The organism is Acidobacterium sp. S8 (assembly GCF_009765985.1).
Lineage (GTDB): Bacteria > Acidobacteriota > Terriglobia > Terriglobales > Acidobacteriaceae > Alloacidobacterium.
In genome coordinates this window covers 1-57,671 of record NZ_LMUM01000028.1, presented here as the reverse complement: position 1 = coordinate 57,671, position 57,671 = coordinate 1, and the positions used below count along the sequence as shown (strand labels likewise).

General features: G+C 56.7%; 52 protein-coding genes and 1 tRNA gene (1 of these 53 running past the window's edge). 34 read left to right on the top strand and 19 right to left on the bottom strand.

Features of this window, described 5'->3' with window-relative positions:
- Together GSQ86_RS12015 and GSQ86_RS12010 are read left to right on the top strand one after the other, a co-directional pair.
- A protein-coding gene (locus GSQ86_RS12015; protein WP_158750191.1) for a bifunctional (p)ppGpp synthetase/guanosine-3',5'-bis(diphosphate) 3'-pyrophosphohydrolase crosses the window boundary here: on the top strand, positions 1 to 1,513 show its 3' portion. Its footprint begins 737 nt before the window's first position; 1,513 of the gene's 2,250 nt are visible here — the last part of the coding sequence; its start codon lies off the left edge, out of view; the stop codon is at positions 1,511 to 1,513.
- A 176-nt stretch (positions 1,514 to 1,689) separates the two neighbouring features.
- Positions 1,690 to 1,766, top strand: a tRNA-Pro gene (locus tag GSQ86_RS12010).
- Positions 1,767 to 1,810: 44 nt separating this feature from the next.
- Here GSQ86_RS12010 and GSQ86_RS12005 read toward each other — a convergent pair.
- Positions 1,811 to 2,299: an SgcJ/EcaC family oxidoreductase gene (locus GSQ86_RS12005; protein ID WP_158750190.1), complete on the bottom strand. Its 489-nt coding sequence runs from the start codon at positions 2,297 to 2,299 to the stop codon at positions 1,811 to 1,813.
- A 766-nt stretch (positions 2,300 to 3,065) separates the two neighbouring features.
- A complete protein-coding gene (locus tag GSQ86_RS12000; protein ID WP_158750189.1) occupies positions 3,066 to 6,809 on the bottom strand; it encodes an alpha-amylase family glycosyl hydrolase in 3,744 nt (1,247 codons plus the stop codon).
- A gap of 196 nt (positions 6,810 to 7,005) precedes the next feature.
- On the opposite strand from GSQ86_RS12000, the gene GSQ86_RS11995 reads away from it, so the two are divergent.
- The 4 genes from GSQ86_RS11995 (at position 7,006) to GSQ86_RS11980 (ending at position 12,086) form a co-directional block, all read left to right on the top strand.
- Positions 7,006 to 8,676: a hypothetical protein gene (locus GSQ86_RS11995; protein ID WP_158750188.1), complete on the top strand. Its 1,671-nt coding sequence runs from the start codon at positions 7,006 to 7,008 to the stop codon at positions 8,674 to 8,676.
- Positions 8,677 to 8,736: 60 nt separating this feature from the next.
- Entirely contained in the window at positions 8,737 to 10,647 is a 1,911-nt protein-coding gene (locus tag GSQ86_RS11990) for a hypothetical protein (protein WP_158750187.1), read from the top strand.
- Positions 10,648 to 10,722: 75 nt separating this feature from the next.
- Positions 10,723 to 11,421 carry a CADD family putative folate metabolism protein gene (locus GSQ86_RS11985; protein WP_158750186.1) on the top strand — a complete coding sequence of 233 codons (699 nt, stop codon included), beginning with the start codon at positions 10,723 to 10,725 and terminating at the stop codon, positions 11,419 to 11,421.
- A gap of 395 nt (positions 11,422 to 11,816) precedes the next feature.
- Positions 11,817 to 12,086, top strand: coding sequence for a hypothetical protein (locus GSQ86_RS11980; RefSeq protein ID WP_158750185.1), 270 nt, complete (start codon positions 11,817 to 11,819; stop codon positions 12,084 to 12,086).
- 14 nt (positions 12,087 to 12,100) lie between these two features.
- Here the strand turns inward: GSQ86_RS11980 and GSQ86_RS11975 are convergent, their stop codons facing one another.
- Together GSQ86_RS11975 and GSQ86_RS11970 are read right to left on the bottom strand one after the other, a co-directional pair.
- Entirely contained in the window at positions 12,101 to 12,649 is a 549-nt protein-coding gene (locus GSQ86_RS11975; RefSeq protein ID WP_254062333.1) for a MerR family transcriptional regulator, read from the bottom strand.
- A gap of 80 nt (positions 12,650 to 12,729) precedes the next feature.
- The gene (locus GSQ86_RS11970; RefSeq protein WP_158750183.1) at positions 12,730 to 13,398 is read right to left on the bottom strand and encodes an ankyrin repeat domain-containing protein; all 669 of its coding nucleotides are present in this window, start codon (positions 13,396 to 13,398) and stop codon (positions 12,730 to 12,732) included.
- 107 nt (positions 13,399 to 13,505) lie between these two features.
- On the opposite strand from GSQ86_RS11970, the gene GSQ86_RS11965 reads away from it, so the two are divergent.
- The 8 genes from GSQ86_RS11965 (at position 13,506) to tsf (ending at position 19,589) form a co-directional block, all read left to right on the top strand.
- Positions 13,506 to 14,522: an alcohol dehydrogenase catalytic domain-containing protein gene (locus tag GSQ86_RS11965; protein WP_158750182.1), complete on the top strand. Its 1,017-nt coding sequence runs from the start codon at positions 13,506 to 13,508 to the stop codon at positions 14,520 to 14,522.
- Positions 14,523 to 14,687: 165 nt separating this feature from the next.
- Entirely contained in the window at positions 14,688 to 14,945 is a 258-nt protein-coding gene (locus GSQ86_RS11960; protein ID WP_158750181.1) for a type II toxin-antitoxin system Phd/YefM family antitoxin, read from the top strand.
- A complete protein-coding gene (locus GSQ86_RS11955) occupies positions 14,945 to 15,364 on the top strand; it encodes a type II toxin-antitoxin system VapC family toxin (RefSeq protein ID WP_158750180.1) in 420 nt (139 codons plus the stop codon). Before GSQ86_RS11960 ends, GSQ86_RS11955 begins: the two co-directional genes overlap by 1 nt.
- Before the next feature lie 232 nt (positions 15,365 to 15,596).
- Entirely contained in the window at positions 15,597 to 16,421 is an 825-nt protein-coding gene (locus GSQ86_RS11950) for a hypothetical protein (protein ID WP_158750179.1), read from the top strand.
- Positions 16,422 to 16,758: 337 nt separating this feature from the next.
- On the top strand, positions 16,759 to 17,193 hold the full coding sequence (rplM, locus tag GSQ86_RS11945; protein ID WP_158750178.1) for a 50S ribosomal protein L13: 435 nt from the start codon (positions 16,759 to 16,761) through the stop codon (positions 17,191 to 17,193).
- A 39-nt stretch (positions 17,194 to 17,232) separates the two neighbouring features.
- Positions 17,233 to 17,628 (top strand): 30S ribosomal protein S9, encoded by a 396-nt coding sequence (rpsI, locus tag GSQ86_RS11940; protein WP_158750177.1) that lies wholly within the window; start codon positions 17,233 to 17,235, stop codon positions 17,626 to 17,628.
- Between the two features lie 165 nt (positions 17,629 to 17,793).
- On the top strand, positions 17,794 to 18,693 hold the full coding sequence (gene rpsB / locus GSQ86_RS11935; protein ID WP_158750176.1) for a 30S ribosomal protein S2: 900 nt from the start codon (positions 17,794 to 17,796) through the stop codon (positions 18,691 to 18,693).
- A gap of 236 nt (positions 18,694 to 18,929) precedes the next feature.
- Positions 18,930 to 19,589 carry a translation elongation factor Ts gene (gene tsf, locus GSQ86_RS11930; protein WP_158750175.1) on the top strand — a complete coding sequence of 220 codons (660 nt, stop codon included), beginning with the start codon at positions 18,930 to 18,932 and terminating at the stop codon, positions 19,587 to 19,589.
- A gap of 105 nt (positions 19,590 to 19,694) precedes the next feature.
- Here tsf and GSQ86_RS11925 read toward each other — a convergent pair whose 3' ends face one another.
- From GSQ86_RS11925 to GSQ86_RS23670, 3 genes are all read right to left on the bottom strand, one after another.
- The gene (locus tag GSQ86_RS11925; RefSeq protein WP_158750174.1) at positions 19,695 to 20,609 is read right to left on the bottom strand and encodes a toll/interleukin-1 receptor domain-containing protein; all 915 of its coding nucleotides are present in this window, start codon (positions 20,607 to 20,609) and stop codon (positions 19,695 to 19,697) included.
- A 184-nt stretch (positions 20,610 to 20,793) separates the two neighbouring features.
- Positions 20,794 to 23,175, bottom strand: a complete 2,382-nt coding sequence (locus tag GSQ86_RS11920; protein WP_158750173.1) for a TIM-barrel domain-containing protein — start codon at positions 23,173 to 23,175, stop codon at positions 20,794 to 20,796.
- 162 nt (positions 23,176 to 23,337) lie between these two features.
- The gene (locus GSQ86_RS23670) at positions 23,338 to 23,469 is read right to left on the bottom strand and encodes a hypothetical protein (protein WP_256366836.1); all 132 of its coding nucleotides are present in this window, start codon (positions 23,467 to 23,469) and stop codon (positions 23,338 to 23,340) included.
- 232 nt (positions 23,470 to 23,701) lie between these two features.
- Here GSQ86_RS23670 and pyrH point away from each other — a divergent pair, with 232 nt between their 5' ends.
- Positions 23,702 to 24,406 carry a UMP kinase gene (gene pyrH / locus GSQ86_RS11915; RefSeq protein ID WP_158750172.1) on the top strand — a complete coding sequence of 235 codons (705 nt, stop codon included), beginning with the start codon at positions 23,702 to 23,704 and terminating at the stop codon, positions 24,404 to 24,406.
- A gap of 8 nt (positions 24,407 to 24,414) precedes the next feature.
- Positions 24,415 to 25,584 (top strand): acyltransferase, encoded by a 1,170-nt coding sequence (locus GSQ86_RS11910; RefSeq protein ID WP_158750171.1) that lies wholly within the window; start codon positions 24,415 to 24,417, stop codon positions 25,582 to 25,584.
- 81 nt (positions 25,585 to 25,665) lie between these two features.
- On the opposite strand, the gene GSQ86_RS11905 is transcribed toward GSQ86_RS11910, so the two are convergent.
- Positions 25,666 to 27,333 carry a GGDEF domain-containing protein gene (locus GSQ86_RS11905; protein ID WP_158750170.1) on the bottom strand — a complete coding sequence of 556 codons (1,668 nt, stop codon included), beginning with the start codon at positions 27,331 to 27,333 and terminating at the stop codon, positions 25,666 to 25,668.
- 207 nt (positions 27,334 to 27,540) lie between these two features.
- Between GSQ86_RS11905 and cysK the strand changes: the two genes are divergently transcribed.
- The 3 genes from cysK (at position 27,541) to GSQ86_RS11890 (ending at position 30,470) form a co-directional block, all read left to right on the top strand.
- The gene (cysK, locus tag GSQ86_RS11900; RefSeq protein ID WP_254062332.1) at positions 27,541 to 28,497 is read left to right on the top strand and encodes a cysteine synthase A; all 957 of its coding nucleotides are present in this window, start codon (positions 27,541 to 27,543) and stop codon (positions 28,495 to 28,497) included.
- Between the two features lie 129 nt (positions 28,498 to 28,626).
- Positions 28,627 to 29,781: a PLP-dependent aspartate aminotransferase family protein gene (locus GSQ86_RS11895; RefSeq protein ID WP_158750169.1), complete on the top strand. Its 1,155-nt coding sequence runs from the start codon at positions 28,627 to 28,629 to the stop codon at positions 29,779 to 29,781.
- Positions 29,778 to 30,470, top strand: coding sequence for an ATP-binding protein (locus tag GSQ86_RS11890; RefSeq protein WP_158750168.1), 693 nt, complete (start codon positions 29,778 to 29,780; stop codon positions 30,468 to 30,470). The genes GSQ86_RS11895 and GSQ86_RS11890 overlap by 4 nt, the downstream gene beginning before the upstream one ends.
- A gap of 3 nt (positions 30,471 to 30,473) precedes the next feature.
- Here the strand turns inward: GSQ86_RS11890 and GSQ86_RS11885 are convergent, their stop codons facing one another.
- Positions 30,474 to 30,761: a hypothetical protein gene (locus tag GSQ86_RS11885; protein ID WP_158750167.1), complete on the bottom strand. Its 288-nt coding sequence runs from the start codon at positions 30,759 to 30,761 to the stop codon at positions 30,474 to 30,476.
- Positions 30,762 to 30,963: 202 nt separating this feature from the next.
- On the opposite strand from GSQ86_RS11885, the gene murC reads away from it, so the two are divergent.
- Together murC and hpnI are read left to right on the top strand one after the other, a co-directional pair.
- Complete coding sequence (murC, locus tag GSQ86_RS11880) at positions 30,964 to 32,340, top strand: UDP-N-acetylmuramate--L-alanine ligase (RefSeq protein ID WP_158750166.1); 1,377 nt, start codon at positions 30,964 to 30,966, stop codon at positions 32,338 to 32,340.
- 129 nt (positions 32,341 to 32,469) lie between these two features.
- Positions 32,470 to 33,690 (top strand): bacteriohopanetetrol glucosamine biosynthesis glycosyltransferase HpnI, encoded by a 1,221-nt coding sequence (hpnI, locus tag GSQ86_RS11875; RefSeq protein WP_254062331.1) that lies wholly within the window; start codon positions 32,470 to 32,472, stop codon positions 33,688 to 33,690.
- 146 nt (positions 33,691 to 33,836) lie between these two features.
- Here the strand turns inward: hpnI and GSQ86_RS11870 are convergent, their stop codons facing one another.
- A complete protein-coding gene (locus GSQ86_RS11870; RefSeq protein ID WP_158750165.1) occupies positions 33,837 to 35,840 on the bottom strand; it encodes a glycosyltransferase family 39 protein in 2,004 nt (667 codons plus the stop codon).
- Between the two features lie 31 nt (positions 35,841 to 35,871).
- On the opposite strand from GSQ86_RS11870, the gene GSQ86_RS11865 reads away from it, so the two are divergent.
- Positions 35,872 to 36,891 (top strand): CHAD domain-containing protein, encoded by a 1,020-nt coding sequence (locus tag GSQ86_RS11865; RefSeq protein ID WP_158750164.1) that lies wholly within the window; start codon positions 35,872 to 35,874, stop codon positions 36,889 to 36,891.
- Positions 36,892 to 36,972: 81 nt separating this feature from the next.
- Positions 36,973 to 38,502, top strand: coding sequence for an exopolyphosphatase (ppx, locus tag GSQ86_RS11860; RefSeq protein WP_158750163.1), 1,530 nt, complete (start codon positions 36,973 to 36,975; stop codon positions 38,500 to 38,502).
- Here the strand turns inward: ppx and sixA are convergent.
- From sixA to GSQ86_RS11840, 4 genes are all read right to left on the bottom strand, one after another.
- Positions 38,454 to 38,981, bottom strand: a complete 528-nt coding sequence (gene sixA / locus GSQ86_RS11855; protein WP_158750162.1) for a phosphohistidine phosphatase SixA — start codon at positions 38,979 to 38,981, stop codon at positions 38,454 to 38,456. The genes ppx and sixA overlap by 49 nt on opposite strands.
- A 103-nt stretch (positions 38,982 to 39,084) precedes the next feature.
- Positions 39,085 to 39,270, bottom strand: a complete 186-nt coding sequence (locus tag GSQ86_RS11850) for a hypothetical protein (protein WP_216841126.1) — start codon at positions 39,268 to 39,270, stop codon at positions 39,085 to 39,087.
- Positions 39,271 to 39,341: 71 nt separating this feature from the next.
- Positions 39,342 to 40,019 carry a trans-aconitate 2-methyltransferase gene (locus GSQ86_RS11845; RefSeq protein ID WP_158750160.1) on the bottom strand — a complete coding sequence of 226 codons (678 nt, stop codon included), beginning with the start codon at positions 40,017 to 40,019 and terminating at the stop codon, positions 39,342 to 39,344.
- Entirely contained in the window at positions 40,007 to 40,876 is an 870-nt protein-coding gene (locus GSQ86_RS11840) for a hypothetical protein (RefSeq protein ID WP_158750159.1), read from the bottom strand. The genes GSQ86_RS11845 and GSQ86_RS11840 overlap by 13 nt, the downstream gene beginning before the upstream one ends.
- A gap of 83 nt (positions 40,877 to 40,959) precedes the next feature.
- Here GSQ86_RS11840 and GSQ86_RS11835 point away from each other — a divergent pair, with 83 nt between their 5' ends.
- Together GSQ86_RS11835 and GSQ86_RS11830 are read left to right on the top strand one after the other, a co-directional pair.
- On the top strand, positions 40,960 to 41,214 hold the full coding sequence (locus GSQ86_RS11835; RefSeq protein ID WP_158750158.1) for a type II toxin-antitoxin system Phd/YefM family antitoxin: 255 nt from the start codon (positions 40,960 to 40,962) through the stop codon (positions 41,212 to 41,214).
- Positions 41,214 to 41,624 carry a type II toxin-antitoxin system VapC family toxin gene (locus GSQ86_RS11830; protein ID WP_158750157.1) on the top strand — a complete coding sequence of 137 codons (411 nt, stop codon included), beginning with the start codon at positions 41,214 to 41,216 and terminating at the stop codon, positions 41,622 to 41,624. Before GSQ86_RS11835 ends, GSQ86_RS11830 begins: the two co-directional genes overlap by 1 nt.
- On the opposite strand, the gene ppk1 is transcribed toward GSQ86_RS11830, so the two are convergent.
- Positions 41,621 to 43,813, bottom strand: a complete 2,193-nt coding sequence (gene ppk1 / locus GSQ86_RS11825; RefSeq protein WP_158750156.1) for a polyphosphate kinase 1 — start codon at positions 43,811 to 43,813, stop codon at positions 41,621 to 41,623. The two genes, GSQ86_RS11830 and ppk1, sit on opposite strands and share 4 nt — an antisense overlap.
- Positions 43,814 to 43,949: 136 nt before the next feature.
- Here ppk1 and GSQ86_RS11820 point away from each other — a divergent pair, with 136 nt between their 5' ends.
- From GSQ86_RS11820 to GSQ86_RS11800, 5 genes are all read left to right on the top strand, one after another.
- Positions 43,950 to 44,540, top strand: a complete 591-nt coding sequence (locus GSQ86_RS11820; RefSeq protein ID WP_158750155.1) for a hypothetical protein — start codon at positions 43,950 to 43,952, stop codon at positions 44,538 to 44,540.
- A 183-nt stretch (positions 44,541 to 44,723) separates the two neighbouring features.
- Positions 44,724 to 46,178, top strand: coding sequence for a TolC family protein (locus tag GSQ86_RS11815; RefSeq protein WP_254062330.1), 1,455 nt, complete (start codon positions 44,724 to 44,726; stop codon positions 46,176 to 46,178).
- Between the two features lies 1 nt (position 46,179).
- Complete coding sequence (locus tag GSQ86_RS11810) at positions 46,180 to 47,415, top strand: HlyD family secretion protein (protein ID WP_254062329.1); 1,236 nt, start codon at positions 46,180 to 46,182, stop codon at positions 47,413 to 47,415.
- Positions 47,416 to 47,658: 243 nt separating this feature from the next.
- Complete coding sequence (locus GSQ86_RS11805; protein WP_158750153.1) at positions 47,659 to 48,264, top strand: Dps family protein; 606 nt, start codon at positions 47,659 to 47,661, stop codon at positions 48,262 to 48,264.
- Positions 48,265 to 48,385: 121 nt separating this feature from the next.
- On the top strand, positions 48,386 to 49,003 hold the full coding sequence (locus GSQ86_RS11800; protein ID WP_158750152.1) for a hypothetical protein: 618 nt from the start codon (positions 48,386 to 48,388) through the stop codon (positions 49,001 to 49,003).
- Here GSQ86_RS11800 and GSQ86_RS11795 read toward each other — a convergent pair whose 3' ends face one another.
- Both GSQ86_RS11795 and GSQ86_RS11790 read right to left on the bottom strand, forming a co-directional pair.
- Positions 49,004 to 51,658 (bottom strand): ABC transporter permease, encoded by a 2,655-nt coding sequence (locus tag GSQ86_RS11795; protein WP_158750151.1) that lies wholly within the window; start codon positions 51,656 to 51,658, stop codon positions 49,004 to 49,006.
- A 1-nt stretch (position 51,659) separates the two neighbouring features.
- Positions 51,660 to 51,989, bottom strand: coding sequence for a PadR family transcriptional regulator (locus GSQ86_RS11790; protein WP_158750150.1), 330 nt, complete (start codon positions 51,987 to 51,989; stop codon positions 51,660 to 51,662).
- A gap of 169 nt (positions 51,990 to 52,158) precedes the next feature.
- Here GSQ86_RS11790 and GSQ86_RS11785 point away from each other — a divergent pair, with 169 nt between their 5' ends.
- Positions 52,159 to 53,130: a VTT domain-containing protein gene (locus GSQ86_RS11785; RefSeq protein WP_158750149.1), complete on the top strand. Its 972-nt coding sequence runs from the start codon at positions 52,159 to 52,161 to the stop codon at positions 53,128 to 53,130.
- 162 nt (positions 53,131 to 53,292) lie between these two features.
- Positions 53,293 to 53,532 carry a hypothetical protein gene (locus GSQ86_RS11780; protein WP_158750148.1) on the top strand — a complete coding sequence of 80 codons (240 nt, stop codon included), beginning with the start codon at positions 53,293 to 53,295 and terminating at the stop codon, positions 53,530 to 53,532.
- 1 nt (position 53,533) lies between these two features.
- Here GSQ86_RS11780 and zwf read toward each other — a convergent pair whose 3' ends face one another.
- A complete protein-coding gene (gene zwf, locus GSQ86_RS11775; protein WP_158750147.1) occupies positions 53,534 to 54,904 on the bottom strand; it encodes a glucose-6-phosphate dehydrogenase in 1,371 nt (456 codons plus the stop codon).
- A 178-nt stretch (positions 54,905 to 55,082) separates the two neighbouring features.
- Positions 55,083 to 55,745 (bottom strand): energy transducer TonB, encoded by a 663-nt coding sequence (locus tag GSQ86_RS11770; protein ID WP_158750146.1) that lies wholly within the window; start codon positions 55,743 to 55,745, stop codon positions 55,083 to 55,085.
- Positions 55,746 to 55,800: 55 nt separating this feature from the next.
- On the opposite strand from GSQ86_RS11770, the gene GSQ86_RS11765 reads away from it, so the two are divergent.
- Together GSQ86_RS11765 and GSQ86_RS23080 are read left to right on the top strand one after the other, a co-directional pair.
- Positions 55,801 to 57,348 carry a UbiD family decarboxylase gene (locus tag GSQ86_RS11765; protein WP_158750441.1) on the top strand — a complete coding sequence of 516 codons (1,548 nt, stop codon included), beginning with the start codon at positions 55,801 to 55,803 and terminating at the stop codon, positions 57,346 to 57,348.
- 89 nt (positions 57,349 to 57,437) lie between these two features.
- A partial coding sequence (locus GSQ86_RS23080) for a hypothetical protein (protein ID WP_216841125.1) occupies positions 57,438 to 57,671 on the top strand: 234 nt, incomplete at its 3' end.

Sequence of the window (57,671 nt, the reverse complement as noted above, 5' to 3'; positions counted from 1 at the left end):
CGAGAACAACATCAAGGCGCGTGTGGAGTGGCGCATCAAGCGTCTTTACAGCGTGAACCAGAAGCTCATCAAGGCGCGCACGACTGTCGATCAGGTATACGACCTGCTGGCGCTACGCGTGATCACGACCAGCGTGCAGGATTGCTATGCGGTCTTCGGCTTGATCCACAGCATCTGGCGACCGGTTCCGGGGCGCATCAAAGACTTCATCGCAATGCCGCGGCCTAATTTGTATCAGTCACTGCACACCACAGTGATGGGCGAGGGCGGACACCAGTTCGAGGTGCAGATTCGCACCGAAGAGATGCACCGCATCGCGGAAGAAGGCATTGCCGCGCACTGGAAATACAAGTCCAATGGTTCGCCGATCAGCGCGCGCGACGAGCAGAGATTAGCGTGGGTGCGGCAGCTGGTTGAATGGCAGCGCGAGATGAGCGACCCGAACGAGTTCCTCTCGACGCTCAAGATCGATCTCTATCCGGAAGAGGTTTACACTTTTACACCGAAGGGCAAGGTTGTGGTTCTGCCCAAGGATGCGAGCCCGCTCGATTTCGCTTATTCGATTCACACCGAAGTCGGACACTCCTGTATTGGCGCGAAGGTGAACGGACGCATGGTGCCGCTGCGCTCGAAGCTGCGTAATGGCGACATTGTGGAAGTGGTGACGCAGAACGGTCACACGCCAAGCCGCGACTGGCTTACCTTCGTTAAGAGTTCGCGCGCGCGCAACAAAATCAAGCACTGGCTCAATGAACATCAGCGGGAACGGGCGATTGAAATTGGCCGCAAGCTGCTGGAGCGGGAGGCGCGAAAATACAAGGTTTCACTCTCGAAATTTGACGAGTCGGATTACGAGCGCATTGCGGCCGAGTACAGTGTGGCCACCCCCAATGATCTGCTGTCGGCTGTCGGCTTCGGCAAGTATTCGGCGCGGCAGGTACTCAACCGTCTGGCACCGGGTGTTACCAGCCAGCATGCGGCTGAGACAGAAGCTGCGGCCTCCGGTGTTTCGGATACGGTCAAGCGCGTCTCGATGGCGAGCGGAACGGATTCGCTCCAGGTCGAAGGGCAGAATGAGCTGCTGGTCTATCGCGCGCGATGTTGCAACCCGATTCGCGGGGAAGAGATTATCGGCTACGTTACACGTGGCAAGGGGGTTGCGGTACACGCGCGAAGCTGCCCGAATGTGCAGAATCTGCTATACGAGTCCGACCGTCGTATCTCGGTGGAGTGGGCTCGGCCTGCGGATGAAGGACAGGGACGCAAGACGACCTATCCGGTGAAGCTGACGGTCTATTGCGATGACCGCGCGGGTATGCTGAAGGAGCTTACGGCGGCAATCAGCGACGATAACACGAACATCCGGTCGGTCGATTCACGGCCTGGCCCGAATAACGATGCGACGGTGGAGTTTATTGTCGATGCCGAAGATGTGCGGCATTTGAACCGGCTGGTGATGGGCATCCGGCGGGTTCCGGGCGTGCGTGATGTGCAGCGTTCGCAAAAGCTTTAGTAACCGCATTCGGGCAGTAACCGGGGCTAAAGCCCCTTCTGGTTGGCACCTTTTTCATCGGCCTAAAGGCCGGTGCTTCTACCAAAAGCTAAGGGCTTCTGATTTATTGGAGGGTGCGTGTGGCCTGTGCGCCGGAGACGGCTTTGGTCGTGTACACTGAGGTAGACCCCCTGTGTCGGGACGTGGCTCAGCCTGGTAGAGCACTCGCTTGGGGTGCGAGGGGTCGGCAGTTCAAATCTGCCCGTCCCGACCATTCCTTCGAAATCCAGAATTTACTTCTTACCCCAAATCTGACGGCTAACTGGCTGGGTGGATCGGCAACTCCGAGGTTGCTATGTCGGAGACTGCTTTCCATGTGCCGTCCGGCTCTTTTCGGTAGACGGCGACGAAGCTTCCGTGGTCGGTGAACGGCTGATTCGTCCCGGGGTTTGTCATGATCATGGTGTAGGTCCCCTGAGTAGTTGCCATGTCGCCTGACTTTGCTACGTCGATTTTGGAGGCCTGGAACTTCAGCGACATGGCGGGATCGGAAACCATCTCTTTTACGATGTTGCGAATTGCATCCTTGCCTACGGTAGGAGCCATTCCGGGGCCGAAGAGGACGGCGTCGTCGGCGTAATGCGACACGATTTTGTCGGCATCCTTAGCGGCGTAATCCTGATTCCACTGGTTCTCGTTGTCCTGGAGCGCTTTGATGTCGACGTCGTGGTTCGCGGAGGAGTGGTTGCACGCGGTCAGCAGGCATATGACGACAAGCGGAGCACACAATACTAGACGTCGTTTCATTCGGTTTCCCTCGGGCTTTCTTTGTCAGCATCTCATTTCATTCTGCTTCCTGCCGGATACTCCCCCTCCCCCCGGGTCGGGGAGCTTTTCTTTTGTTTTCAATCATTTACAGGGGGATGATTCTCTGCTATCCCATTGATTTTATTAAGCTTAGGTACGTTCTAGTGTTTTCAATCACTTGCGAGGGGGGTCCTCTGGTTAAATAGGAAACGCCCGCTTTTAAAGCGGGCGTTTCTTTGGCTCTAGTTCTATTTTATCAGTTTCGGGAAAATAGACTGCCAAATTTGGGCGGTCTTTTTTCTTTTTAGAATGTGTGAGTTGCGAGATTAAATGCGGTTGGGGGCTTGACAACGTAAAGCCCGGGCCTGAAGGCCCTCGTGTTGTCGGATGCTGGTTCACCGGCCTGAAGGCCGGTGCTTCTACCTTTCTTGGCCTCAGTGAGTTTTTGTGGTGCGAGGGTTGGGTTGGAGATTCTTCGCCTGCGGCTCAGAATGACGGAGTTTATGCTGGCTGTGATCCCACATCTCTGCGAGATGTGGGGCACCCTAGTCCCCTGGCTTACCCTTCTTGGCGTCAGCGAGTTTCTGGGTGTGCGAGAGTGAGTTGGAGATTCTTCGCCTGCGGCTCAGAATGACGGGGCAGGAGTTTATGCCGAGGAGTGCTGGTTTTTTGCCTTCAAAGGGAGGGTGGTATTTCGCGCGAAAACATGCACTTAACTCGGAGTTAAGTGTCGTTTCGCGTATTTTCGGCGCATCTGAGGGGTACGTTATTTTGCCTTCGTTGCCGACGACGCTGCTGCGGCTAGTTCTGCGGACGGCTCTACTTTTTCAGATTTCGGGACTGTTTTCTCGTCTTTCTTTGTTACCGGCGGAAGCATTTTGTCGAGGGTATAGCCCGCTTTGGTGATGGCGTGGCAGGCGGCGGTTACGGCGGCTTCTACTTCGGTGAGGGATTGGGGCTGATTGGCACCTTGTTCGGAGATTTCGAGCAATGCGGGCAGCTGCATCCAGCTGAGCATTTCTTCGAACTGCTCTTTGTTCACGTAAGTCTTGCTGCCGGATTCGTTGACGCCGGTGAGCCAGCGAATGTCCGGATCTTCCCAGAAAGATGCTTCCAGCATGGTGAAGGGCGATGAGGTTTCGGCGTGCGCCAGCAGTGCCCGGACACGGGCGGCCATCTGCCAGGTCTGGATGCCCTCCAGGCCGAGAGAGGCGAAGGTCTCGGCGAGCGCCGACCGCAGGTGAAGCGTGTCGAAGAGGGACAGGGTCAGATCCTGACCCGGGATGCTGCGCAGAACGATCCACGCAAGCACCGGCGCCCAGGTGAAATCGAGAGACGATCCCGGCTCATTGCTCGGGAGCATGTAGCGAACCGCTGCCGGCCATGTTGTTGAGAAGTGCTTTTCCAACGTGGGGAGCGCGGCGGCTGCAGCGGCGAGTTTTTCGCACGATTGTTTGTATGACTCTCTGACATCGATGGCGGCCGGCGGCTTGGCCGTACTTTCTTTGCTGCTTTCGGCGACGGGGTTTTCTATGGCCTGACGCTCTTCCCAGGGAAGGTAATCAAGAGCTCTTTCAAAGAAGAGACTGCTCTTTTTTACAAAGCTCTCGAGATGTGGGTCGAGGCTGGTTTCCGGCGTTGAAGGTACAGCTGCATCTTTTTCCGCGGTCTTCTGAGCGGTTGCCGGCTCAGGCTTCCTGGCTTCTTTGCCTTTTTGCGGCCGCATTGCTGAAACGTCGGCGAAGCACTGGATCTCCCTGCTGCTGATGATCTGACGCAGCACGTCATGCAGGGGGCGGAGGCGAAGCTTGGTGAGGGCTTCATCGAGATTGTGGACGCCGTCGCCGTTGAGGGCGTCGCAGAGGGCGTCCCACGGATACTCGGCGGTCGAGCGCAGCTCGCTCCAGTCGAGCAGCACCATGTACTGGTAGCCGCGCAGATCGACGCGCAGGCCGTGGTGCGCGAGGTCGCTGGCGCGGCGGAGATACTCGAGGTTATGCGCCGAGTCGCGATATCGGAGAATCACGGAGCCGTCGTTGGACAGCGACAAGCCTTCGGTGAGAGTTTTCTGGCGCAGGTCGCCATTGGCTTTTTCGCGCGCTGCGACGGAGATGTGAACGGTGCCGTGGGTGCTGCCGTAGCGGTTGTTATAGAGGATGAGCGAGCGCTGGCCATACCATTCGTTCGAATAGGCGAAGACGTTCTCGTCGACTGTTCCATGGCTGGTCCAGAAATCGTAGAGGACGAAGCGGGTGCTTTCGGCGAAGATGCGCCGGTTTTTGAGAAGCGGCGCGATGTCGTGCTGGTGGCGGGCAACCAAACCTTCGTTGGGCCACTCGTCCATGCGGGCGCGCTTGAATTCCATGCCATAACGCTCGGTGTAGCCTTCGATCTGGCCGTGGCCGAACATGGGCAGGCCGGGCAGCGTTGCCAGCAGGGTGCAGACGCCGAAGTATTTATCGCCGGAGCCGAACTGGTCGATGGCGGTGCGCTCGTCAGGATTGCTCATGAAATTGACGTAGCGCTTGAGGATGTCGGGATCGAACTCGATGGTCTTTTTGAGGTACAAACGATATTTTGCATTCTCTTCGTCGCGCAGCATGTTCATGAAGGCGCTGTTGTAGACGCGGTGCATGCCGAGGGTGCGCACGAAGTAGCCTTCGAGCAGCCAGAAGGCTTCGGCGAGAAGCAGTGTGCCGGGAACTTCGGCAGCGACGCGGTCGACGACTTCGCGCCAGAACTCATGCGGCATGAGCGCGTCAAATTCATCCTGCGACATGGAGTTTTCGGCGCGTGAGGGAATCGATCCGCCTGCGCCGGGCAACGGGAACCAAAGGCGCTGTACGTGGCGCTTGGCGAGCACCATGGCCGCGTCAAAACGGATGATGGGAAACTGGCGGGCAACGTGAAGGATGGTCTGGATGACGTGCTCACGGACTTCGTGCTTTGAGTAGTCGAGCTGCGCGGTGTCGTTCCAAGCGAAGGATGTGCCGTCGTTGCCGTGATAGATGTAGCGCGTGGTTCCGTCGTGATGGCTGCGGAGACGGAAGGCGACGGCGGCATCGGTCTGGTCGTAGTAGTGGTCTTCGATCTTGATTTCTGCTCGGCTGTCGGGTGAGAGATCGGGGCCTTCGAAGCGGTACGCGGGATAGGGGCTTTCCCAGCGATAGAGGAACCAGTCGGGATGCTCGATGACCCAGGGCGAATCGATGCCCATGTGGTTGGGCACCATGTCGCTGGCGAGGCGCAGGCCGTAGTTGCGTGCGCGGTCGCGGAGATTCTCGTAGGCGCTGACGCCGCCGAGGTCTTCGGCAATGTTGTAGTCCTTGAGCGAATAGGCGGAGGCGACGGCGTCGGTCTGTCCGCGCAGGCGCTTGATGGTGCGCGAGGCGATGCTGCGCTCCCAGAGGCCGATGAGCCAGAGTCCGGTGATGCCGCGGTCGGCGAGTATCTGCAATTCTTCGTCGGGAATCTGATCGAGACGGTGGATGTGGCGGCCGTATTTTTTGGAGAGTTGTTCGAGCCAGACGTAGGTGCTTTTAGCGATGAGTACGACGTTGGGCATCCATGCCTGATCGGCGCTGAAGGCTTCGTATTCCTGCAGAGGGGCCTGATAGCCTTCGGCGTAGCGGCGACGGCGCTCACCGCCGGGACCGATATCGTATGGGCCGAATTCATCGCTGTCGAACCATTCGCCGCCGAAGCCGGGAGCTGCATGGCGGTGATGATCGGGGCCGGGTGGGTGAAAGCGCATCCAGATGGCGATGTCTTCTTCGCGGAGGACGTCGATGGCGAGGAGAATGCGTTTGATGTCCGACCCGAGATATTTTGACCAGCGCTCGCGGATGAAATCGAGCTGCCCGGTGAGCGAGCCGGGTGAGGCGAGCATGGGCGCGCGCAGAGCTTCAAAGAGGCTGCCGATTTCGGGCGCGACGGGTGGGCGCGTGCTGAGGTAATCGGGCAGCGCGGCGGTGACATTTTTATAGATGGTCTGCTGCTGGAGGCCGGTGTCGGCGAAGAGCTCGCGGAAGGGCTCGAATGCCGGATTGATGTTGGAGAGCCAGAGCAGCATCAGCTCTTCGAGCGCGGCTTCGCGGTTGGACAGGCCGTCGGTTGTGCCCTGCAGCCATTCGGCGGGTGTTTCGAGTTCGCGATAGACGGAGACGTTGGGGAACTGCTCGACGAAGGCAAGAAGCAGTTTTTCCATTTGCGCCGGTTCGATTTTGGAGGAGAACCAGCGGATGCCGTCGGCGAGGACGGCGGGGTCGATGTCTTTGCGATAGCTGGCGACGAGGGCGTGATTCAGCTCGTCGATGAGACCCATGGCGAAGAGCGCGCCGGCGTTGATGTTTTTCTCCGGATTGGCTTCAGGGTTGAGCGCCTTATTCAGCTTCTCTGCGAGCCTGCGGCTTGCGGCTACATCTGCAAAGACAACGTTGCCGGTGTAGCTGAAGAGCAGCTCGTCGATATCGAGGCGCTCGCGGATCGAGCGCGAAATATGAAATTCCATGAACAGACACTCCGTGCTGCGCTACTGATTGAAACAAACTACGAGGAGAAGACACCATTCCTCAAAACACTACGATACTCGGTCGGAGTTTCCTCCGAGTGAAATGGATGCCTCCGCGCTATACTGGCTATCCTTCTTCGAAGTTGACACGACCCGGGTCCTACCAAACTAATCCTTTTTGAAGATTTGAGGGACGATGAGCATCAGTCTTATCGGTTGGGGTAGATTCTTTGATGCAAAGGGCAACCGCGTTACGGTGCCCGCGCCTTCGACAGAGCCAAAAAGTCCGTGGCTGTGGGATTTTCTCGCCAGCGATGCGCACAGGCTGGCGCAGGTTGGCTTCGATCGTATTCAACTGCCTCCGTCGTCGAAGGCGCAGGGCGGAGCGGGCGTTGGCTGCGATGGCTATGGCGTGTATTGTCCGCGCGATCTTGGCAGCCTCGATCAACAGGGAAGCGTGCCGACGCGGTATGGCTCGGTGGATTCTCTGCGGAGGCTGGTGGCGGTGGCGCATCGCAATGGGCTTGCGGTGGATCTGGACCTGGTGCTGCATCAGCTGATCGGCGGCGACAATGGCGTGTATCGATACAAGGCTGCGGATGGTTCGATGACGGGGCGTGGGCCGATGAATCCGGGATGCTTTCGATCGGCGAAGGTGCGGGACGATGTTCCGGCGCCGAAGGATGATTTTGCGTTTGGGGACGAGAAGCTTTACCAGAAGTGCAACCCGCAAAACTACACGATCAACGACGCGCTGGATTATGGCGAGTGGGTATTTCAAACGACGGGCGCAGATGGAGCGCGCTTCGATGACACGAAGGGAACGTGGCCGCCTTTCGTTGCGCAATTTATGAATCATGGGACGATGGCGGGGAAGCTGTTCTATTCGGAGTATTTCGATGGAGACAATGCAAATCTGAACGGATGGGCGGCGACGGCTCCGATGAACGGCCGTTCGGGAGTGGAGGATTTCAATCTTCATTTTGCTCTTCAGGAGGCCTGCAACAATCTGAATGCGCTCGCGCTTGAGGGCGCGGGGTATGCTTCGTGGCGACCGGATTTGTCGTTTGGGTTTGTCGATAATCCGGATACGGATACGACGCCGGGCGAGCAGGTGGTGAGCTCGAAACTGCTGGGCTATGCGTTTCTGTTGTCGATTGCGTGCAGGCAGGTGCTGATCTACGGCAAGGACTATTACGGGTCGAAGGTGTGGCCGGGTGCTTATGGGCTGCAGCCGTGGATCGACAATCTGATCTATATCAATCGGACGTTTGCTTACGGAGCGACGACGACACGATGGGCCGATGACAAAGTCATGGTGCTGGAGCGCGATGGGAATGGCGGTTCGGTTGGGAATAGTCCCGGGCTGCTGACTTGCCTGAATTTCGATACGTGGAACAAGCGGACGATTACGTGTGCGACTTCGTTTGGTGCGAATACGCAGCTGCACGATTACACGGGTCATCATCCGGATATATGGACGGACGAGAATGGGAACGCGACGTTTACGATTCCAGCGAATGCGGGTGGCAAGAGTTATCTCTGCTTTTCACGCGTGTCGGCCGACAAGCAGTTGAAGATTGAGCCGCGCACGCATACGCAGGTATTTTTTGGAGCTTCGGATCTGGATATTCTTCCGGCTGCGCACGCGCGTCGCACAGTTGCCGGACGGATTTATGTGGATGCGAAGACGCAGGTTCACTTTGCGACGAAGAACAACATCACGCCGGTTCTGCTCGATGGAGAAACAGTGGTGGCGCAGAATCGTGTGGATCGCAAAGACTGGTATACCGTGGCGGTCGATACGCCGCTGCCGGAGACGGCCTTTGAATTATCTGTAACGTACGAAGCACCAACCAATCTGTAACCGGGCCCCATTTGATGCGAGGAGATTTCCGTGAATGCAGCATGCAAGCGGTTTGTCATAATGCTTTTTTTTCCTCTGGCGCTGGCTGCGCAGACTACGTCAGGAGTGATGTCTCCGGTTCTGACGCGCGCATATGACAATTCGCGGACGGGCGCGAATACACATGAGACAGTTTTGACGCAGGCGACGGTTTCGCAGAAGGGGCTGCGCAAGTATTTCAGCCTGTTTATGGAGGGCGATGCGCGAGGGGCGGAGGCGCAGCCGCTGATTCTGCCAAAGGTGAAGACTGTGGATGGCAACGTGCGCGATGTGGTGATTCTCTGTTCGATGAACAACACGGTGCATGCGTATGACGCCAACAGCTCGGATGAATTGTGGATGGTGAAGCTGGGGATTCCGGTGAACGGGAGCGCGGCGATCGATATGCATACGATCAACGATCACTGGGGAATTCTGTCGACGGGCGTGATCGATCCGGATACGCAGATACTTTATGTGGTTGCGTGGATTTCGCCGGATGGGACGCAGCAGAAGGCTGCGCATTCTCTTTTTTCGCTGCATGTTGGCGATGGGACATTTGCGAATCCGCCTGTACCTCTTGCGGACGCGACGTATACGACTCCTTCGGGCTCGGTGCAGCGTTACAGCAGCACGATGCGCAAGCAGCGGTCTTCGCTTGCGCTGGCAACAGTGAATGGCAGGAAGACGGTCTTCTTCGCCAGTGGCACTGTGCTTGAGACGACGAACGGCGCAGCGGGATGGATCTTCGCTTATGACGTGGCGACGAACAAGATCGGAGCGTCGATGGCGATGAGCGCCGGATATGGCGCGGGTGTCTGGATGGGGGGATCGGGTCTGTGTGTCGATGCTGATGGGTATCTGTATGGCGCGACGGGCAACGGTTCGTTTGACGCGAAGAACGACTGGGGCGAGACGATCTTCAAGGCGAAATATGATTACGGTGCAAAGAGTCTGGCTGTTGTGGACTGGTGGACGCCGTATTCGGATAGTGGACGCGTAGGCAAAGACCCGACGAAATCATTTTCTGAACAGCCGCAAGCCACTCCGAAAATTGCGGGAATTTCTGCTCCGAGTGAAGAGGCAAAGCAGGGAGATACTGCAGAGACGGAAGTCGCGCGTCCAGTGAACTCGATGGCTGAGCGCGATTTGACGCAGGCGCGGGTAGTGGGAAAGCTGACGTACCTGAAGCCGCGCAATATCAACGCCGGCGCGTATAGTGACGAGGACCTTGGGTCAGCTGGTATTTCTTTGATTTCTGAATATGGAATTGTGCTGGCTGCGGGTAAGGACGGCATTGCTTACTTTGTGAATCAGCACAATATGGGAAAGACAGTGCCGACAGACTTTGCCAATGCTGCTGCGAACTATGCCAAATTAGTGCAGCCGCCGTACTGGTATACCTACTATCCCGGGCCGGTGGACGCTGCGCCGCAGGACTCATCGACGCTTGATTTTCTCTTTCAGGGAAAGACGCGACACATGCATTCGACTTCGGTGCAGTACATGAGCCCGATGCACGGCAAGATGGTTTTCTGCTGGGGAGAAAATTCAAACCTGAGAGCCTGGGCGATGGCGTCGAATGGAAAGCTGACATACATGGCGCAGTCGGCGGAGATTGCTTCTGCGAACAGCACGAATTCACCCGGCGGGATGCCGGGCGGATTTATGTCGCTCTCGAGTAACAACAATCAGGCAGGGACTTCGATTCTGTGGGCGCTGATTCCGTATGGCGACGCCAACTCTCAAGTGACGCAGGGACGGCTGATTGCTTATGACCCGGACAATTTTGTTACCTACAACGACGGCACCAAGGGGATGCGTATCTTGTGGGATAGCCAGAAATGGAATATCCAGTTCGTTTACAACAAGTTCAACGTTCCGGTGGTGAGCGGGGGAAAGATCTTCGTTCCCACTTACGACGGGAAAGTGGATGTTTACGGGCCGTCCTAAACCGGTCGCTGAAAACTTTTGCGGTAGGGCAGCGGACATGGCCTTACACTGATGGCTGAGGAGACTGTTACAGAAATGAACGCAGATAAGTTTTTTGTGCAGGCCGAGGAGCGCTTAGAGCGCTATAACCTTCTGAAGCATCCCTTTTATACCGCGTGGACTGCGGGCGAACTGACGCGCGAAGATCTGCGGGAGTATGCCGCTGAATACTGGCATCATGTTTCGGCTTTCCCCGCGCATCTGAGCGCTCTGCATTCGCGCCTTGAAGATGGCGCGACGCGGCGCATGGTGGCGGCGAACCTGGCGGATGAGGAAGGCATTGGATCGCCCGATGATCGTGCTCACAGCGAGCTCTGGATGGATTTTGCCAAGGGCATGGGCGCGAGTGAAGCAGAGGTAAAGAGCCGCGAGCTGCAACCGGAAACGAAGCGTCTTATCGCGTCGCTGCAAAGTGCAGGTCGCGAAGGCAGCACGGCTGCGGCGCTGGCGGCTTTCTATGCTTATGAGTCGCGTGTTCCCGCGATTGCCCGTGAAAAGGCCGCCGGCCTGAAGAAGCATTACGGCGCCGATGCGGCAACGGCTCGTTACTTTACTCTTCATCAGACCGCAGATGTGCTGCACGCCGATGTGTGGCGCAAACTGATTACTGGTGAAGTAGAAGAGAACCCGGAAGCGGCGGAGAAGGCACTGGATGCTGCTGAGCAGACTGCGTCGGCTTTGTGGTCAGCGCTTGATGGTGTAGAGCGGGAGCGTCAGGCCCGTAAGCGTCCCTAGTTAGCTAACGCTTAAAGCTTGAGAAGGGTATGCACCTCAGTGCATGCCCTTTTTTTCTTCTGTGTTGACGGCGTGACTCTTTCCTGCGTGAGGCTTTCCTATAAGATGCATCGTCTGGCTCAGGGACGTGTAGGTGCGGGCCCTACAGATTTTGCATCGGACCGGGTACTGAAACCGGGCGAGATGGGGCAGGTCGCGCAGGCGAAACTTTGAAAGCCGGAATTCCGACGAATAGCAATCGGCGCATCGCGTCATAAGTCCTGCCAACTCCGATACGTCATTATATGCCAGCCCTGTACGCAGCCAATTTCAAGATCGTGCAACAACTTTTTACGCAAAGAAAAAGTGAAACTGGGATACTGTATCTCTACAGCTGCTTCCGTCGGGGGTGTGCCATGGTCTGGGATGTTTCGTTTACATGCGATATCTGCGGCAAGAAAAAGGGCGAAGCGAATCATTGGTGGATGGTCATACTGGGGGATGTTCCCTGTTTCGATGAGGGACAGCCTGGCCAGCGTTTCACGCTGCTGCCGTGGAATATAGCCGAGAGCAGAAATCCTGATATGTATCACCTGTGCGGGCAAGGCTGCGCCATGCAGGCTATGGAACGGTTTATGACAAACCGCACGATTCTGCCTGAGATGCAAATGCACGCGCGTCACTGATGTGACTGCGCGCGTTATTCGCCGAAGAGATTCGGTGGAGATTGCTTTTTTGTGCGCTCCCTGCGTCCGGCGGGACGTGAGGCGGAGAGCATTTCCAATAGATCGTTCAGCTCCATGCGAAGGCGCTGCAGACGCTGCCGGTTTTTATCGGTGTCGCGTTCCTTGCTTGCGGTCTTGAGCGGCAGATCGGGCTGCGAACGATTTTCCTTCCGTGCATCACGCGCTTCCGACAATAAGAACTGACGGGCACCTGCGATGGTGTAGCCTTCCTCGTGCAGCAGATGCTTGACCTGCAGCGCCATCTCTACATCGCGTCTGCGATAGAGGCGTTGGCCGGTGCCGCTCTTGTTCGGCTTGAGCTGGGGAAATTCAGATTCCCAGAAGCGCAGGACGTAGGACTGCACCTTGCACAACCGAGCGACTTCGCCGATGCGGAAGTACAGTTTGTCGGGAATGGCGGTGGTTGCCGCTTCCTGCCGCGATGATCGTTGTGAGGTGTGTTTCTGCTTCTGCATGAAAACCCGGATGGCTCGACTGCGGCCATCCCTCAAAGTATAGGACACGCAATATGTGCTTCGGCAACAGAAACATCAATGCATGTTGAAGAAAGCAGGCAGCGTGCCCTGCTGGCTATCGATTCAGTTTAGGCATGCTGCGCGACGTGAGAAGCAAGCGTGTCGGCGATTTCCGTGTGGCCGCGTTCTTTCGCGTAGTCGATTGCTGACTTGCCCTGGTCGCAGACGCAGTCGAGACGAGCGCCATGTTGAAGCAGGAGGATGACGAGGTCTTTTTTGCCTGCAGCCGCGGCTTGCAGCAATGGCGTGTAGCCGCCGTGCTGGGTTGCATTCACATCGGCGCCTGCTTCGATGAGGATGCGCAGCACGTCGACGGAATGATTGAGGGAAACGCAGGCATGCAAGGGCTGATTGCGCAGCGGATTATGCGAGAGCTGATGGACATGCGCACCGTGTTCGAGGAGCAGCGTTACTGCTTCGGCGGTAGAGAATGCGGAGGCGAGATGCAGCGGTGTCCATCCATCGGGCGAGACGGAGCGAGCGCGCATCGCGTCCTCGGCGAGGAGCCGGTGGATGCGGAGGCAATTGCCAACGGCGGCTGCTTCGAAGATGTCGAGGTCCTGCAGGCGGGTCAGCAGAAAATCGCGGATCATTGGCTGCTGTGTATAGATTGCGAGCATGAGAGCGGAGATTCCCTGCGCGTCACGCGACTGCGCCAGGGTGGGCTGCTCCTCGACGGTTTCTGCAATTTCGGCTGTCTTACCGCGGCGGATGAGGTCGAAGAAATGCTGGCTCATGGGGGAGAGTATATCGTCGCGCTGTTTCGTTTTGGAGACTATCGAAGGGGCGATCATCCATCGATCATGCAGGTCTGGCATAATGCTGCGCACAAGGAGAAACGACCATGCAGGGTAGATATGTACAAGTTGCCAAGGGTGGAGCGCCGCTGGAAGTGGTGACGCGGGAGGTCGCGGAGCCGAAGACGGGTGAGGTGCGCCTTCGTGTGGAGGCATGCGGGGTCTGCCACAGCGATTCGGTTACGAAGGAAGCGATTTTTCCATTCATTACCTATCCCAGGGTGCCGGGGCATGAGGTCATCGGCCTTGTGGATGCGGTGGGCGAAGGGGTTCCGCAGTGGAAGGTTGGTCAACGCGTCGGCGTGGGCTGGTATGGCGGTCATTGCGGGCGCTGTGAGCCTTGCCGTCGCGGCGACTTGGTTGCGTGCCAGCATGCCTTGATTCCGGGTGTGACTTACGACGGCGGCTATGCCGATTACATTGTCGTTCCGGCAGATGCGGTGGCGGCTGTTCCGGATTCGCTGAAGAGCGCCGATGCTGCTCCGCTGCTTTGTGCGGGGATTACGACCTTTAACTCGCTGCGTAATACGGGAGCGAAGCCGCCGGCCACAGTCGCTGTTCTCGGTCTGGGCGGACTGGGGCACCTGGGCGTGCAGTTTGCTGCGAAGATGGGCTTCAACACGGTGGCGATTGCTCGCGGTGCGGACAAGGCCGACTTCGCGCATAAGCTGGGGGCGCGGCATTACATTGACAGCACCAGCCAGGATGTCGCGGAAGAGCTAAAAAAGCTGGGCGGCGCGAGGGTGATTCTGGCTACGGTGACAGATAACGATGCGATGGCTGCCGCTGCCGCTGGACTCGGATACGCGGGCGAACTGGTGCTGCTGGGAGTTTCTCCTAAGCCGTTGCCGCTGTCTACGATTCCAATGATCCTGCAGCGGCAAGCGGTGCATGGATGGCCGAGCGGGACCTCGATTGAATCGGAAGATACGCTGAAATTCAGCGAGATGACCGGCGTGCTGCCGATGATCGAGACGTATCCGCTGGAAAAGGCGGCAGAGGCGTATGACCGGATGATGAGCGGGAAGGCTCGGTTCCGGGTGGTGCTGGAGACGGGGGCGTAAGAAGTGGTTGAGGTCGCAGCGATTGGGTGAAAAGCCCGCTGGGGTCCCGGCGGGCTTTTTTCTTTTAATTGTTGCGTTTAGGAGATCCTTTGGTCGAAGGGGCTTGACAGGTATTATCGAAGCTGTGGATATTGTAGTTACGTTTCTACATTAGATGTGATTGTTATGGCTATTACGACATTTTCAAGTCGGGAATTTAATCAGGATGCCAGCGGGGCAAAAAAGGCTGCGGGGCGCGGCCCAGTTTTCATTACTGACCGTGGGCGTCCCTCGCATGTGCTGCTTTCGATTGAGGAGTACGAAAAGATCACCGGCAGAGGGGAAAATATTGCGGATCTGTTGGCGATGTCCCATGCGGCAGAGGTGGAATTTGAACCGCCCCGGATGAGCGGGGATATCCATCGGCCTGTGGACCTGCCGTAATGTACCTGCTCGATACCAATGTCATCTCAGAATTGCGCAGAGCGAAGACGGGCAAGGCCGACCGGAATGTACTCGCCTGGGCGAAAAGCGTCCCTGCCGGCCGGTTATTTTTGTCGGTGGTTTCGGTGCTGGAGTTGGAGATCGGCATCCGGTTGATTGAGCGGCGGGACTCTTATCAGGGCGGACTGCTTCGCCTGTGGATGGAAGAAAGTGTCCTGCCTGCGTTCGACGGAAGGATTCTGGCTATCGATACCGCTGTGGCGCAACGTTGCGCTGCGCTTCGTGTGCCTGATCCCCGATCCGATCGGGATGCCTTGATTGGCGCGACTGCGCTGGTGCATGGAATGACAGTGGTGACGCGGAATACGGCAGATTTCGAGGCGACTGGGGTGGGGGTGGTGAATCCTTGGGTGGGTTAGCTTGATCTAGAAAAGACACAGGCGCTGCGGCTTTGCCTGCGCTTGGGCCTACGGCAGTGAGGTGCGGCTCTTCGAGCCGAGTTTTATCCCCGGCCTGAAGGCCGGGGCTTCTACCTGAGTGCCCTATGCCCCAGAAGCGAGACATGGCACACCCAGGAAAATAGCATTGACCCAATTATTTTCGTTGACATAGAAGAGTTATTTGGTTTGAGTAATTCATCGGAAAGAGATTGTGGATAGGAACAATGTACGGAAATTCGGCGAACCGAAGCGTTCCCCATTTTTTAATTTAGCGCAAGATGTGGTGGATGCCTATCACACGCAAGATGCGGATCGAGCTAACGAGATTTATGAGGAAATAAGGAAAAAGCTAAGCGCTCGCGAACAAATAGCTCTGTCTGAAGAGATTTCAAAGGTTCGCCTTGCTAGGGCACAACGTGATAGTTCCGCTAAATCTAAGGAATCTGATCAGCAGGATCTTACAAATGAAAGAGATGCAAGTAGCCAACTGAACGAAAAGCATGCCATGCCGAGGCGAACTGTAGGACAACGCTACATTCTTTGGGGTGGCATTATGATGGCTTTGCTGTTGGTGTTGTTGATCGTTTGGGGTTCGATTGAGGATCGAAAAGGAGAAGATGAGGTTCGTCAACGGTTGACGCCTATCGAACGCGCAGAATTTGATTGGAATATGGGGCATCGCCCCTTAGCGTTAGAGGAAGTTAAGGCAATACCGTCATCCTCTGCGGACTATACCAAAGCTCTTTCGCTCATTGCGCAATACTCGCAGGCTATAGAAGATGACAAGCCTCCTAATACACACTCCGCCGAAGAGTTGTGTAACAATACGGTGAAAACAACCGAAGAGTTCCCAAGTACTGTCAGTATGGACTCCTTCGCTGAAGAGCCGGCAGTTGATCGAGTACGTCGGACAATTCAGGTGGAAGTCGATTATACGGCTAAGAATAGCCTGGGTGCCGAACTCCCATACACAGTGATATGCACCACCGACTTTGATGGAAACCTGCTTTATAAATCACCACGGACTGGTCGGTGATCAAGCCAGCGACTCATTAGCCCGTAGTGTGACATGTGGCTGTTATCGTATTGACTCCCTTTAAAAAATCCCGTATTCTAAAATCCTTGCGCAGTTCCGCGTCTGCCCGTCCGTATGTCTGTGGCTATCCCGCAGATTGACTGGGCGCCGAACCCGGAAAACCCCAATCGGTTGAGACTGCGCCAGGTCACCCCAATACGCAAAACACCGCGCGCCTTGGGGACCCCGAGCCTCACGCGTACATGAAGTTCCGCCGTGGGTAAGTTTTTAGACCGCGCTGCTGTTTTGCGTGGGCAAATTGCGTTTTGAACGCGAGATTTTGCTGGAGATAAGAGAGATGTCGACGTACATTCCTAGCGCGCACGAGATTGACCGCAAGTGGTTCGTGGTGGACGCGAGCGGCAAGACCCTGGGCCGACTGGCGACCGAAGCGGCCAGCGTGCTGAGCGGTAAGAGAAATCCAAAGTACACCCCATACATTGATATGGGCGATCACGTCATTGTGATCAATGCCGCGAAGATCCGGCTGACCGGCCTGAAGAGCCAGCAGAAGGTTTATCGCCGCTACACCGGCTTCCCCGGTGGATTGCGCGAAGAGTCTTTTGTCCGCCTGCTCGAGCGCAGACCGGAAAAGATTGTGGAAGAGGCGATCAAGGGCATGCTGCCCAAGACCAAGATGGGCCGCAAGATGGGCTCGAAGCTGAACGTCTACAAGGGCGATCAGCATCCACACCAGGCGCAGCAGCCGCAGCCTCTGGAAGTTAAGGCTTAAGATTTTCGGCCAGAATTAAAGACTGGCAAAAGGATTAGCATGGCAGATTTGGTTCAGTATTACGGAACGGGACGCCGCAAGTCGGCGATCGCCCGCGTCTTTCTGCGCCCCGGCAGCGGCGAGTTCAAAGTCAACGGCAAGACATACGAGGAGTATTTCGTTACCGAGCAGCAGCGTGTTGCGGCAAAGCGTCCGCTGGTGCTGACCGAGACCACGGCAAACTTCGACGTAGTGACGACGGTCATCGGTGGCGGCGTGAATGGCCAGGCCGATGCGGTGAAGATGGGTATTGCCCGCGCCCTGCTTCAGTTCAACATTGAGCTGCGCAAGACGCTGAAGAGCGATGGCCTGCTGACCCGTGACGCCCGCGGCAAGGAGCGCAAGAAGTACGGTCAGAAGGGCGCTCGTAAGCGGTTCCAGTTCTCGAAGAGATAGTTTTTGTTTCGGGTTCGTGGGATATCTACCCAGGTTAGCTTCGCGAACCTGGGGCACCCTGCGAACCTGGGGCACCCGAGTTTAGGTAGTTAAATCTTCCCAAATAGGGGAATCAATTCCGGCGACCTTAAACCTTGCCGGGATGCAGTCCACGAAGGAGGCTGTTTGGCCACGATCACCATGAAGGAGCTGCTCGAAGCGGGAGTCCACTTCGGGCACCAGACGAAACGCTGGGACCCGCGCATGAAGGAATACATCTTCGGCGAGCGTAACGGCATTTACATCATTGACCTGCAGAAGACCCTGAAGATGTTCAAGGACGCGTCGAAGTATGTGACCGACCTGACCGCGCAGGGCAAAGTGATTCTGTTTGTCGGCACCAAGCGCCAGGCACAGGACGCGGTTGCGGAAGAAGCGACACGCGCCGGGATGTTCTACATCAACAACCGCTGGCTGGGTGGACTGCTGACGAACTGGGTGACGGTGCAGAAGTCGGTGAAGCGCCTTCAGGAACTGGATGAGATGGCCACGGATGGCCGCTATGAACTGCTGACGAAGAAGGAAGTGATTCGTCTGGAGCGCGAGCGCAAGCACCTGCAGGCGAACCTTGCCGGCATCAAGAACATGAAGCGGCTGCCCGATGCGCTCTTCGTGATCGACTCGAACAACGAAGCGATTGCCGTGAAGGAAGCCCGCAAGCTGGGTATTCCGGTGGTTGCGGTTGTTGATACGAACTGCGATCCGACAGTAGTGGACTATGTAATTCCGGGCAATGACGATGCACTGCGTGCGATCCGTCTCTTCGCTTCGAAGATTGCCGATTCGGCAGTCGAAGGCGTGCAGATGGCGACCGACAAGCAGTATGTCGAGGTGGCTGGCGTGAGCTCGGAAGAGCAGGCTGAAGAGAAGCCGGAGCCGGGCGTAGTGGAAGGTGTTCAGGCAGCCGCTGCGGAAGCTCCAGAGGAAGAAGTAGACCTCGAAGCGGCACTCGGTGGAGTGATTCGCAAGTCTCCAGTCACGGTGAGCACGCTGGATGACGCCGAGGCGGCCGAAAGCAGCTTCTAAGATGTAAAACGGCCTGCGTCGATTTCGATTGCGGCATGGAAAGTAATTCTTCCGGAAGCGTGGCTGCAGTGTTTCGAGCCACGCTTTCGTTGTGTTTAAGGTGTGATTCCGGCTTGCTGTTTTCCACCTATCCCACCCTTTCGCAAAGTGCGCGAAAGGATGGGGCACCCGGATTCGATCTTGTGACAACATGGAAATAACAGGCGCGTGTTATAGAAGGGAATTGGGAAAAGGAAATGTCGACTGTGAGTGAAAAGATTGATGCAAAGCTGGTAAAAGAGCTGCGCGAGAAGTCGGGCGCGCCGATGGGCGATTGTTTGAAGGCTCTGCAGGAAGCGAAAGCCGATATGGAAGAGGCTTTTGTGATTCTGCGCAAGCGCGGAATGGCCTCGGCACAGAAGAAGGCTTCGCGCTCGACGAATGAAGGCGCAGTGGGAACTTATATTCACGCAGGCGGCAAGATCGGCGTTCTTGTTGAAGTGAACTGCGAGAGCGATTTCGTTGCCCGCACCGAAGACTTCCAGGAGCTGCTCAAGGACATCGCCATGCACATTGCGGCGACCGATCCCCGCTACATCCGTCCGGAAGACGTAACGCCTGAGGACCTGGAGCGCGAGAAGGAGATTTTCCGCGCACAGGCGGCAGCGACGGGCAAGCCTGCTCCGGTGATCGAGAAGATCGTGGAAGGCAAGATGAGCAAGTTCTACGAGGAAGTTTGTCTCTTAGAGCAGCCTTTCATCAAGGAGCAGACTGTCTCGATCAAGGACCTGATCGCGCAGAAGGTCGGCAAGCTGGGTGAGAACATCACTGTTCGCCGCTTCGCACGGTTCAAGGTTGGCGATCCGAACTGGACGGTTTCCCAGACGAAGCTTGCCGGTGAAGAGGCGCAGTCGTAAGCGTCAATTCTTTACGAAGACTCATTTCGCCGCAGTGTGGATACTCCATGCTGCGGCGAAACTGTTTTAGGACAGAATGAATCTGTACGGCTCAGCCGGAGTCGATTATTTCTGCTTCTGCTTGAAGTAAAGAATCAGCTCCAGATCTTGTTGGGCGGCTTCGTAATTGCCGCCGCTTTGCCTGACGAGATCGATGGCGCGGCGCTGGAAGAATTCAGCGGCATCGAGCTCTCGCTCGAACATCAATATGCTGCCGAGACCGTTGAGGGCGCTTGGATCGAGGGGATCGGCGCAGAGTGTCTCGAAGAAATATCGCTCGCCCTCGAGGAGCAGTGGATCTTTGGGCGCGCGTCCCACCTGAATCGCGTCCCAGTGTTTGAACATATAGTTGTTTTTGCGCTGGTATCCGGCGAGGTTCAGGATCATCGGATCGAGCGGAGCCATCTTCATCGCGCTATTCAGGGCGTTTTCTACCTGGGTGTTAGCTTCCTCGGCTGCCTGAAAATTTTCTGTCATGGCCTGCACTACGGCGATTTGTGCGGCGCCGATTCCGTTTACCAGAGATTGAACGATCTCCGTCCGGTTGTTGAGCATGGGTGATGGCTTGTTTGCGGAATCAGGAGCAGACGAGAGGGCGCGTGATAATTTTGCTTCGATGTCTGCTTGGTCGCGCTTCAGACTGAGATAAGCGGAGCCAGCTAAAAACTGCGGCAGCGGCGTCGCGTCAAGCACATACGGAATGATGAAGCGATTGAGATGGAAGGCAGTAAATATCTCGGCCATGACCCAGCGCGATTTGGAGGCAGCCTCAGACCAGAGCAGAACGAGCACGCGGCTCTTTTCGATCGCGGTCTGCAGCTCTTCGCGCAGCAGTGCGCCGAATGCGAGGCTGGAATTGTCGATCCACGGGCGAAGCGAATTTGCCAGAAGTGCCCGCTCCAACTGGTTGGCGATTTCTGCGTCCTGAGAGGCATGGCTGAGGAATGCGGCGTATGTGGTGGTTTTATGTTTCGTGGGCATGGGGTGAGCTTCTTTCTGCTCCGTCGCCGCAAGACCATCTCTGGAGGTGTAAATTTCTGCGAAGAGTGTACGCCTCTTCTGAAGAGTGGTGATGGAAACACGGAAAGAGTGTCAATGCTCAGGAGAAAGATGTCTCCCACCCTTGCCCTTCATTGCATTCAGGGTCAGGATGGGGCACCCAAATTTACTTTTCTACTGTGACTATTTCTGAATCCGCAGCGGTCCACGCTGCCGCACCTTCATGTGTCAGCTGATGGGAGGCGTCATTCCAGTGAAGGTGCGTGATCTTTGCGTCGCCCTTTTCGTAGGCGTAGGTGTTGCCGTCGTCCTGGAAGAGCGTGAAGTCGGCGTTGGCTCCGGGATAGATGCGGACCTTGGCTATCTGCTGCGTCTGCGCGGTGCTGTCGATGTGAGCGCCGGTAGGAATAATGGAGCCTGCGCGGACGAATAACGGAATGGTGTCGATCGGGGCGTTGACGGTGATGGTCTGGCCGCCTTTCAACTTTTCATTCGTCCAGTAGTTGTACCAGTCCGCGCCTGCGGGCAGGTAGACCTGGCGGCTGGTTGCGCCTTGCTCGGTTACCGGAGCCACGAGGAATGCGGGGCCGAGCATGTATTCGTCGCGGATGTCGGAGACATTGGCGTCGTTGGGGAAATCCATGAAGAGCGCGCGCATGAAGGGCGCTCCGGTTTTGTAAGTCTGGTAGCCGAGCGAATAGATGTAGGGCATGAGCTCGTAGCGGAGGTTGAGATATTTTTCGAGGATGGGTTCGGCCTGCGGGCCGTAGGACCAGACTTCGTTATAGCGGCGGCTGCCGTGGGTGCGGAAGATGGGCAGGAAGCCCGCGTATTCGAACCAGCGCGTGTAGAGCTCGGGATAGTCGTCGTAGTCGCCGACGTTGTCTCGGATGGGCGATGGATCAATGAGTGGCGGATGCAGAGGATGATGCGTGCCGGGCAATGGCTGCCAGCCTCCGGTGTCGTTGCTCCAGTAAGTCATGCCGGAAGCGGCAAAGTCGAGGCCGGTGGGAATCTGGCGTTTGAATGCGTCCCAGGTTGCGGTGATATCGGATGACCAAAAGATGGCGCCGTTGCGCTGTGCGCCGAGGTAGGCGTCGCGCGAGAGGACCAGGCCGCGGTGCAGTGTGTCCTTGCGGAAGCCGTCGTAGATCGCGCCGGTGTGGAAGAGCGGATAGACGTTGAAATATTGCGTACCGGGGCCGATGCGCAGATAGCTGCCGTTTGGTGGAAGGTCAGGCTCGGTTTCGTCGGCCCATATGGAGTCGAAGCCTTTGCTCAGGATATTTTCCTTGATGGTCTGCCAGTACCAGTGCGCGGCGTCAGGGTTGGTGGTGTCGATATCGGAGCCGGCCTTGTCATAGGGCAGACCGTTGGTCGGGGTGCCGTCGGCGAGATGCTCGAACCAGCCCTTCTGCAAAACGAAATCGTAATAGCGCGAGCCCGGCTCGAAGCGCGGCCAGACGCTGATCATGGTCTGGAAGCCCATTTTATGCAGCTGATCGTTCATTGCTTTCGGATCAGGCCAGAGGTCGGAGACGAAATCCATCTGACCCATCTTCGTGTAGTAGAGCCAGTCAACGACGATGACATCGGCGGGAAGATGGCGGTCGCGATAACCTTTTGCGACGGCTAATACTTCATCCTGCGAACGGTAGCGCTGTTTGCACTGGATGTATCCGTAAGCGGCCTTGGGCAGCAGGGGCGTGGCTCCGGTGAGAAGGCGGTATCCGGCATAAATCTCGTCATATGTTTTTCCGGCGATGATGAAGAAGGAGACGCGGTCGCCTACATCGGAGGTCCAGCTGGTGCGCTCATTGAAGTGCGGCGCGATGGTTGTCTTTCCAGGATTGTCCCAGATGATGCCGTAGCCATAATTTGTAACCATGAAAGGTACACATGTGCTCTGACCGCCGGGCGCGTTGTAGTCACTCCAGCAATGGACTACGTGGCCGCGATGATCGAGGAAGCCCTCCTGGTTCTGGCCGAGGCCGTAGTAGTGCTCGTCGTCGGGCGATTTGAAGTTCGCGCCGACCTGATAAAACTCAGGATCGGTGGGGCGACGGTCGTAATTCAACTGCGAGTTACCGTCTTTATGGTTAAGCACGGACATGGACCAGCCGTTCATTTCGGTGATCGTCTTTCCGTCGGGCGTGGTGAAGGTGATATCTGCGCCGGGAGTGGAACCGCTGAAGTATTTGCCGGGGTCCATCACCGATTGAGGTGGCCTGCTTCCGCCGGAGTGCCAGCCTTTCAGCGTCACCGTCAGCTGCGATGATTTGTAGACTTCATCGACGCCATCTTTTTCGTGTGTCCAGCCCTGTGCGGAAGGTGAGGCGACGAAGCCATAACCGGGTGCAGCCAGCGCGGAGTCCTTCAACATGCTGAGCGTGACGCGGACGATGTTCGGCGCATATGGCTCGAAGACAATGGTGGACTTGCCGCGTTCGAGCACGACACGCTGCGCATCGGTTTGCGCCTGGGTTTCTGTGATTGTTGCGAAAGCGAGTGCTGCGATGCCGATGGCGAGAGAAAGCTTACGAACCATACTGGGTGCCGATTCCTTCGCAGCCAAGTTTAATCGATTTACTCAAGGCTGTCTTCTATTTCCCTGAACATCAGTCGATGTTCGTAGAGGTGCCGGGAGAGAACAGCAGATCCTTCGACTACGCTCCCTCCGGTCGCTTCGCTCAGGATGACAATAGAAGGGCTATATGCCGTTGGCTACCGCCTGCATCTGCTCGCGGAACCATTGCTGCGCGGGTTCGCAGGTTAAACGGGCATGCCACGCCATGACGTATTTGAAGGAGTGCAACTCGACGGGAGCCTCGACCGTTCGCACCGTCTTTATGTGGCTTACGATTTTTGCCAGACGGCGGGGACGGTGACGAGTGCTGGGTTGGAAGCCGCAGCCGAATCTCGGGCTGCTGGAAGATATTACGAATGGATCGTATCGAGAGCTTGCGGCGAGCCTGCGCGTTCATTCGTAAGGTGTCTTGGCGAGGAATACGGGCCGCGATCGACAAAATCTGGCGGCTTCGCCATATTCGCACCCATGCGATACTCAATAAGGCATGTATAACCGCGTCGTTCTTAAGCTCTCAGGGGAAGCGCTGGCTGCTGGTCGCGGCTTCGGCGTCGATGTAGACCGTGTGCACGAAATTGCCGCAGAAATTGCCGAGGTCCGCGAGATGGGCGTCGATGTGGGCGTCGTGGTTGGCGGCGGCAATTTTTTTCGCGGCGTGGCCGAGCAGGCCAAGGAAATGGATCGTGTCTCAGCCGATCACATGGGCATGCTGGCGACCGTGATTAATGCCATCGCCATTCAGGATGCGCTGGAGAAGCAGAATGTGCATGCGCGCGTGATGTCGGCGATTGAGATGCACCAGGTGTGCGAGCCGTATATTCGCCGCCGGGCCATCCGGCATCTCGAAAAAGGCCGCATCGTGATCTTTGCCGCAGGCACCGGCAATCCGTATTTTTCCACCGACACGGCAGCTTCGCTGCGCGCCATGGAAATCAAGGCGGATGTTCTGCTGAAGGCGACCAAGGTCGAGGGCATCTACGATGCCGACCCGGTCATCAAAACCGATGCCGTGAAATTTGAGCAGATTACGTACATGGATATTCTGCGGTTGGGGTTAAAGGTAATGGACACCACCGCGGTAAGCCTGTGCAAAGACAACAATCTGCCCATGATCATCTTCAATATGAATCGGCCGGGGAATATCCGCCGCGTAATCAGCGGGGAGAAAGTCGGCTCACTGGTGACGGCCTGAACGAAGAGATGCAAACCGGCTCATCGGCTGCGGTGCTGGAGCGGCCCGCAGAGACGGTGGGGCTCACTTCAGCCGACAAGCCGCAAATAGTTAAGAAATCGAGGCTTCCAGCGCTTTCCGGGCTTCGTGCCTTCGCCGCGCTGAATATTGTCTTCTACCACTTTTCGAATCCGAAGTGGTTTGGGCCTTTCGCTCCTATTGTCGATAACGGGTATACCTCGGTCAGCTTTTTTCTGCTGATGTCGGGCTTTATTCTCGCGTACAACTACAGCGACCGCGCGCAACGCGGACAGCTGAGCGCAGGCCATTTCTGGGTTGCGCGTCTTTCGCGGCTTTATCCGGTTTATGTTCTGGGCCTGCTGGTTTCGATGGGCATGCTGGTGGCGGAGTGGCAGGTGCGCACGCATGGCGAGTTTGTGCTGGGGGTTACGCTGACGCCGTTGTTGCTGCAAGGCTGGGTGCCGAAGTTGGCCACTTTCTGGAATACGCCGGCGTGGACGATGTGCACGGAGGCGTTTTTCTACCTGATTTTTCCCGTTGTAGTTTGCTGGAAACGACCGCGACACTGGCGTGGATTGATTGCGTTGCTATTTCTTTTATGGGTCGCGGGCCTGTTTCTGCCGACGCTTTACACGGTGTTGCAGCCGGATGGTCCTCATCCTGGACGTTATACGGACAGCTTCTGGATGCGGGCGCTCAAGTTTTCGCCGCCGCCGCATGTGCCGTCATTTTTATTCGGCATCGTGCTGGCGGATGTGGATGCACGTATTTCGCGGGAGAGCCGCTATCGCTTGCTGCTGGGTTTGGCGGGAGTGGCAGCGCTTTACACGATTCTTTACTACGGCGACCATATGCCCTTTGCCCTGATGCATGACGGGCTGCTGATGCCGCTCTTCGGCATGTCGATTTTAGGGCTGGCGGGGCATAACCTGATTGCGCGGTTCTTCGGTTTCTGGCCCTTTGTCGCGGTCGGACAGGCGAGTTACTGCCTTTACATCCTTCACTTCAATTTGTGGGAGCTGATTCACAACTCGCATCTGTTGGAAAGACTGCATCTGATCGCGCTTGATCCGTGGATCAGCTATTGTCTGCTGGTTGCGGCGGCGTTGCTGGCCATGAGGTTTATCGAGAAGCCGACGCAGAAGTGGATTCGCGGCCTGGTCAGGGAAAAGGCTTAGGCCGAGAGGGGCGGGACTGTTCCCCTTCGTTCCTCAGGGTAAGAATGACGCTTATCTTTGGCTTGATCTCAGGCAGACGATCTAAACCGTCGCTACCTCAGGATGGGCAACGACTACCTGATTGCGGCCGCCATGCTTGGCTGCATAGAGTGCGCGATCAGCGGCGCGCAGTAATTCTTCCAGCGTCTCGCCAGATTTCGGGTAGGTTGCCAGCCCGATCGAGATGGTGAACTGGCCCAGCGCCTCGCCGCGGAAGCGGATACTCATACGGCTGACCTGTTCGCGGATCGCTTCGGCGCGTTCCAGAGCAGCGTGCTGATCTGTTTCCGGGAGGATGATGACAAATTCCTCTCCCCCATAGCGGCAGATGATATCTTCCGCTCTCACCGACTGGCGGAAGATATCGGCCACGCCGCGCAGGGCGGAATCTCCCGCTTCGTGTCCAAAGGAGTCATTGAACAGCTTGAAGTGGTCCACATCGAGCATCAGCACGGACAGTTCCGCATGGTTTCGCGCCGCGCGCCGCACTTCGCGGTCGAGCGAAATTTCCATGAAGTGCCGGTTGAATAGATCTGTCAAACCGTCGCGGATGGATTGATGCTCCAGCCGCTCGCGAAGGTTGAGGCCGGCAATGGACATCGCTGCCATCTCGGCCAGCTCTTCCAGGCTTTCCTTGTTGCGCTCTACATCGATACCGATGAGAGAGGTTGGACACTCAATATACAGAATGCCAAGAGTGTCGCCCTGCGCCGACAAGGGGATGCAGAGGTAGTTGTCCGGCGGGGTACCTCGGAAATGGCCGCAGTTTACTTCAGATTCTCCCGGCTTTCTCCAGCGCAGCCGCCCGGAACGAAGGCCACAGCACGCGTCCAGTGAAAATACATCCATTAGCCTCGTTTCACCTGGGGATGAGGAAGCTATTTCCACAATATTGCGGGAATTGTTAACGAGGAGCAGGCTCACATTGGTGGAGGGCAACAACTGCGAGCAATAACGCACGACTGCCGCGTGCGCCTGAGCAGCGTTGGTGCAAAGCTGCAGCTCTTCTCTGGCTGATATGAGGAGAGCTGCCTCAGCGGCACGCTTTTTCAGCGTGAGGACGGTGACTTCCAGCTGCGCGTTCGTACTGAAGACGCGCCGTTCCATCTGCCGGCGTTGTTTGGCGTCCCGGATGAGGAATCCGAAGAGAACGATAACCACAGCGAGAGAAGCAACCAGAAAGCCTATGCCGGCCAGAAGGCTGCGATAGATACTTTTTTGTGATTCTGTAGTGCGCTGGGTAAGCAGCGTCCGCTCTGAGCCCTGCATCTTGCTCACGGCATCGCGGCAGTCGAGGATTTTCTGGTGCAGGCTCGCGTCGGGTGTGAGGGAGTTGTTTACCCGCTGCTTCAAATCAAGAATGCAGCTATGCAGTGTTTGCGCACGGGAAGTCTGGTCTGGATTGTCTTTGACCAAGTCATCGACATGAATCAGATCGCCGTCGAGCGAAATGGTGCTCGTCTGCGCATCTCTTTGATCGTCTTGATCTTTGCCCAAAAGATAAAGGCGTTCGTAGAGGTCGATACGATCCAGGCGTTGCGAAGCGGTCTGTAGTACCGTCAATACTTCCTGCGAGTGGTCGCGCCAATCGCGAGATGCGACGAGATGTTCTGTCGTGTCATAGACGAAAAGAGCGGAGGCGCAGATAAAGAAGATAGTCCCAATCGCCCCAAGCACCAGCAGGGGGATGGTACGGTCTCGGTGATTCATCGGCGATGTTGTCTGTATATCCACGCAGTAATTTCGGGGGCGCGGAAGTGCAGCGCGCAGGCGCTTCCGTCAAGGTGGGTTCAGTGTATCGTGGCTAAAAGAGGCGACGAAAGCGAAATTCACTGCAAACAGGCTCTTTTTAACTCTAGAGGTGACTTTTGGGGCCATTTTCAACCGCCTCAAACTGCTACACTAAGAAGTTTTGTGATGACAGAGACAATGACACTTCCAACCCGCGCGCTGCGCGTTGCTGAAAGCATTACCGAATTGATGGGCCAGACGCCCATGCTGCATTTGCGCCGGTTAGCCCCGTCGGGCATGGCTGATCTCTATGCAAAACTCGAATTTCTCAACCCCGGCGGCAGCGTAAAAGACCGCGCGGCTCTGGGCATGATTCTGGACGCCGAAGCACGCGGCGTTCTGAAGCCAGGCGCGACCATCGTTGAGGCGACGGCAGGGAATACCGGAGTCGGGCTGGCTCTGGTTGGCGTGAACCGCGGCTACAAGGTAGTGCTGTTCGTTCCCGAAGGCTACGCGGAAGAGAAGTGCATGCTCATGCGCGGGTTTGGTGCGACGGTCGAGCGCACTCCGGAGGCCGAAGGCATGAGCGGAGCTATCCGCCGTGCTGTGGCTCTTGCGAAAACCGGTGACGATATCTTTGCCGCGCTGCAGTTCGAAAATGATGCCAATCCGGAATTTCACTACGAAACAACTGCGCGTGAACTGTGGGAGCAGATGGAAGGGCGCGTGGATGCGTTTGTCGCCGGGGTGGGCACAGGTGGAACCTTCTCGGGAGTGGCGAAATTTCTCAAAGAAAAGAATTCGAAGATCCTTACTGTGGCCGTCGAGACGGAAGGTTCCATCCTGCAGGGCGGCGAGCCGGGTCCACATAAGGTAGAAGGCATCGGAGTTTCTTTCGTACCGAAGACCTTCCATCCCGAGGTGGCGGATGAGATCGTGCGCGTTACCGATGCCGACGCTTTTGCCATGGTGAAACGGCTTGCTTCCGAAGAAGGAGTGCTCGCCGGATCGAGCGCCGGAGCCATGGTGCATGCGGCGTTGCAGGTCGCACAGCAACTCGGTCCGGGCAGGCGCGTTGCCACCATCGTTCCCGATTCGGCGGAACGCTATCTCTCCAAGAAGATTTTTGAGGGCGGTCTCTAAAGCTACGCAGGAGCCAAACTAAGCGCAACCTCCACACTCGGGCGGACCCTATCAGCGGTTCGTGGAAATGGCATGGATTCTTCGCTATGCTCAGAACGACGCATCAGGTCTTACAGGAGTACATAGTTGATGACGAAAGCAACGCAGGGATTTTCTACTCGCGCCATTCACGATGGACAGGAACCGGATCCTTTGACAGGCGCAGTGAATGTGCCGATTTATCTCTCTTCGACTTATGCGCAGGAAGAGATTGGCAAGAATAAAGGCCATGAATATGCGCGCGTTTCGAACCCGACGCGCGATGCGCTGGAAACAAATCTGGCATCTCTCGAAGGCGGCACGAGCGCGCATGTTTTCGGCAGCGGCATGGCCGCCATCATGGCGATGGTGACGATGCTCAGGAGCGGCGATCACGTTATCTGCGGCGAAAACGTTTATGGCGGCACGGCCCGCCTCTTTAACCAGATCGTTGTGAACTATGGCATCGAGTTCACGTATGTCGACACTTCGGATGTAGGAGCTGTCCGCCGCGCGATCAAGCCGGAGACGAAGCTTATGCACATTGAGACACCGACGAATCCGCTGATGACTTTGACCGACATTCGCGCCGTGGCGGATGTCTGCCATGAACGCGATGTCGAATTGAGTGTCGATAACACCTTCATGTCGCCTTACTTTCAGCGGCCCATCGAGCTGGGAGCCGACATCGTGATGCACTCGACCACGAAGTTTCTCAATGGGCACAGCGATGGTCTGGGGGGCGTGCTGGTGGGCACGACACCGAAGCATAAGGAGCAGTTCGCTTTCGTGCAGAAATGCACCGGCGGCATTCTCTCGCCCTTTGAAAGCTGGCTGATCCTGCGCGGCGTGAAGACGCTTGCGGTCCGCATGAAGCAGCACGATGAGAGCGGGCGCAAGGTTGCCGCCTTTCTTGCGCAGCACAGCAAGGTGAGACAGGTTTTTTATCCCGGGCTGGCAGATCATCCACAGCACGAACTGGCAAAGAAACAGATGAGCGGCTTCGGTTCGATGATCTCGTTCGAAACGGGATCACTCGCGAATGCGAATGCGCTGCTGAAAAGCGTGCGCGTCTGCACGCTGGGCGAATCGCTGGGCGGAGTGGAGACGCTGATCTCGCATCCGGCGACGATGACGCATGCTGCGGTTGGCGAGAAAGAGCGCGCGCGGCTTGGCATTACTGATGGGCTTGTCCGCATCTCGGTCGGAATAGAAGATGTGGATGATCTGCTCGCCGATCTCGATCAGGCGCTGGCGCAGGTGTGAAGAAGGCTCTGCTGTCCTGGAGCAGCGGTAAAGACAGTGCCTGGGCGCTGCATTGCCTGCGGCAATCCGGCGAGTATGAAATCGTTGGATTGCTGACGACCATCAATGCTGCTTTCGATCGCGTGGCCATGCACGGTACGCGCCTTGCGGTGCTTGAGGCGCAGGCTGAAGCCGCGGGTCTGCCACTGTGGAAAGTGCCGCTGCCGTGGCCATGCTCGAATGCAGAGTATGAAACTGCCATGAGCGCCGCGTGCGAATGTGCTGTTGCTGAGGATGTGGAAGCCATCGCCTTCGGCGATCTTTTTCTTGAAGATGTGCGGCGTTACCGCGAGGAGCGTCTTGCGGGCACTGGACTCACTCCCCTTTTTCCGCTGTGGGGAATAAATACAAACGAGCTGGTGCGAACCATGTTACGCGCCGGAGTGAAGGCGCGGATTGTCTGCGTCGATCCGAAAAAGCTGCCCAGGGAATTTGCTGGTTGTGATTTAGATGAATCTTTGTTGCGGCAATTCTCGGCGAGTATTGATCCCTGCGCGGAGAACGGTGAGTTCCATACCTGCGTTTATGCCGGACCTATGTTTCACAAGCCGATTGCCATCGAGAGTGGAGAAGTGGTCGAGCGGGATGGGTTTGTTTTTGCCGATGTGAAGCTGTCTCCGGATGCTGTCAGAGCATCCGGAGACGCTTAGAGATTAGCGGCGTCCGTAAAAGTGGTCGTAGTGCGCATGGTAGTAAGGACGCGCGTAGTACGGATGTCCATAATACGGGCGATAGTAGCTGTGATAGACCCAGCGTCCTGGCATCCACGCTGTTCCGGCATAGTAACCAGGCGCCCAGATATATCCAGGTCCGGGGCAAGGCGTGGCATACGCCACCGCAGCGGGACCGACGCGGACTGCAAACCCAACCTGCGCGTGGGCGGCTGCAGAGGTGAAGAGGGTGGCAGCAGCAAAGGCAAGAGTATAGAGTGCGCGTTTCATAATAATTAGTTCCTTTCTTTAGCGCGTTGGCTTCGTTCAGCTTCGAGCCTCAGCGCTCATTCTTTCCATAAGTGGAAACAGCATTGGCGCGCAAATGTTGCGGTGAATTTTTCATGCAGCGATGTGCGCCGATGCGCGAAAACCTGCATCGTTACTGGGCGCAAGCGCATCGCGCTGTTACATTAAACAAAGCGTCCTTCTTATGTTTGCAAAAGCGCAGCGAGTGCATTTTATTGGAATTGGCGGCATCGGCATGAGCGGTATTGCCGAAATTCTGCTCAACCTGGGTTATGCCGTTTCCGGCTCCGATCTTCGCCATTCACTGATCACTGACCGGCTCTCTACGTTAGGCGCTACTGTTTTTGAAGGCCACGCCGCCGCGAATGTGATCGGGTCGGGAGTCGTCGTCACCAGCTCCGCGGTGAATGAGCGCAACCCGGAAGTGATTGAAGCACGCGCGCGCAAGATACCGGTGATTCAACGGGCAGAGATGCTGGCCGAGCTGATGCGCCTGAAGTACGGCATCGCCGTGGCAGGCATGCATGGAAAGACCACAACTACATCGATGATTGCCACGGTGCTGGCGGCAGGCAATCTCGATCCGACGGTAGTGGTCGGCGGCAGAGTAGATGCGATGGGCTCGAATGCGCGGCTGGGCAAGTCGCATTATCTTGTGGCCGAGGCCGATGAGAGCGACCGGTCGTTTCTCAAGCTCTCGCCCATTCTCGCCGTGGTGACGAATCTCGACCGCGAACATATGGACTGCTACCGGGACATGACCGATGTCGAAAATGCATTCGTTGAATTTATGGACCGCGTGCCTTTTTATGGAAGCTGCGTTGCGTGCATCGACAACGACCAGCTGGCCGCGATTCTGCCGCGTGTGCGACGGCGTGTCTTTACCTATGGCACTACGGCGAAAGCTGATTTTGTTGTTCGCATGCTTCCACAGCCAGAGGACGCTCGCGTGCGTTTTGAAGTGGCTGCCGATGGGCAGGTGCTGGGGCCGTTCTCACTGCACGTTCCCGGGCGGCATAACGTGCTTAACGCGACGGCAGCAATCGCCATCGCTATGCAACTTGAGATTAAGCCGGAAGCCATTGCGGAAGGCCTGCAGTCCTTTCGTGGCGTCGACCGCCGCTTTCAACTCAAGGGATGCGAGCGCGGAGTGGCTGTCATCGATGACTACGGTCATCATCCGACGGAGATCCGTGCGACTCTGCGCGCCGCGCGCGACTGCAACTATCGCCAGGTGCACGTTATTTTCCAGCCGCACCGCTATACGCGGACGCGCGATCTGATGGAAGAATTTCTGACTGCTTTCGACGACGCGGATACGGTTGAAATTCTTGATATCTACGCTGCGAGTGAGGAGCCGATTCCTGGCATTTCCGCCGACGCGCTGGCGAAAGCTGTGAAACACCCTGCCGTCGCTTATGCGGAAACACCTGCAGAAGCCATTGAGCGGGTCGTAACACGGGCCGAGGAGGGCGATGCGATTCTGACGATGGGAGCGGGAAATGTATCGCAGCTGGCGCCGCAGGTATTGGAGCGACTACGGCAAAAATCGATCTCTTAAGCCGGGGTTAAGAATTCTGCGACAGGGATTCAAGAAATCTTCGATGGCATCGTATTGATATTGAACGAGATATAATCAATTTTAGATGTTTAAACCGGACAGTCTTACGATACGATAATCTGATAGATAGTGATTAGTACGCGTATCGTCGATTTTCTGATGAGTCTTGGAGTTCTTGGACTCATTAGCTCGACCATCTTTAATGGACTTGTTTTCGCCGGGGTGTATCGCTTTATAGCGGCCCGGCGGAAAAACCGTGCGATGGCCTCAGTTGATTTCTCTCCACCAGTAAGCCTGCTCAAGCCGCTCCACGGAGCCGAGCCGAATCTCGAAGCGCACATCGCCAGCTTTTTTGAGCAGGATTACGCTAACTACGAAATTCTTTTCTGCGCCCGCCATACGAATGATCCCGGCTTGCAGATCGCGCGGCGCGTAGCGGCACGCTATCCATCGATTCCAGCAAAATTTCTGGTCACTGGCGAACGCACGTTTATCAATGCAAAGGTGTCGTCGCTTGAGAAGATGGCTGCTGCCGCCAACACAGACATTTTTGTTATCAGCGACAGCGATGTGCGGGTTACGTCCAACTACATCCGTGAAGTGGTCGCGCCCTTTGTCCGCGAAAAAGTGGGCGCTGTTACCTGCTTGTATCGCGGCGTGGCTGACGAGGGTTTGTGGGCAAAGCTTGAAGCGGCAGGCATGTCAGTCGAGATGACCTCGGGCGTGCTGGTGGCCAACATGATGGAGGGCATGCAGTTTACGCTCGGCCCCACCATGGCTGTGCGGCGCAGGTGCGTGCAGCAGATGGGTGGATTCGCCTTTCTCGGTCCCTATTGTGCTGATGATTTTGTGCTTGGCAACCAGATTTCCGCTTTGGGCTACGACGTTATTTTATCCGACCACGTCATCGACCATGTGGTTTTGAATTTGAGCCTGCCTGCGTCCGTAAAGCACCAGGTGCGCTGGATGAAGTCCACGCGCTTCTCGCGCCCCAAAGGCCACTTCGGCACATCGCTGACCTTCGCATTGCCTTTCGGATTGCTCGCCGGCTTCGCCGCGTGGTGCCTGCACCGGCCACACCTGGCGATGGCGCTGATTGTGTACAGCATTGTGGCGCGGGCCGTGATGGCCGCAGTCGTCGGCGCGGCGGTTGTCAACGAACGCCGCCTGTTGCGCACGACGTTGCTTTACCCTCTGCGGGACCTGTTGGGATTTCTTTACTGGGTTGCCAGCTATGGCAGCAGCGCGGTTTTGTGGCGTGGGCAGATTTATCGGCTTACGACAGGCGGTTTGATGCAGCCCGTAGCCGATAGCCCGCAGCCTGAACACGAGCCCGCGATGATGGCTTAACCTGCCACTGTCCTTAAATCAAAAACCGAAGCTATCGTTCTGATCTGAAGCGGAAATCTCGAGTAAGAATTGCTGGAGATTCTTCGCTTCGCTCAGAATGACGGTGATTTTTGGCGCGTCTTCACATCTGCTACATGATGGCCGAGCTACATCGGCCTGTCTGTATACAGTGTCTTGTCTGAAAGTTCTTGCAGCTTGTACAGATGGCCGGTCAGCAGCGTTTCCACGTGATCATGGTAATCACCGGAAACAAAAAGAAATTTACGCGGGCCGCTGCCCCACATCGGCAGAAGATCGTTATCGCTCAGGAAAATATGTGGCGCGTCGGGATAGCATGATCCCCAGATCATCGACGAACCGAATTCGCCGTGGCTTCCCGGGTTCGGCGTGAAATAAGACGAGCTTCCGTGTACCAGCAGCGCCTGCCGGTGCGTGTAAAAGATGACCGACGAGCCATCGGCCTGATCGCCGTAAATGATGAGCTGATCGCCGGATGAAGCGAGACGGTTTACGGTATCCGCCATGGCGCGTGACGAGAGCATCGGTCCAAAGCGAACAAATGCGATATGCGCGGCAATGAGGAAAACAGCGCCGGTGAATGCGACCGAGACCGTCGATTCAAAGGAGTGTCCGCGCTTGCGGAGATACAAAGCCACCAGCGGACCTACCAGAAGCGCCACCGCCGCGAGCGCTGCCGGAAGCCGCAATGCAGCAAAAGATGGTCCGGTGAGATCAAAGAAGTGGGAAGACGCCAGCGAATAGTTGCCGACCCCACGATGGGCCAGCAAAGTACCTATATCCGAGACATAGGGCAGATTGCGCGAGGCCCAGAGCCCGCTGCCGAGCGCAATGGCGATGGCAACACCTACCACTGCAAACGCAACGTGCGCCCCGAAGAGCCATTTGCTGCGGGCATTGATCCAGCGTCCCGCCTCGGGCGCCTCTTCAATCGATCCCAGCGCGCCCGCCGTAAGCAGCAGAAGCGGGAAGTATGCCGGCCACGTGTAGTATTCCTGATTCGTGGAGATGCCGAAGAAGAGCAGGATAAACGCACCATAGAACATCAGCAGCAGTCCTGTGCGAGCGCGGAAGCGCATGCGCGCCGCCATGCTGGCCGCTTCGTATGCGCTGCTGCGCGCGTCCAGAAAATGCAGCGTATTCGAGGCGTCGTAGCGCACGTCAGCCCATGCGAGCCTGCGGTTGCGCCACGCGCGAAGAATCGCTACAGGGAAGTAGAGGCTCCAGGGGAAGAGCCAAACCAGTTGCCCCAGCCAGAAGACCAGGAACGGCTGCTTATTGTAGTCGTGCGGATAGCGCTTGCCGAGAAAGCGCAGCACGTGCTCGTTGATGAAATAGAAGTAGAAGAAGCCGTGCACATGTCCTGGCGTGGGCACGTTGCCTGCCGGGTTGCCGTGATCGGGGTTCCGCAGGCCTGCCAGAATATGCCAGGGCGCTGCGATCATCAGAAACAGCAGCAAGCCGGTAAACAGGCGCAGTTGCCGCCACTTGCGCCACTCGCCCGTAATCAGCAGATAGGGGATGACCGCAGCGAGAAAGAATACGGGTGCGATCAATCCTTTGGCCAGTACTGCGATCGCGAGCGCGGTGTACATGGCGTAAATGCGCGCAGACTTGCGATCTTCGAGGCCTGTGAGAAAGCAGTAGAGCGCAAGCGCAATGAAAAAGGTCAGTATCGATTCCGGGATGAAGAACCGCGTCCAGATAAAGATGCCGAAACTTGTCAGTATTCCAAGGGCGGCATAGAAGGCAGCGCGCTCGCCATAGGCGCGCCGCCCCCAGAACCAGGCCAGCGCCGCGCAGGCCAGCACTCCAAGGGCCATGGGCAGATGGGTGGCAAAAACGTTGTAGCCGAAGATGCGGTAATCGGCTGCCGCCATCCAGTAGGGCAGCGGCGGCTTTTCCAGATAGCGGATGCCGTTGACGTAAAGCGTGACCCAGTCGCCGCTCCTTGCCATGTGCTGCGCCGCGTTGGCATGCGTCGCATCGGCATCATCCAAGAGGGAAGGCGAGAAGAGCGCGGCAAAATGCACCGCGAGAAAGACCAGCAGCAAGAGCGTCCATGTCCTGACGGAGGACGAAAGCAATGCAGGTTGGCGAGAGTTACTACCAGGCAATATCGAGTCAGACATGATGATTCCGAAGATTTAGGATATCAGTGCAGTGGACCAGACTACGGTAAAGACGCAGCGAAAACCTTCTCCAGACGCGCAGCTCGAACATCTGCGCAAGCTGACGGCAACACTGCGCGGCAACCTGGAGAAGTGTGCAGCCGACCCGGATATCGATCCGGTGCATGATGTACGCACCGGCACGCGCCGCGTACAGGCCATGGTGGAGGCGGTTCTGCGTGAACGCAGCGATGCAACTCTCAGCGAAGCGACAGACAAGTGGCTGCGGGTGCTCAAGAGGATTCGCCGTGCGGCTGCACCGGTGCGGGATCTTGATGTGCATCGCAAGCTGCTGCACAAGTTGGTGAAATATGGCAGCAAAAAAGAAGGCGCAGGCGCCACTGCGCCCGGAATCGATGCGACGGGACCATTGCCGGATATCGTCGAAGCTCCAGCGGTTGAACTGCCAACCAATCCGGTCGCAGATCAGGCAGCACATCTGGATGCGTGGCTGCATCATGCGCGTCAGCACAATGCGACGACCCTGAAGAAAAAAGCTGTGAAATTTCTGCCAAAGTTCGATGAGGACGCGGCCGCCTTCGAAGCTGCCCTGCAGCATGTACGTCGCTCCCGCCATCGTCCTCGCGGCGCTGCCGTGGTTGCCCTTGAATCCTTCGCGCGCCTGGTCCATGAAATGGAGCAACTGAATGCGGGCAATCTGCACGATTTTCGCAAGGGGGCAAAGAAAGCGCGGTATATCGCCGAATCAGCCGCTGAAGATGCGCACGCCCTCGCAGTGGGAAAAACGCTCAAGAAGCTGCAGGATGATATTGGCGACTGGCACGACTGGCTCGTGCTTTCGGATGAAGCCCGCGCCGCTCTCGGCGACGACAACCATGAACTCATCGCGCTGCTCGATGCCGAGCGCGACCGTCACTATGTTTTGTCGATGAAGACTGTAAACCGTCTGCGCGGGAGGTTGCTGGGCGAGTGGCTGGCAATGTCGCAGACGCGACGACGGCGATCCACAACAGGACGATCTTCCACGCAACACAAAACATCGTCGTCATGACCGGGGGTGCTCACGCAATCTTCGTCGCTCTCGTGTATCGTTTTTTCGAGTACTAATTTTTTTTAAGTAACCCCCAAAAGCATGCAGACGTTTGCCGCCATCGATATCGGTTCCAATTCCTGCCGACTCAAGATCGCCAGAGTCGTGAATCACCAATTAAAAGTTCTGCACGAAGATCGTGAAGTCACGCGGCTCGGCGGCAGTGTCTTTGAAACTGGGTTAATTTCGCCCGAGGCGATGGCTGCCACCCTCGATGCACTCAAGCGCTTCTATCGCGCAGCACAGCTTCACGGAGCCGACAAAGTACGTGCGGTTGCTACCGCCGCTATGCGCGACGCTCGTAACGCCCGCGCATTTCTCGCCTGGGTAAAGGATGAGACGGGATGGGAAGTCGAAATCATCTCGGGCCTCGAAGAAGGGCGGCTGATTCATCGCGGCATCATGAGCAACGAGACGGGCACAGCAGGCCGCTGCCTGCTCATCGACGTTGGCGGCGGAAGCTGCGAAATTTCGCTTTCGGAACGCAAGCGCATTAAAGAAACCATCAGCGTTCCGCTGGGAGCCGTCCGCCTCACGGAAGAGTTTCTGCACAGCGATCCGCCTTCGAAAGAAGACATCGCCCGACTTAAGCAGTTCATCGCCCGCGAACTGCGCCGTGTCGAGCGCCGCGTAAAGCCAGTGCGGGTGCAAACCGTCATTGCAACCTCAGGTACTGCAGCGGCGCTGGCAGAAGCCAGCCGTGTGCTTGAGAAGCAGAATGCCGGAAAGCAGAGCAATCTTACGCCAACAGCGAATGTTCGCAAGCTGACGGAAAAGCTCACGAAGATGAATAACGAAGCTCGGACGCACGTGCAGGGCGTGGGGCCGCGCCGGTCAGAGATTATCGTTGCCGGAGCTCACGTCTTCGCAGAACTGCTCGAAGGGTTTTCGCTTCCGGGATATCGCTATTCGACCATGGGTCTGCGCGACGGTATTCTCGCGCAGATGCTCGCTGAGCAGGACCCGCGCGCGACGGCACATCAGCAGTTCGAACGCGACCGCTGGGAATCGATTCTCGAAACCTGCCGCAAGTATGGCGTCGATCCGCGTCAGGCCGAGCCGGTGCGTCAGCACGCCGCCCAGCTCTTCCGCGATCTCGAATCCGTGCACAAGCTTCCACAGGAGTATCTGGCATGGCTGGAGGCAGCGGCCATGCTGCGCGACATTGGCAAATTCATGAATTACCAGGGCTATCACCGGCACGCGCAATACATCATCGCCAACTCGGAAATGTTCGGGTTCACGCCGGTACAGCGTGTCATTACCTCGGCAATTGCACGGTATCTAGGCAAGAGCCGTCCTGAGCCAACGGGCCGCACGATGCGGCAGGCTCCTCCGGAAGAGCACGAGAACGTGAAACGCGCGGTGGTTTTATTGCGGCTGGCGGTTGCGCTGAATCAGGATCGCGCCAGCGATGTGCTGAAGGTGAGAGTTCGCGTCTATCCCAAGCAGGTGTTGCTGGAAATTTTCCCCGGACGCACGGGTGCGGAACTGGAGCTATGGTCGCTCCGCAAGGAATCGGCCTACTTTCGCGAAGTCTTTCGCAGGGATCTTTTTGTCACCTTGGCGTAGACGCCTTTCAGGATGCGCGGATCCACCAGCCAGCTCAGAACACCGGGGCGCCGGGTGCAATCCACGCGCGCAATCGCGCCTTTGCGGAGGCGCACATTGGCCCGTCCCGGGGAGACGATCAGCGATCCGAGAAACTGTGGCAGGTTGGGGTTGTGCCCAACGAGGAGCACATTTTCGTAGCGCGTCAGCCCTGCAACAAGCTGCTGAAATGAGGCGAGAGATGCCTCCGGTGACAGAGCTTCGGTTACCTGGATTTTTGCGTCGTAGCCGACCTCGGTTCCGACCAGGGAAGCTGTCTGCAGAGCGCGCTTCAAGGGGCTGGAGACAATGACATCAAACTGCACACTCAGAGCGCTCAAATAGCTGCCCACCAGCATGCATTGCTGTTTGCCTTCCTTGTCCAGAGGACGTTTTACATCCAGAAGAGGATTATTGCGGCGCGTTCCCGCATTTGCATGTCGCAGAATATAGATGTTCATAGAAAAGAAAGAATTGTGCTCGTCCCTGCCGGCTCAAAACACTTATGTGCCGGCGCATTCATCTGATTGTAACAATTGCCTTATGAGAGAGTGGTGCTCGCTATCAGAAGGTGACTGGAACGGGGCTTGGCAGCGGTTCGGTGGGAAATCCGGGATCTGTACCTGGTGTTCCCGGCTCCGGGGGTGGCAGCGGGTCAGGGTCCGGATCTGGTTCTGTGGGCCCGGGATATGGATCAGGCAATGGTCCGGGATCAATTCCAGGCAGTGTGTCAGCAAGCAACGAAGGCATTTGCGACATCAGCCACCGTGACAATGGATCAATAACCGTCATAATTCCTATGACTAGGAAACAAAGTGCGTCTATAAGGTTGCATGATCAGCAGATATTGACTGTTCCCAATACTGACTGACGAGCAATCCACCCAGCCATTGGCGCTCCATGCGGCATTGAAATCCAGCTTGCTTGAGTGCCGCCGAATGATCGGGGAGTGATCGAACGGTGAGCCCGGTGAGTAGCCCGAACATCCCATAAAGCATTGAAATCACAGCGCCGGACAGGCGAGCTCTGACCCCTCCGCGAGGTCGGGCAAATTCTGATACCACCCAGAGCGCACCGGAGACCAACTTCGGCTGAATACTTTCGATCAAGGCAGCGAGTTCCTCTTCAAAGAGGCAATCAAGAAAAAAATGCGTCACAACAAGGTCATAGCCCCGGCCCGGTGGTTCCCAGCTTCTCAGGTCGGCCTGATGAAGAGTTACCCGCCTCCGCATACCGGGATCGAGCCGTTCGTTCAAAAGAGCCAACATTGTCGGGCTGATATCGGCGACATCGGCGTGCAATTGCGGATTTGCCTCGAGCAGCCGCCTCAGGAACCGGCCATCGCCGTCTCCCAGCATCAGTGCATGGCGTGCGCGCGTCAGGTTGGGCAGAAAATGAAACCGGCAGCGTTCGAGTGCGGGGCCAAAGGTCAGGTACTCGAGCCAGCGGTAGGGGCGCGCCAGCCGGTCGAAGTTCAACCGGCGGCTCACCGCAGCCATGCCGCAAATAACAGGGGCGTGAGCAACGCCGCATCGGCTGCAACGCGCAGTTGCATCGCGGTCAGGCGGAGCCTGTTTCGGGCCAGCCAGAAGAGCAGAAGCCCACTCAGCCCGGAAGCGAGAAACAGGAAAAATCGATTGCTATCGTGAAGATCAAAGAATGCCAGCAACAGAGCCAGAATCGCCGCCGCCGCCGCCAGTTTTTCCAGATGCCGCCCTGTCCAACGCATTGCCGGATGCGCTCGATCGTCACCCTCCCAGTTTTCGATGGCAACGCAGTTCAGCCAGCAAAGAATGGCAAAGACGGCAATGATGGGAAGGATTGTCAGGCGCTCGCCTGCGGTTCTCGCCCACGTGGGCACGGCGGTGGCTGCCGCGAAGAGCACCCCTACGGCAAGTTCCTTGGGAAGCCAGCGCTCGGCCCATTTTCCGTGCGCATGCACCAGAAGAAAATAGAGAGCCGCCACGGCGAAGACTGCGGCATCTTCAAGCCGTACGGTGGGAGACATCCGGGTAAACACAACCCATCCGAAAACCGGGCTGATGACGCCACCCATGACGAGAAAAACCGTCCTGTGACGAAGATAAAAATGATGCCGCTGTCTCAGGTGTTCCCATTCCGCGCTGTCGAGGCCGTCAAGGATTCGGTCTGCCACATAGACGAGCCATGTACCAACGGCCAGCAGCAGGGGTGCGAGCGTCGGCAATTCGATATGCGCAGCCTTGGCAAAGCTCCAGCACCACACTGCCGCTACTGTGGGCGCGTCGAGGCTGAGCAGGTGCCAATACATGGCCAGCGTGCCTGCAATGCCAGAGATGCGGGTTTTTTCAGAGAGACGTGGAACGGCAACTGCCACATTTTTATTGTAGAAGGCGGCAGCCAGACGTTCTTGTCCTATACTGAAATGACTAGTCATCTGACTAGTCAGCGAGGCAAGCCATGAAATGGCAGGTACAGGAAGCAAAGGCGAGGTTCAGCGAATTTCTGGATGCAACGTTGAAGAAAGGCCCGCAGATCGTCACCCGGCGCGGTGTGGAAACTGCTGTGCTGGTGCCGATTGAAGAGTGGAAGCGAGTTCAGAGCGGCGCTCCCACTACGCTGAAAGACTGGCTTCTTGCGCCAAAACCGCCATTCGAAGTCGAAGTGCCGGAACGAGGAAAATCCCGTCGGCGTCCGACCGTTGAGTTTGAATAATGTACCTGCTCGATACCAATATCATTTCCGAACTCAGGAAGTTGAAACCGCACGGCGCCGTGCTGTCATGGTTTCAAACTGTGTCGACGCCGCAGATTTTCCTCTCAGCCGTGACTATTGGCGAATTGCAGGCCGGAATCGAAATGACCAAGAAGCAGGATTCTATCAAGGCTCTGGAGATCGAAACCTGGCTCGGAAGTCTTCCGGCTTCCTTTCAGGTGCTTCCAATGGATATGGAGTGCTTTCGCGAATACGCCCGGCTCATGAATGGTCGAAGCCACGACTTGATAGAAGACGCCATGATCGCAGCCACGGCCCGGGTTCACCGGATGACGGTGGTCACCCGCAATACGAAGGACTTCCGGTACTTTCCTGTGGAGACCTATAACCCGTTTCACTACAAGCCCTAAACTAACTGGGCAGTCATAGGCTTCTTCCGTGGAGCGGTCTTCTTCGCTGCAGCTTTCGGCTCTCTCTTCTCTACTTCCGGCATCTTCGGAATGTCATCTGCACTAGCTTTGCCCTCGGCTATCTGCATGAAGAAATCCTGCGCGCTGAAAGCAGGCAGGGATTTGCCGACCGGCGTTCCACTTGCTCGTACATAGCCACCATCTCCGCGTAGCAGGCGCGTCTTCACCGTATCTACAAGATAGGCAGCCAGAATCTCATTGCGCAGACGCGCACAAAGCTGCGCGTCCTTCACTGGAAACACCACTTCGCACCGCTCGAAGAGGTTGCGCGGCATCCAGTCCGCGCTGCCGCAGTAGAATTCTTCGTTCCCGCCATTGGCGAAATAAAAGATGCGGCTATGTTCGAGGAAACGTCCTACCAATGAGCGGACTTGAATGTTTTCGCTGACGCCCTTGAGTCCCGGGCGCAGCGCGCAGATACCGCGCACAATTAAGTCGACCTTTACGCCTGCCTGCGAAGCGGCGTATAGCGCCTCGATGACGCTTTGTTCCAGCAGCGAATTCATCTTGGCAATGAGGTGTGCCTTGCGCCCGGCCTTCGCGTGCTCTGTTTCCCGCGCGATCAGCCGGATAAAGCTCTCGGCCAGCGTCAGGGGAGCTACCAGCAGAGGCGCGTAATCATCGGATTCCGAATGCGCCGTCAGATAGTTGAAGACGCTGTGCACGGCGGCGGTGATCGCGGGATCGGAAGTAAGCAGGCTGATATCGGTATAGAAGCGTGCCGTCACGGGGTTGTAGTTTCCGGTGCCGAGATGGGCATAGCGGCGAATGCCTCCATCGGGATCGCGCCGTACGAGCAGCGCCAGCTTGCAGTGTGTCTTCAGCCCCACGATACCGTGAAATACCTGCACACCGGCATCTTCGAGGTCGCGCGCCCAGCGAATGTTCGAGGCCTCGTCGAAGCGGGCCATCAGCTCGACGACAACTGTCACCTCTTTACTCTGCGCGGCATCGACCAGTGCGCGGAACATGGGCGAGTCGGAACTGGTGCGGTAGAGCGTCTGCTTGATCGAGATGACATTCGGGTCCGCCGCCGCGGCTTCAATAAAGCCAACGACCGCGTCATATGAATCGAATGGATGGTGCAACAGAATATCGCGGTGCCGCAGCTCATCGAAGAGATCGGCTGACTTGCGATTCAGGCGCAGCTCGTGCGGGACGAAAGGTGGATATTTCAGATCGGGCCGCGGCGTGTCGCTGTAGAGATTCATCAGGCGCGACAAATTTACCGGGCCATCGGTACGATAAATCTGGGTATCGTCCAGCTCGAAATTTACCCGCAGGCGGTCAATGATTTCCGGGTCGGCTCCTTCTTCGATTTCGAGCCGCACAGCATCGCCCTTGCGCCGGTTGTGGAGTTCTGAGCGCACGGATTCAAGCATCGAGCGCGCTTCTTCTTCCTGGAAGTAGAGATTGCTGTTGCGGGTAACCCGAAACGCCGCCTTGGAAAGAATTTCGTAGCCGCGATACATACCGGCTGCGTGCTTCTCGATGAGATCATGCAGGAAGATGAAATCATGCGTATCGTTTGTGGAGGAAGGCAGATGCACCAGGCGCGGTAACGCGCGAGGGACCGTGACCACACCCAGCACCGGCCCCGCCGTGCTCTTGCGCTTGCGGCGCAACAATAGGGCGATGCAGAGGGCTTTATTCAGCACACGCGGAAACGGATGAGCCGGGTCAATCGTAATCGGCGTGAGCAGCGGATCTACTTCCTTCTGATAGAAAGTTGTTGCCGCCTGGCGTGCGTTCTCATCCATCTCGTCCCAACTCAGCACTCGTACCCCGGTGTCGCAGAGGGCGGGCAGCAGCTGATCGTTCCAGCAGCCATACTGCTCATTCATAAACGAGTGCATGTCCGCTGTAAGCGTGTCGAGGGTCTGTTGTGGCGTTATGCCTTCCGGACCGAGATCGGTATAACCGTCTTCAATGCGCTGCAAAAGGCCGGCCACGCGGATTTCTACAAACTCGTCGAGATTGCTCGCCGTGATAGCCAGAAACTTCACCCGCTCAAGCAGCGGATTCGCAGTATCCTGCGCTTCTTCCAGAACACGCCGGTTAAATTGCATCCAGGACTCATCCCGGCCAATCAAAAGATTCTGCTGTCGCGTCGCTGCTCTTGCGCTCATAAGGTCTGCTTACCGTGGCTCAGAGGGAAAGTGTACACAATCTGCTATACGCCGGCGCACGGGGTAAACGTGTGAACAAGCTGCAAAAAGCCGGATTTGACGGCAGCAATGCCGCTCAACGAGGATAAAAGTAACCGTGGAGGTAAATACAATGGGGAATCAGGGTTGTAGCGAACCGTTGATACAGGATACGGCGACAAAACTCTTTCAAACCGCGGCGCTTTTGCTGGGTGATGAGTCGGAAGCGGTTCAGTTAGTCGAAGAAACCATGTCTGCCGCCGAGGTCGATCCCTGCGCCGACGGCACTCAGGCTCAGCTTGTGCTGCAAAACCAGCTCGTCGAAGCCGCGGTTCGTACGCTGAGCGTACGTGATCCTGGCTCTTTTGCGGTCGCGGCCAGCATCACTGGCAATCCTCTCTGCATCGACGACGACGATCTGTCGGCTTCCGGCGTTTCGCCCGCACAACTCAGCCAGCTTCTTGAGGGTGGGGGCCGCGGCCAGCTCCGCGACTGGCTGGAGCACTTGCCGGCCTCGCAGCGCGTCATCTTCGTGGAGCGTGCCTTGCTCAAACAGAACAATGCTCTTGCCGCCGAGGTTCTGCGAGCCGGTGGAGGAGAAAATGCCGCTGGATGGACAGCCGAAAAGGTCAGCGAGGCCTTCCGCCAGGCGCTCTGCTCGCTTGCTACCTCACTGGTTCACTCCGGAACCGCCGTTCCTGCCGTTTAACTCTGGTCGCCGGGCCTTCCCGGCGGCTTGAGATGTCAATTCGGATGTAAAATTAGCTCATCCAGAGCGCAAGATACTGATTTCCTGCTATTTTCTGAACTTTTTACGTCCTTTACGGCATCCAAATTCCGTAACCTAAAGTGAAGTATTTATCCCAGAAACATCTTCTAAGGTGATTTGTACGTGCGTGTAACCAGAAACGAATGGCGGTGGCTGTTCGCCAGTGGCTTTGTGCTTCTCTCCGCATCAACGCTTGTGGCACAGATGCCCGCCCAGAGCAGCGGCACCTCGTCTATTCCCAGCCCGTACCAGATTCCTACCCCACAGCAGGGCGGGAGCGGGTACCAGGGAAGCGTGGCAGAGGACAAGCCAGTGGATGGCGTGCTTCCGCTCTCCCTCGATGACGCGATCCAGCGCGGGCTGAAATACAATCTCGGTTATATCCTCAGCAACCAGAATACTTTGGCGGCCAATGGCTCGCGACTCGGAGAGTTGCAGGCCCTCCTGCCGACCGTAAGCGCCTCACTCAAAGAATCCGTCCAACAGGTCAATCTAGCGGCAGAAGGCCTGCGTATCCCCGGCTTTCCGACGATTATCGGACCCTTCGGATACACGGATCTTCGTGCCTCGCTGAGCTGGTCGCTGATCAATGTCGCGTCTCTGCGGAATTACCTGGCCTCGAAGCACAATTTCCAGAGCTCAAAGCTCTCTGTCGATGACGCTCGCGACATGGTGGTTCTCACGGTCGGCAACGCTTACCTGCTGGTGGTTGCGGATAAGTCCCGCATTGACAGCGCCCAGGCGCAGGTTGATACCTCGAAGGTTTCGCTGGATCAGGCTGTACAGAACCATCAGGCAGGTACCGCTCCGCTGCTCGATGAGCTGCGCGCCCGTGTCGATTACCAGACGCAGCAGCAGACGCTCATCAACGCGCAGAATACTTACGAAAAAGACAAGATCGCCCTCGCGCGCGCGATCGGCCTGCCGCTCGAACAGAAGTACAGCCTTACCGACCAGGCGCCATACGCCGCGCTGGACAATGTCGATCCTGATACAGCGGTCCAACAGGCGCTTGCAAGCCGCAGCGATCTGAAGGCAATGGAAGAGCAGCTGAAATCTGCGCAGCTGGCTCGCTCAGCGGCAACCGCCGAGCGCTATCCGACAATCAGCTTCACCGGTGATTACGGCGATATCGGCGTCAACTTTGGCAATTCCCACGGAACCGGCGACGCCACCGGCTCGATCGATATTCCGGTGCTCGAAGAAGGAAAGCTGCGCGGCGATGCCCGACAGGCGCAGGCCCAGCTTGAAACCAAACGAGCGCAGTTCAGCGATATTCACGGGCAGATCAGCGCCGATGTGCGCGACAGCATCCTCGACATTCGGGCTGCGGAAAAACAAGTGGAAGTATCTCGCAGCAACGTGGAGCTGGCGACGGAAGCCCTGAGCGAAGCGCAGCAGCGCTACGCCGCCGGAGTCTCGGATAATCTCGCCGTATCGCAGGCGCAGCAATCCGTCGCGCAGGCAAATGATCAGTATGTTGACAGCCTGTATGCGCACAATATTGCCAAGCTCTCGCTGGCGCGCGCACTGGGTGTGGCTGAAAAGAACTACAAGAGTTACGTTGGAGGAAAGTAAAGTGGCCGAGCAGACTGCAGAACAGACCACAGAAAAAAATCGCATAGACCAGCCGAACGATGAGGTCGCGCAGAAACCGCGTCGCCGGTTCATCATCATCGGCGTCGTTGCTATCCTGGTAGTTGTGGGCCTTCTCTGGTGGTGGCACTCCACCTATTACGAGGACACGGACGACGCGCAGGTCAATGGACACCTGATCCAGATAAGCGCGCGCGTGGCCGGGCACATTCTCAAGGTCAATGTCGATGAGAACCAATACGTCGATGCAGGCACTGTCATTGCTGAGCTTGATCCCAGCGATTTCCAGACCGCCGTGCAGCAGGACGAAGCCAATCTTGAGAGCGCCGAAGCCAGCTATGAGGCTGCGAAGGTGACTGTTCCGGTCACGCATATCAATACCGGCAGCACTTTGACCTCCGCAGGCGCCGATGTTTCCAGCGCTTCATCGCAGGTTGTTCAGTCTGAACATCAGTTGCAGGCCGCGCAGGCCGCTGTGCAACAGGCGGAAGCCAACAACACCAAGGCACAGCTGGATCTGCAGCGCTATAAGCCGCTGGTCGAGAAAGATGTTATCTCGAAGCAGCAGTTCGATGCAGCCGTAGCCTCTGCGGACGGTGATAAGGCCGCGTTGGAGCAGTCCAAGGCTCAACTTGAAGCAGCAAATTCAGCTGTTCGCGTTGCCAAAGACAAAGTAGCCTCGGCGCAGGCGTCCTATAAGAACGCCGAAACCGGGCCGCAGCAGGTAGCCATCCAGAAAGCCAAGGCGGATCAGGCTGCCGCTATGGTCGAGCAGTCCAAGGCTGCGCTGGCCCAGGCCAAGCTGAACCTTAGCTACACCCAGATTGTCGCTCCGACAGCGGGCATTGTGACCAAGAAGAGCGTGGAAGTAGGCCAGAACGTCAGCGTAGGGCAGAATATGGCGACGCTGGTTTCGCTGGACGACATCTGGATCACCGCCAACTTCAAGGAAACGCAGCTTGAACACATGCGGCAGGGTCAGCATGTCACCATCAGCGTAGACGCCTACGGCGGTCGCAAATATGACGGCAAAATCACCCAGATCGGCGGCGCAACCGGCTCGGTTTTGAGCCTTTTCCCGCCGGAAAACGCCACTGGAAATTACGTCAAGGTGGTTCAGCGCATTCCGGTGCGCATCGACCTGACGGACCGCAACGAGAATTCGGATCACCTCCTGCGGCCAGGTATGTCGGTCGAGCCGAAGGTGAAAGTAAAGTAAATTTATAGCTCTAAACCGCCGTCATTCTGGCGACCGAATGAGGAAGAATCTAAAGCTCACATGGCTGGAGATTCTTCGCCTTCGGCTCAGAATGACGGCTTTTTTCTTCTGCAATATGCTCACCTCATTTGCTTGGGTTTGTGAAGTTTTGGCAAAATTCGCCCGATCAGCCGCCGTTGCCCAATTCGCCGGTTCCACAGGGTTCCAATCGCATCTAAACTAAGGAAACTGGAGGACTGGAATATGAGCAAGACCGCGCTGAAAGAGGTCACGTCTACCAACAAAGCGGATCACATCACCCCACATTGGCATCAGACCGCCAAAGAAATCCAGAAATTCGGCACAGTCATCGCCGATATGCCGATTGGCATCAGCGAGGACTCGCGCCGTGAAATTACCGGCCGCCTCAATATTCTTCTAGCCGATACGGCCAGCCTGCGCGATCTCTATAAAAAGTCGCACTGGCATGTTGGCGGGCCCACTTTTTATCAACTTCATTTGCTCTTCGATAAGCATTTCGAACAGCAGGTAGAACTGGTCGATGGCCTGGCTGAGCGTATTCAGATGCTCGGCGGCGTGAGCATCGCCATGGCACATGACATTGCTGAAATGACTCGTCTCGAGCGTCCTCCCAGAGGCCGCGAAGAGGTGCCGGTCATCATCTCTCGCCTGCTCGAGGCGCACCGCATCATTCTCGAAGACGCTCGTAAGCTGGCAAAGAAGGCCAGCGACCTGGGCGATGACGGCACTAACGACCTGTTGATCAGCGATGTCGTCCGCACCAACGAGATGCAGGTTTGGTTCGTCAGCGAACACCTGGTTGAAATGCCGCTTGTCTTCGCGAAGTAAAATCCATCACATTTACAGAAGGGGCCGAATCCGCAATGCGGGTTCGGCCTGCGCTTTTTGATGATCCATCTGGCTTCGCACGGTTTGTGGGATTAGACTGGTTCGCGTCTGGGAGGCGGTCATGCATTATCGCCGGGTCCTCATATTTTCGATCGCGTCTTTGCTGTGTATGTCCGCGGCTGCCAAGGACAAGAAAAAGACCTTGCTGCCGATCGATGTTCTTCAAGCGCGAACAGTGTGGGTCATTATCGATCCTGAAGCTGGAGTCGACGTTGAAGACCCAAACGCCAACCGCATCGCCCGTGAAAATGTAGAGAACGCTATCGCAAAGTGGGGACGGCTCTCGCCGGTAACAGATGCTTCGATGGCCGACCTCATCATCACCGTGCGGAAGGGAAACGGCAAGCTAGTACAGCCAACGATTGGCGGCACGCCCATCAACAATTCCCCGCCTGTCATCATGCAGCCGAGCGATTCAGGAATCAATGCGGCAGGTCACGCTGGAGGTCCTCAGCCGCAGACTTCCGGGCCACGTCCGCAGATGGAAGTCGGTTCCACGGAGGACATGTTCGTCGTGTATCGCGGCGATCCCAATCACAACAGGACGTCGAATCCGCTCGACTATCCGCCTGTGTGGCGCTACTCCGCGAAAGACGCGCTTGAATCTCCCGGCGTCCCTGCCGTGGATGTATTTCGAAAGCTCGTTGCTGAGTCAGAAAAACAAGCAAATACGCCATAGTTACTCCACCCGCAGCATCGCTACCGGATCGATATGCAGCGCCTTCAACACATTCGGCACGGCTGCAATGATTACAGCCAACAGAATCGTTAGGGAGGGAATCGCCAGCATGCTTATATCCGTGGCTTTCACCTGGTAGAGCAGCGATTCAATGTATCGCCCGGATGCCATGCCTGCTGCCAGTCCCGCGACCGCGCCGAGCGATACCGCAACGAAAATTCCCGCTGTTACCTGGCGCGCGATATTGCCGGCCTGTGCACCAAGTGCCAGCCGGATGCCAAGCTCGCGCTGCTGCTGCTGCAATGAGTAATTGAGCACCCCGTATAAACCAATTCCAGCGAGGAGTAGCGCTACGGCGCCGAAGAAAAACGCCAGCGTTGCCAGCAGGCGCTCGCGGATGGTCTGCGCTTCGTTCAACTCCTTCTGGGTGATTACATTGCTTATGTGAAAGCCGGACCGCGTACGCGACACTTCCTGACGAAGAGTCGTTGCCAGCGCCAGGGGGTTCGACGAAGCCGTGCGCACGATGAAAGTCTCATCGCTCTCCGGTGACAGTCCGCCCTTTGCGTCCTTGTGGTGGAAGGGAACAAAGACAACCGGCAGCATCGGCGAGCGAATGCTGCTGTAGTAGGCGTCGCGCATTACACCAACAATCTGCATGCGTTCACGCGAGCCATCATCGGACGCCTTTTCAACAGCCCGTCCGACCGGATTTTCGCCATTCAGAAATTTCCTGACGAATGTCTCGTTCACAATGACAGCGTTCGGATACAGATCGCCATCGCGGAGATCCCTTCCGGCAATGAGCGGAATCCGCATCGTCTCCAAAAAACCGGGAGAAACATTCAAAAAATAAGCAAGGTCGATGCTCGGCGGCCCTCCGTTGATTGAAATGGAGTCATTCCAGTTGTCGCCTTTCAGCAAAGGGAATGCAGATTGCGAAACGCGCTCGACGCCTGGCACCGCGCGCAAACGCTCCGCTACCTGGTCCCAGTAAATCGATGATTGCGCGGGCCGGCTTGTCGTCTCCAACAGAAGGATGCGCTCCGCGGAAAACCCCGTCGGCTTGTTGGAAAGCCGTTGAAAGGTAGTCACAAACAATCCCGCTACAAACAGCACCAGAAAACAGAAGGCCACCTGCAGCGCAATCATCCCATGCATCAGCCTTCGCCGCGAATGCGGATCGTCTCCGCCCTTCAAGACGCTGACTGGCTTGACCGCAGAAGCGCGCAGCGCGGGCAGCAGCCCGAAGAGCAGGATGACACTCAGAGTGAGCGCCATGCCGAATCCCAGCACCCGCCAGTCCGCCGGAAGAATCAGGCGTGCCGGATTGTCCGGCGGATTGATCATGCTGACCACAAACGGCGCAGACCACCATGCAAACAACGCTCCGCTGGCCGCGGCGAAGAAGGCGAGCATAGCGCTCTCCACCAGCACCATCTGCACCAGCCGCCATCGTCCCGCACCAATCGAAACCCGCAGCGCCATCTCGCGCGCTCGAGCCGCCGCCTGCACCGTCATCAGGTTGGCTACATTCGCGCAGGCAATCAGCAGCACCATCAACACCAGTACGGCCAGCGCACTCAGCGCGCGGCTGTATTCCTGCTGCATTCCTGATGCCCCGGTCGGCGCGGGTTCCATTAGTACCTGGTTGGCGAGCACACCCTTCAGCGTCTGCTGCGACAAACCTGTCTCGCCGCTTAGCCTCTTCTCTTCAAACGCATGGCTCACCGCCGCCAACTTCGCGCGGAGAGGCTCAATCGCAATGCCCGGTTTCATCACCGCCAGTGTACGAATCCATGTCGAGTCCTGCCGCGTCACACTGTGGTGCATCATCGTCGGAATGAAGATATCGACAACCGTACCCGGTTCAGTTCCGCTGAATTTCTTCTCGCTTACGCCAACGATCTCGTAAATGCCATCTCCGAAATGAAACGTACGCCCAATGATGTGAGGATCGCGCCCGAAGCGACGGCTCCAGTAGTCGTACGAAATCACCGCATACGGAGAGGCTCCCGGCTGCCGATCATCGTTCTCCGTGAATAAACGACCTGCCGCAGGCTGAATACCAAACGTCGGAAACATCCATCCCGACACGAACTGGAGATTGGCCTTTTCCATCTCCTGATCGGTTTTGTATGTCACATCTGAGCGGTCTGCATACGAGATCGCGATCAGTTCAGCCTGATCTTTCGCAGCGGCACGCATTTGCGCAAAAGCCGGGTATGCCCAGGAATCCCACTCTCCGGGCTTGTTGTCAAAACCCATTCCTTTCCGCGATAAAACATACAGCTGCTCCGGATGTGCCACAGGCAAAGGACGCCACAGCAGAGCATCGATCAGCCGGAACGCGGAAGTACACGCGCCAATCGCCAGAGCCAGTGACAGAATCGCCGCAGCGGAGGTGATCTTGTTCCGCTTCAATTGCCGCCAGCCGAAGATCGCGTCAGCCCGCAGCGAGTCCAGCCACGCGATTACTTTCACATCGTGGCTTTCCTCGCGTTGCCGAAGAGCGCGTCCCAGTGCGCGTCGCGCCTCTTCAGGATCGCGCCCCTGCTCCACCGCTTCGGCGACATGCGCTTCGAATTCTTCCTCGATTTCGCGGCTCAGACCATCTCCGCGAAAAACGTTCGCAATCCGCGACCAGAGCGACATCTCACACCGTCCTTAAAACGCGATTCACCGCTGAAGTCACAAGCTGCCAGCGCGACTCCTCGGCAGCGAGCTGCTTCCTACCTGCTACCGTCAGCTCATAAATGCGTGCCCGCCGTCCTGTATCTTTCGTGATCCACTCGGCGCGAATCCATCCCGCCTCTTCCATCCGGTGCAGCGCGGGATAGAGCGAGCCCTCTTCCGCCCGCAGCACATCCTCCGACATCTCGCTGATTGCAGACATGATGGCGTATCCATGCTGGCGCGGCCTGCGCGAAAGAATCTTCAGCACCAGCAGATCGAGAGAACCTTGCAGCGAATCAGACTTTGGCATACTCAGCCATCTATATATAGATGGCTGAGTATGAATGTCAATAAAATTCGGTGGCCTGCATATCGGGAACTCCGGTAACGTAGATACGGATTGGCCTTGATTTGCGCCTTTCGTTGCTATTCGCGCATCAAAATGACATCTTTATAGTTACAGCCGGTCCGGAAATCTCATGCCAGTCGCTCTCAGCTTTTTCATGCAATACGGTTACGTCATCCTGTTTACCTGGGTGCTGGTTGAGCAGATTGGTGTGCCCATTCCCAGTGCTCCGCTGTTGATTACTGCCGGCACTCTAAGCGCGACGCACAAGATCAACCTTCCCTTTGCCCTGCTGGCGATCGTTCTTGGCTGCCTGGTCAGTGACACGACCTGGTATTTCATGGGCAAACGTTATGGCGGCGTGGTGGTCAGGCTGCTTTGCCGCCTTTCCATGGAAAGCAACACCTGCGTCAAGAAAACGGAAGGCTATTTCACCCGTAACGGTGAGCGTGCGCTGCTCGTGGCAAAATTCATTCCCGGGCTCAGCACCGTGGCGCCGCCGATTGCCGGCCAGACAAACATGCCGCTGCACCTGTTTCTAGCCTACGACGCTGCCGGGTCGCTGCTCTGGGCGCTGGCGTTTACGCTGGGCGGACGATTTTTCGGCGACTTCCTCAAGCACTCGAACATCGTTTCCAGTGTGAGCCATTCCGCGGGCGTTCTCTTCATTCTGCTGTTGATCGGCTTCCTGATTTACCGTTTTACACGCCAGCGCGCTTTTATCAAGGAGATGCGCACGGCACGACTTGAGCCGAACGATCTGAAGAACATGCTCGACAACGGCCAGCAAATCTACATCGTCGATCTGCGGCATCCCCTGGATTACCTGCCCGACCCGCGTACTTTACCCGGCGCCGTTCTGTTAACTCCGGACAAACTGGTCGAGCATACGGATTCGATTCCCCGCGATCGCGACGTTGTCCTCTTCTGCACCTGTCCCAGCGAAGCTACGGCTGCGAAGATGGCTCTGACGCTGCGCAAAGCAGGCATATTCCGCGTGCGCCCATTGCGCGGTGGATTCGACGAGTGGAAGCGCCTGGGTTACCCACTGGAAGCTATTCCCGAACTCGAAACCGCCACTGCGTCCCACGCAGTATCTTCCTGAAAGCGGTTGGCATCGCGTTGCGCAGCAGTAGAAGCATGCGACGGCACTACAAAACTGCTTGATTCCAAACTGACGACGTCTCGATATCCATCTCCGTTGTAGCCGCTGCTAAGCGTGTGCTACCTTGCTCAAAGCAAATCCAACGGGAGTTTTGAGCTAAAAATGGCGTTTACTGAAACGTTCCGCTGTGATGTGTGCAGTAAGGCGAAAAGCGAAGGATCAGAAGACTGGTGGCTGGCCTGGACCGAACACATTTCGCCGCTGCCGGGCACTGAGCCAACGCCGCAACTTCGCTTTATGCCCTGGGGCATGCTTCTTTCGCATGAGGCAGATGTGCGCCATCTATGCGGATCGCGCTGCGCGCAGACCCTGATGGATCGCTGGATGCACTCCGGCGGTTGAATTATTTCGGATTCATCCAGCCGCCGCAGTTGGCGGTCAGTGCGTCGGATTCCTTTGGCCCCCACGTGCCCGGATCGTAAGAAATGACTGCAGGCGGCTCGGCCAGCACCGGATCGAGAATACGCCATGCTGCTTCCACGTAGTCCTGCCGCGCAAACCAGGTCTGGTTACCGCGCATGGCATCTTCAATCAGTTCTTCATATGGAAGAAGATCATTAGTCCCGCATTCCTGCCCTGCTTCTAACTCCACCATACAACCACGCAGACGGTCGCCCGCCTCCTTCACTGATCCACCTATGGCGATAACCGGCGTCGGGCTCAAGCGGAAGCGGACATAGTTCTGTGGCGTCAGCTTTTCTGAGAAGACCGGAGGCGTCTGCCGCAGCTTTGCAATGACTTCTGTCGCCGTAACCGGCAGCGATTTACCCGTGCGGATAAAGAAGGGAACGTCCCGCCAGCGCCAGGAATTGATATGCAACTTAAGTGCGGCAAATGTCTCAACTTGTGAACCGGGTTTTACTCCGGGCTCATCGAGATAGCCTTTGAACTGCCCGCGCACCAGGTCGTGCGGCTCCAGTGTCTGCACGCTCTTCAGCACCTTCATGCGCTCGTCACGCAGCGCCTCCATGTCCGTACACGGCGGCGGCTCCATCGCAATATTGCTCACCACTTGCAGCAGATGGTTCTGTACCACGTCGCGGATTGCGCCCACACCGTCATAAAATGCGCCTCGGCCCAGGACGCCAAATTGTTCTGCCATCGTAATCTGCACGCTTTCGACAAATTGACGGTTCCAGATCGGCTCAAGAAAGGTATTGGCGAAGCGAAAGAAGATGACATTCTGAACCGAATTTTTCCCGAGGTAATGATCGATGCGAAAGATATGGTCTTCATCAAATACACGATGAATTTCTGCCGAGAGGGCTGATGCCGAAGCGCGATCATGCCCGAAGGGTTTTTCTACAATGACCCGCCCGCCATCCGCGCAGCCAGAGGCCTTGAGCTGGTCATTGACCTTTCCAAAGAGGCTCGGGGGAATCGCCAGATAGTGCACTGGGTGCTTTGCACTGCCCATCTTCTGCCGCACTTGCTGAAAGGTGGAAAGCTCATTGTAATCACCGTCGACATATTCGAGCCGTTCGAGCAGTTTCGGCATCCCCACGGGATCAGCGCCGCCACCGTTCTTTTCCACGCTGTCTTTGGCGCGATCCTTGAATTGCTCCAGATTCCACCCGGCCTTGGCCACGCCAATCACCGGCATATTCAGCTTGCCGCGCTTGGCCAGACGTTGCAGGGAAGGGAAGATCTGTTTGTAGGCAAGATCGCCGGTAGCTCCAAAAAATACCAGTGCGTCAGATTGTGTCTGATCCATGTCGCCCCTGTCTGAAGTTTTCTCCCTATTGGATGATGCAACCGATCCATGGGAGCGCAACCCGTCAGTTTATCGCGGAATGGATAAAGGCGAATGAATGCCCGCAGAGGTGTCAGTCAAATGGGCGCATCCTATCGATAAATGCTATGGCCTCAGGCCAAACCTCTTATCTCGAAAATCAATAGATAAGGAAGTTGACCTCTACATGGACTTCGACTGGGACAGGCTTGTTTTGATAGGTTGCCGGTTGAAATTTGTATTTCTGGACTGCCTCAATAGCTTTTTGGTCCAGCTCAAGCGCTGCTGGTTGAAGACTCGGATCCAATCCTTCTGACATAGAGCGTATTAGACGTACATCATAGGGCTTGCCGTCAGAACCAACAACAAGGGACACGACTGACTTGCCACTGAGTTTTTTCTTTCTTGCTGTACGCGTGAATTTTGGATCAGGAGCGTAGACCACTTTGGGCGCCGTTACTCCGTCGACAGCATGACAGTTTATTGGAGCATTAGAATCGCATATCCGTAATTGCCCCATCCCTGCATTGGTTGCATTTCCTTGTTGGCTGGACTGTCCTACATCTTGCTGTTGTACGTTCGATGTGGAAAAGTCATTAGGCTTAATTGCTTTTGCGCATGGAACGAGTCCACACAGCGCTATCAGTAAGGCAGTCACTTTAATCATGGAAGGCATGCTTAGAATCGGCAGCAGTATACCATGAGCTGTCGGGTGCCAGGTCTGCGAAGAAGACCTGGCACTGCTGCAATCAAAGAGAGATTGGAATGCATCCCGGTTATGGAGCCCACCAAGAAACATATCGGCTGAATCGAGATAGATCATCACCAGCGTCTACTATGAACAGAGGCGCGCATTTGTGCCGGGGAGAGAAAGCGACGTGGCCTATGACGACCTGCGGGATTGGATCAAGACGCTCGACAAGGCGGGAGAGCTGAAACGCATCCGCGAAGAGGTCGATCCTATTCTTGAAATCGCCGAGATCACCGACCGCGCCTCGAAGTCGGCGAAGGGCGGTCCGGCGCTCCTCTTTGAGAACGTCAAAGGTTACGCGGGCATTCCGGTGCTGATGAACCAGTTCGGCAGTGAACGACGCATGAAGCTGGCGTTGGATGTCGATTCACTGGACGAGGTGGCTGGACGCATCCGCGCGCTGCTCGATGTGAAATCGCCGGAAGGCTTTCTGGAAAAGCTGAAGATGCTGCCGATGCTGGCGGATATCGGCAAGTTTTTTCCGAAGACGATTGCTGCAAAGGACGCTGCGTGCAAGGAAGTCATTCTCAAAGAAAACTTCAGCATTCTCGATTTTCCCGTGCTGCAATGCTGGCCGCTCGATGGAGGCCGCTTTATCACGCTGCCTTGTGTTGTGACCCGTGACCCGAAGACGGGCAAGCGCAACGTTGGAATGTATCGGATGCAGGTGTATGACGGCCAGACGACTGGCATGCACTGGCAGCGGCAGAAGAATGCTGCCGAGCATCTGCGTGAGCGCCTGCGTGCAGCGGTGGGCACTACGGCTTCGGCACATGTTAACGCGATGGCTGAAACCGCTGGAGGAACGCAAAACATTACGCTGACCAACTTGAAAGATGACCGTCTCGAAGTTGCTGTGGTCATCGGGACTGATCCGGCAACGACGTTTGCTGCTATCGTTCCGGCTCCGCCTGAGGTTGAAGAGTTCATGATCGCCGGATTTCTGCGCCAGAAGCCGGTGGAGCTGGTGAAGTGCGAGACAGTGGATCTTGAAGTTCCGGCACATGCGGAGATTGTTCTCGAAGGCTATGTGAAGCTCGACGAGCTGCGCAGTGAGGGTCCCTTCGGCGACCACACCGGCTTCTATACGATGGAAGAGGATTACCCTGTCTTCCATATCACATGCATCACTCACCGCAAGAATCCGGTGTACGCGGCGACGATTGTGGGCAAGCCGCCGATGGAGGATGCGTGGATGGGCAAAGCGGTGGAGCGTATCTTTTTGCCGCTCATGCGCCTGACTCTGCCGGAGATTGTGGATGTGAATCTGCCTGCGGAGGCCGTCTTTCATAACCTGATGATTGTGAGCGTTCGCAAGAGCTATGCGGGACAGGCACGCAAGGTGATGAACGGCATCTGGTCGATGGGGCAGGCGATGTTTACCAAGTGTGTGATTGTCGTTGATGAGGACTGCGATGTGCAGGACCTGAGAGAAGTGACGTTGCGCGTGGCGAATAACATCGATCCCGAGCGTGATATTCAGTTCACGCTGGGTCCGGTCGATTCGCTCGACCATGCTTCGCGTCTGGCTAATTACGGCAGCAAGATGGGCATTGATGCTACGCGCAAGTGGACCGCCGAAGGCTTTACGCGTCCGTGGCCACCGATGATCGAGATGGACTCCGCTACGAAGACCAGAGTGGACGCAATCTGGAAAAAGCTAGCCATCGAGTAGATATGTTCTTTTGAAACTTCGTTCACCAAATTTGTGTCATTTTATCTGAGCATCTAATTTCTGCATTCTTCTTTTTGTGGAGACTGATTTTGAGATTTCCCCCAATCAGGAATTCATGCAAGCTGCTTTTCTTATCCTTGTGCCTGAGTTCTTTCGTCTGCTCCTATGCTCAGGAGCGTGTTTTAGCGCCGAAAGCGGCATTTGGTTATACGTGGAAACTGGACGATCTTTCAGCAAAGCCGAAGACCGATGAGTTTGCGATCGATCCATCTTCTGACCCGATGCCGGGCTATCACTGGAAGGGTCTGCTGGTGCAATCCTTC

Coding starts and splice junctions, on each gene's coding strand:
- GSQ86_RS12005 (WP_158750190.1), bottom strand. CDS start 2,299: ATGAAACGACGTCTAGTATTGTGTGCTCCGCTTGTCGTCATATGCCTG.
- GSQ86_RS12000 (WP_158750189.1), bottom strand. CDS start 6,809: ATGGAATTTCATATTTCGCGCTCGATCCGCGAGCGCCTCGATATCGAC.
- GSQ86_RS11995 (WP_158750188.1), top strand. CDS start 7,006: ATGAGCATCAGTCTTATCGGTTGGGGTAGATTCTTTGATGCAAAGGGC.
- GSQ86_RS11990 (WP_158750187.1), top strand. CDS start 8,737: ATGCTTTTTTTTCCTCTGGCGCTGGCTGCGCAGACTACGTCAGGAGTG.
- GSQ86_RS11985 (WP_158750186.1), top strand. CDS start 10,723: ATGAACGCAGATAAGTTTTTTGTGCAGGCCGAGGAGCGCTTAGAGCGC.
- GSQ86_RS11980 (WP_158750185.1), top strand. CDS start 11,817: ATGGTCTGGGATGTTTCGTTTACATGCGATATCTGCGGCAAGAAAAAG.
- GSQ86_RS11970 (WP_158750183.1), bottom strand. CDS start 13,398: ATGAGCCAGCATTTCTTCGACCTCATCCGCCGCGGTAAGACAGCCGAA.
- GSQ86_RS11965 (WP_158750182.1), top strand. CDS start 13,506: ATGCAGGGTAGATATGTACAAGTTGCCAAGGGTGGAGCGCCGCTGGAA.
- GSQ86_RS11960 (WP_158750181.1), top strand. CDS start 14,688: ATGGCTATTACGACATTTTCAAGTCGGGAATTTAATCAGGATGCCAGC.
- GSQ86_RS11955 (WP_158750180.1), top strand. CDS start 14,945: ATGTACCTGCTCGATACCAATGTCATCTCAGAATTGCGCAGAGCGAAG.
- rplM (WP_158750178.1), top strand. CDS start 16,759: ATGTCGACGTACATTCCTAGCGCGCACGAGATTGACCGCAAGTGGTTC.
- rpsI (WP_158750177.1), top strand. CDS start 17,233: ATGGCAGATTTGGTTCAGTATTACGGAACGGGACGCCGCAAGTCGGCG.
- tsf (WP_158750175.1), top strand. CDS start 18,930: ATGTCGACTGTGAGTGAAAAGATTGATGCAAAGCTGGTAAAAGAGCTG.
- GSQ86_RS11925 (WP_158750174.1), bottom strand. CDS start 20,609: ATGCCCACGAAACATAAAACCACCACATACGCCGCATTCCTCAGCCAT.
- GSQ86_RS11920 (WP_158750173.1), bottom strand. CDS start 23,175: ATGGTTCGTAAGCTTTCTCTCGCCATCGGCATCGCAGCACTCGCTTTC.
- pyrH (WP_158750172.1), top strand. CDS start 23,702: ATGTATAACCGCGTCGTTCTTAAGCTCTCAGGGGAAGCGCTGGCTGCT.
- GSQ86_RS11910 (WP_158750171.1), top strand. CDS start 24,415: ATGCAAACCGGCTCATCGGCTGCGGTGCTGGAGCGGCCCGCAGAGACG.
- GSQ86_RS11905 (WP_158750170.1), bottom strand. CDS start 27,333: ATGAATCACCGAGACCGTACCATCCCCCTGCTGGTGCTTGGGGCGATT.
- cysK (WP_254062332.1), top strand. CDS start 27,541: ATGACAGAGACAATGACACTTCCAACCCGCGCGCTGCGCGTTGCTGAA.
- GSQ86_RS11895 (WP_158750169.1), top strand. CDS start 28,627: ATGACGAAAGCAACGCAGGGATTTTCTACTCGCGCCATTCACGATGGA.
- GSQ86_RS11885 (WP_158750167.1), bottom strand. CDS start 30,761: ATGAAACGCGCACTCTATACTCTTGCCTTTGCTGCTGCCACCCTCTTC.
- murC (WP_158750166.1), top strand. CDS start 30,964: ATGTTTGCAAAAGCGCAGCGAGTGCATTTTATTGGAATTGGCGGCATC.
- GSQ86_RS11870 (WP_158750165.1), bottom strand. CDS start 35,840: ATGTCTGACTCGATATTGCCTGGTAGTAACTCTCGCCAACCTGCATTG.
- ppx (WP_158750163.1), top strand. CDS start 36,973: ATGCAGACGTTTGCCGCCATCGATATCGGTTCCAATTCCTGCCGACTC.
- sixA (WP_158750162.1), bottom strand. CDS start 38,981: ATGAACATCTATATTCTGCGACATGCAAATGCGGGAACGCGCCGCAAT.
- GSQ86_RS11850 (WP_216841126.1), bottom strand. CDS start 39,270: ATGCCTTCGTTGCTTGCTGACACACTGCCTGGAATTGATCCCGGACCA.
- GSQ86_RS11845 (WP_158750160.1), bottom strand. CDS start 40,019: ATGGCTGCGGTGAGCCGCCGGTTGAACTTCGACCGGCTGGCGCGCCCC.
- GSQ86_RS11835 (WP_158750158.1), top strand. CDS start 40,960: ATGAAATGGCAGGTACAGGAAGCAAAGGCGAGGTTCAGCGAATTTCTG.
- GSQ86_RS11830 (WP_158750157.1), top strand. CDS start 41,214: ATGTACCTGCTCGATACCAATATCATTTCCGAACTCAGGAAGTTGAAA.
- ppk1 (WP_158750156.1), bottom strand. CDS start 43,813: ATGAGCGCAAGAGCAGCGACGCGACAGCAGAATCTTTTGATTGGCCGG.
- GSQ86_RS11805 (WP_158750153.1), top strand. CDS start 47,659: ATGAGCAAGACCGCGCTGAAAGAGGTCACGTCTACCAACAAAGCGGAT.
- GSQ86_RS11800 (WP_158750152.1), top strand. CDS start 48,386: ATGCATTATCGCCGGGTCCTCATATTTTCGATCGCGTCTTTGCTGTGT.
- GSQ86_RS11795 (WP_158750151.1), bottom strand. CDS start 51,658: ATGTCGCTCTGGTCGCGGATTGCGAACGTTTTTCGCGGAGATGGTCTG.
- GSQ86_RS11790 (WP_158750150.1), bottom strand. CDS start 51,989: ATGCCAAAGTCTGATTCGCTGCAAGGTTCTCTCGATCTGCTGGTGCTG.
- GSQ86_RS11785 (WP_158750149.1), top strand. CDS start 52,159: ATGCCAGTCGCTCTCAGCTTTTTCATGCAATACGGTTACGTCATCCTG.
- GSQ86_RS11780 (WP_158750148.1), top strand. CDS start 53,293: ATGGCGTTTACTGAAACGTTCCGCTGTGATGTGTGCAGTAAGGCGAAA.
- zwf (WP_158750147.1), bottom strand. CDS start 54,904: ATGGATCAGACACAATCTGACGCACTGGTATTTTTTGGAGCTACCGGC.
- GSQ86_RS11770 (WP_158750146.1), bottom strand. CDS start 55,745: ATGATCTATCTCGATTCAGCCGATATGTTTCTTGGTGGGCTCCATAAC.